This window comes from Chryseobacterium sp. SSA4.19, assembly GCF_022601875.1.
In the GTDB taxonomy this organism is placed as follows: Bacteria; Bacteroidota; Bacteroidia; order Flavobacteriales; family Weeksellaceae; genus Chryseobacterium.
Genome location: NZ_JAKVIP010000022.1, coordinates 1 through 57,671 on the forward strand (window position 1 = coordinate 1; position 57,671 = coordinate 57,671).

At 38.5% G+C, this 57,671-nt stretch carries 57 protein-coding genes (1 of these 57 running past the window's edge); 21 read left to right on the plus strand and 36 right to left on the minus strand.

The features are described 5' to 3' along the window. Positions 1-801: 801 nt before the first annotated feature. Together MKJ01_RS14410 and MKJ01_RS14415 are read right to left on the minus strand one after the other, a co-directional pair. Positions 802-2,943, minus strand: a complete 2,142-nt coding sequence (locus MKJ01_RS14410; protein ID WP_241614799.1) for a M3 family metallopeptidase — start codon at positions 2,941-2,943, stop codon at positions 802-804. A 145-nt stretch (positions 2,944-3,088) separates the two neighbouring features. Next, a complete protein-coding gene (locus tag MKJ01_RS14415; protein WP_241614800.1) occupies positions 3,089-3,454 on the minus strand; it encodes an SPW repeat protein in 366 nt (121 codons plus the stop codon). A 244-nt stretch (positions 3,455-3,698) separates the two neighbouring features. On the opposite strand from MKJ01_RS14415, the gene MKJ01_RS14420 reads away from it, so the two are divergent. Then, entirely contained in the window at positions 3,699-4,517 is an 819-nt protein-coding gene (locus MKJ01_RS14420) for a head GIN domain-containing protein (RefSeq protein WP_241614801.1), read from the plus strand. A gap of 1 nt (position 4,518) precedes the next feature. Here MKJ01_RS14420 and MKJ01_RS14425 read toward each other — a convergent pair whose 3' ends face one another. From MKJ01_RS14425 to MKJ01_RS14445, 5 genes are all read right to left on the minus strand, one after another. Further along, on the minus strand, positions 4,519-6,390 hold the full coding sequence (locus tag MKJ01_RS14425) for a monovalent cation:proton antiporter-2 (CPA2) family protein (RefSeq protein ID WP_241614802.1): 1,872 nt from the start codon (positions 6,388-6,390) through the stop codon (positions 4,519-4,521). 3 nt (positions 6,391-6,393) lie between these two features. Then, on the minus strand, positions 6,394-6,915 hold the full coding sequence (locus MKJ01_RS14430) for an NAD(P)H-dependent oxidoreductase (protein WP_241614803.1): 522 nt from the start codon (positions 6,913-6,915) through the stop codon (positions 6,394-6,396). Positions 6,916-7,077: 162 nt separating this feature from the next. Beyond that, the gene (locus tag MKJ01_RS14435) at positions 7,078-7,887 is read right to left on the minus strand and encodes a YgcG family protein (protein ID WP_241614804.1); all 810 of its coding nucleotides are present in this window, start codon (positions 7,885-7,887) and stop codon (positions 7,078-7,080) included. Continuing rightward, the gene (locus tag MKJ01_RS14440; RefSeq protein WP_241614805.1) at positions 7,868-8,299 is read right to left on the minus strand and encodes a TPM domain-containing protein; all 432 of its coding nucleotides are present in this window, start codon (positions 8,297-8,299) and stop codon (positions 7,868-7,870) included. Before MKJ01_RS14440 ends, MKJ01_RS14435 begins: the two co-directional genes overlap by 20 nt. Positions 8,300-8,303: 4 nt before the next feature. Beyond that, positions 8,304-8,912, minus strand: a complete 609-nt coding sequence (locus tag MKJ01_RS14445; protein ID WP_027386802.1) for a LemA family protein — start codon at positions 8,910-8,912, stop codon at positions 8,304-8,306. A gap of 72 nt (positions 8,913-8,984) precedes the next feature. Between MKJ01_RS14445 and MKJ01_RS14450 the strand changes: the two genes are divergently transcribed. Both MKJ01_RS14450 and MKJ01_RS14455 read left to right on the plus strand, forming a co-directional pair. Next, positions 8,985-9,479, plus strand: a complete 495-nt coding sequence (locus MKJ01_RS14450) for a dihydrofolate reductase (protein WP_241614806.1) — start codon at positions 8,985-8,987, stop codon at positions 9,477-9,479. A gap of 95 nt (positions 9,480-9,574) precedes the next feature. After that, entirely contained in the window at positions 9,575-10,144 is a 570-nt protein-coding gene (locus MKJ01_RS14455) for a tetratricopeptide repeat protein (RefSeq protein WP_241614807.1), read from the plus strand. Between the two features lie 89 nt (positions 10,145-10,233). Here MKJ01_RS14455 and MKJ01_RS14460 read toward each other — a convergent pair whose 3' ends face one another. The 4 genes from MKJ01_RS14460 to MKJ01_RS14475 all read right to left on the minus strand — a co-directional run bounded on the left by MKJ01_RS14460 (position 10,234) and on the right by MKJ01_RS14475 (position 12,878). Then, positions 10,234-10,866, minus strand: a complete 633-nt coding sequence (locus MKJ01_RS14460) for a trimeric intracellular cation channel family protein (protein ID WP_241614808.1) — start codon at positions 10,864-10,866, stop codon at positions 10,234-10,236. A gap of 47 nt (positions 10,867-10,913) precedes the next feature. Further along, complete coding sequence (locus MKJ01_RS14465) at positions 10,914-11,171, minus strand: four helix bundle protein (RefSeq protein ID WP_368366353.1); 258 nt, start codon at positions 11,169-11,171, stop codon at positions 10,914-10,916. Between the two features lie 132 nt (positions 11,172-11,303). Further along, a complete protein-coding gene (gene coaD, locus MKJ01_RS14470; RefSeq protein WP_056217749.1) occupies positions 11,304-11,768 on the minus strand; it encodes a pantetheine-phosphate adenylyltransferase in 465 nt (154 codons plus the stop codon). A 120-nt stretch (positions 11,769-11,888) separates the two neighbouring features. After that, positions 11,889-12,878: a D-alanine--D-alanine ligase gene (locus MKJ01_RS14475; RefSeq protein WP_241614809.1), complete on the minus strand. Its 990-nt coding sequence runs from the start codon at positions 12,876-12,878 to the stop codon at positions 11,889-11,891. 153 nt (positions 12,879-13,031) lie between these two features. Between MKJ01_RS14475 and MKJ01_RS14480 the strand changes: the two genes are divergently transcribed. From MKJ01_RS14480 to murI, 5 genes are all read left to right on the plus strand, one after another. Further along, complete coding sequence (locus MKJ01_RS14480) at positions 13,032-14,150, plus strand: PASTA domain-containing protein (protein WP_241614810.1); 1,119 nt, start codon at positions 13,032-13,034, stop codon at positions 14,148-14,150. Between the two features lie 124 nt (positions 14,151-14,274). Beyond that, positions 14,275-15,294 carry an RluA family pseudouridine synthase gene (locus MKJ01_RS14485; RefSeq protein WP_241632680.1) on the plus strand — a complete coding sequence of 340 codons (1,020 nt, stop codon included), beginning with the start codon at positions 14,275-14,277 and terminating at the stop codon, positions 15,292-15,294. A gap of 51 nt (positions 15,295-15,345) precedes the next feature. Then, entirely contained in the window at positions 15,346-16,296 is a 951-nt protein-coding gene (locus MKJ01_RS14490; protein WP_241614812.1) for a type IX secretion system membrane protein PorP/SprF, read from the plus strand. A gap of 50 nt (positions 16,297-16,346) precedes the next feature. Continuing rightward, positions 16,347-17,471, plus strand: a complete 1,125-nt coding sequence (hemW, locus tag MKJ01_RS14495) for a radical SAM family heme chaperone HemW (RefSeq protein ID WP_241614813.1) — start codon at positions 16,347-16,349, stop codon at positions 17,469-17,471. Positions 17,472-17,535: 64 nt separating this feature from the next. Continuing rightward, entirely contained in the window at positions 17,536-18,366 is an 831-nt protein-coding gene (gene murI / locus MKJ01_RS14500; RefSeq protein ID WP_241614814.1) for a glutamate racemase, read from the plus strand. A gap of 145 nt (positions 18,367-18,511) precedes the next feature. Here the strand turns inward: murI and MKJ01_RS14505 are convergent, their stop codons facing one another. From MKJ01_RS14505 to MKJ01_RS14520, 4 genes are all read right to left on the minus strand, one after another. Beyond that, positions 18,512-19,090 (minus strand): RsmD family RNA methyltransferase, encoded by a 579-nt coding sequence (locus tag MKJ01_RS14505; protein WP_241614815.1) that lies wholly within the window; start codon positions 19,088-19,090, stop codon positions 18,512-18,514. 71 nt (positions 19,091-19,161) lie between these two features. Next, entirely contained in the window at positions 19,162-19,878 is a 717-nt protein-coding gene (locus MKJ01_RS14510) for a DUF3822 family protein (protein WP_241614816.1), read from the minus strand. Between the two features lie 19 nt (positions 19,879-19,897). After that, positions 19,898-20,392, minus strand: coding sequence for a Smr/MutS family protein (locus MKJ01_RS14515; protein ID WP_241614817.1), 495 nt, complete (start codon positions 20,390-20,392; stop codon positions 19,898-19,900). A 327-nt stretch (positions 20,393-20,719) separates the two neighbouring features. Beyond that, on the minus strand, positions 20,720-21,214 hold the full coding sequence (locus MKJ01_RS14520) for a metallophosphoesterase (RefSeq protein WP_241614818.1): 495 nt from the start codon (positions 21,212-21,214) through the stop codon (positions 20,720-20,722). 78 nt (positions 21,215-21,292) lie between these two features. Between MKJ01_RS14520 and MKJ01_RS14525 the strand changes: the two genes are divergently transcribed. Further along, positions 21,293-22,837 (plus strand): serine hydrolase, encoded by a 1,545-nt coding sequence (locus tag MKJ01_RS14525; protein ID WP_241614819.1) that lies wholly within the window; start codon positions 21,293-21,295, stop codon positions 22,835-22,837. Positions 22,838-22,895: 58 nt separating this feature from the next. Here the strand turns inward: MKJ01_RS14525 and MKJ01_RS14530 are convergent, their stop codons facing one another. Next, the gene (locus tag MKJ01_RS14530) at positions 22,896-23,372 is read right to left on the minus strand and encodes a histidine phosphatase family protein (RefSeq protein WP_241614820.1); all 477 of its coding nucleotides are present in this window, start codon (positions 23,370-23,372) and stop codon (positions 22,896-22,898) included. 113 nt (positions 23,373-23,485) lie between these two features. Between MKJ01_RS14530 and ruvX the strand changes: the two genes are divergently transcribed. The 6 genes from ruvX to MKJ01_RS14560 all read left to right on the plus strand — a co-directional run bounded on the left by ruvX (position 23,486) and on the right by MKJ01_RS14560 (position 28,357). Further along, entirely contained in the window at positions 23,486-23,902 is a 417-nt protein-coding gene (gene ruvX / locus MKJ01_RS14535; protein ID WP_241614821.1) for a Holliday junction resolvase RuvX, read from the plus strand. Further along, entirely contained in the window at positions 23,899-24,471 is a 573-nt protein-coding gene (def, locus tag MKJ01_RS14540; protein ID WP_241614822.1) for a peptide deformylase, read from the plus strand. The genes ruvX and def overlap by 4 nt, the downstream gene beginning before the upstream one ends. Before the next feature lie 80 nt (positions 24,472-24,551). Next, positions 24,552-25,112: a DUF5606 domain-containing protein gene (locus MKJ01_RS14545; protein ID WP_241614823.1), complete on the plus strand. Its 561-nt coding sequence runs from the start codon at positions 24,552-24,554 to the stop codon at positions 25,110-25,112. A 521-nt stretch (positions 25,113-25,633) separates the two neighbouring features. Then, complete coding sequence (mazG, locus tag MKJ01_RS14550) at positions 25,634-26,401, plus strand: nucleoside triphosphate pyrophosphohydrolase (protein ID WP_241614824.1); 768 nt, start codon at positions 25,634-25,636, stop codon at positions 26,399-26,401. Between the two features lies 1 nt (position 26,402). Then, positions 26,403-27,482 carry an FUSC family protein gene (locus MKJ01_RS14555; protein ID WP_241614825.1) on the plus strand — a complete coding sequence of 360 codons (1,080 nt, stop codon included), beginning with the start codon at positions 26,403-26,405 and terminating at the stop codon, positions 27,480-27,482. A gap of 2 nt (positions 27,483-27,484) precedes the next feature. Next, the gene (locus MKJ01_RS14560) at positions 27,485-28,357 is read left to right on the plus strand and encodes a hypothetical protein (RefSeq protein WP_241614826.1); all 873 of its coding nucleotides are present in this window, start codon (positions 27,485-27,487) and stop codon (positions 28,355-28,357) included. A 129-nt stretch (positions 28,358-28,486) separates the two neighbouring features. Here MKJ01_RS14560 and MKJ01_RS14565 read toward each other — a convergent pair whose 3' ends face one another. Continuing rightward, entirely contained in the window at positions 28,487-32,200 is a 3,714-nt protein-coding gene (locus tag MKJ01_RS14565; protein WP_241614827.1) for a BamA/TamA family outer membrane protein, read from the minus strand. Between the two features lie 26 nt (positions 32,201-32,226). Here MKJ01_RS14565 and MKJ01_RS14570 point away from each other — a divergent pair, with 26 nt between their 5' ends. The 6 genes from MKJ01_RS14570 (at position 32,227) to MKJ01_RS14595 (ending at position 37,655) form a co-directional block, all read left to right on the plus strand. After that, positions 32,227-33,402 carry a Pycsar system effector family protein gene (locus MKJ01_RS14570; protein ID WP_241614828.1) on the plus strand — a complete coding sequence of 392 codons (1,176 nt, stop codon included), beginning with the start codon at positions 32,227-32,229 and terminating at the stop codon, positions 33,400-33,402. Positions 33,403-33,805: 403 nt separating this feature from the next. Continuing rightward, positions 33,806-34,540: a sensor histidine kinase KdpD gene (locus MKJ01_RS14575; protein ID WP_241614829.1), complete on the plus strand. Its 735-nt coding sequence runs from the start codon at positions 33,806-33,808 to the stop codon at positions 34,538-34,540. Then, the gene (locus MKJ01_RS14580) at positions 34,537-35,190 is read left to right on the plus strand and encodes a response regulator transcription factor (RefSeq protein WP_241614830.1); all 654 of its coding nucleotides are present in this window, start codon (positions 34,537-34,539) and stop codon (positions 35,188-35,190) included. The genes MKJ01_RS14575 and MKJ01_RS14580 overlap by 4 nt, the downstream gene beginning before the upstream one ends. 338 nt (positions 35,191-35,528) lie before the next feature. After that, a complete protein-coding gene (locus MKJ01_RS14585; RefSeq protein WP_241614831.1) occupies positions 35,529-35,699 on the plus strand; it encodes a hypothetical protein in 171 nt (56 codons plus the stop codon). Between the two features lie 78 nt (positions 35,700-35,777). Continuing rightward, positions 35,778-35,969, plus strand: coding sequence for a hypothetical protein (locus MKJ01_RS14590; RefSeq protein WP_241632672.1), 192 nt, complete (start codon positions 35,778-35,780; stop codon positions 35,967-35,969). A gap of 15 nt (positions 35,970-35,984) precedes the next feature. After that, positions 35,985-37,655: a hypothetical protein gene (locus MKJ01_RS14595; protein ID WP_241614832.1), complete on the plus strand. Its 1,671-nt coding sequence runs from the start codon at positions 35,985-35,987 to the stop codon at positions 37,653-37,655. Positions 37,656-37,962: 307 nt separating this feature from the next. Here the strand turns inward: MKJ01_RS14595 and MKJ01_RS14600 are convergent, their stop codons facing one another. The 19 genes from MKJ01_RS14600 to MKJ01_RS14690 form a co-directional block, all read right to left on the minus strand. Continuing rightward, a complete protein-coding gene (locus MKJ01_RS14600) occupies positions 37,963-38,658 on the minus strand; it encodes a CPBP family intramembrane glutamic endopeptidase (protein WP_241614833.1) in 696 nt (231 codons plus the stop codon). A 166-nt stretch (positions 38,659-38,824) separates the two neighbouring features. Then, the gene (locus MKJ01_RS14605; RefSeq protein WP_241614834.1) at positions 38,825-41,125 is read right to left on the minus strand and encodes a hypothetical protein; all 2,301 of its coding nucleotides are present in this window, start codon (positions 41,123-41,125) and stop codon (positions 38,825-38,827) included. A gap of 74 nt (positions 41,126-41,199) precedes the next feature. Next, on the minus strand, positions 41,200-42,579 hold the full coding sequence (locus tag MKJ01_RS14610; protein WP_241614835.1) for an NADH-quinone oxidoreductase subunit N: 1,380 nt from the start codon (positions 42,577-42,579) through the stop codon (positions 41,200-41,202). 145 nt (positions 42,580-42,724) lie between these two features. Further along, on the minus strand, positions 42,725-44,218 hold the full coding sequence (locus MKJ01_RS14615; protein ID WP_241632675.1) for a NuoM family protein: 1,494 nt from the start codon (positions 44,216-44,218) through the stop codon (positions 42,725-42,727). A gap of 2 nt (positions 44,219-44,220) precedes the next feature. Continuing rightward, complete coding sequence (gene nuoL / locus MKJ01_RS14620) at positions 44,221-46,134, minus strand: NADH-quinone oxidoreductase subunit L (protein ID WP_241614837.1); 1,914 nt, start codon at positions 46,132-46,134, stop codon at positions 44,221-44,223. Positions 46,135-46,136: 2 nt separating this feature from the next. Then, positions 46,137-46,466, minus strand: coding sequence for an NADH-quinone oxidoreductase subunit NuoK (gene nuoK, locus MKJ01_RS14625; protein ID WP_027380123.1), 330 nt, complete (start codon positions 46,464-46,466; stop codon positions 46,137-46,139). Positions 46,467-46,469: 3 nt separating this feature from the next. Then, positions 46,470-46,967, minus strand: a complete 498-nt coding sequence (locus tag MKJ01_RS14630) for an NADH-quinone oxidoreductase subunit J (protein WP_241614838.1) — start codon at positions 46,965-46,967, stop codon at positions 46,470-46,472. Further along, a complete protein-coding gene (locus tag MKJ01_RS14635; RefSeq protein WP_241614839.1) occupies positions 46,967-47,524 on the minus strand; it encodes an NADH-quinone oxidoreductase subunit I in 558 nt (185 codons plus the stop codon). The genes MKJ01_RS14630 and MKJ01_RS14635 overlap by 1 nt, the downstream gene beginning before the upstream one ends. A 138-nt stretch (positions 47,525-47,662) precedes the next feature. Continuing rightward, positions 47,663-48,727: an NADH-quinone oxidoreductase subunit NuoH gene (nuoH, locus tag MKJ01_RS14640; protein WP_241614840.1), complete on the minus strand. Its 1,065-nt coding sequence runs from the start codon at positions 48,725-48,727 to the stop codon at positions 47,663-47,665. A gap of 89 nt (positions 48,728-48,816) precedes the next feature. Further along, positions 48,817-49,815: a 2Fe-2S iron-sulfur cluster-binding protein gene (locus MKJ01_RS14645; protein WP_241614841.1), complete on the minus strand. Its 999-nt coding sequence runs from the start codon at positions 49,813-49,815 to the stop codon at positions 48,817-48,819. A 44-nt stretch (positions 49,816-49,859) separates the two neighbouring features. Beyond that, positions 49,860-50,666 (minus strand): hypothetical protein, encoded by an 807-nt coding sequence (locus MKJ01_RS14650; protein ID WP_241614842.1) that lies wholly within the window; start codon positions 50,664-50,666, stop codon positions 49,860-49,862. Positions 50,667-50,713: 47 nt separating this feature from the next. Beyond that, positions 50,714-52,066, minus strand: a complete 1,353-nt coding sequence (nuoF, locus tag MKJ01_RS14655) for an NADH-quinone oxidoreductase subunit NuoF (protein ID WP_241614843.1) — start codon at positions 52,064-52,066, stop codon at positions 50,714-50,716. A gap of 73 nt (positions 52,067-52,139) precedes the next feature. Continuing rightward, a complete protein-coding gene (gene nuoE, locus MKJ01_RS14660) occupies positions 52,140-52,649 on the minus strand; it encodes an NAD(P)H-dependent oxidoreductase subunit E (RefSeq protein WP_241614844.1) in 510 nt (169 codons plus the stop codon). Positions 52,650-52,741: 92 nt separating this feature from the next. Then, positions 52,742-53,965 carry an NADH dehydrogenase (quinone) subunit D gene (gene nuoD / locus MKJ01_RS14665; protein WP_241614845.1) on the minus strand — a complete coding sequence of 408 codons (1,224 nt, stop codon included), beginning with the start codon at positions 53,963-53,965 and terminating at the stop codon, positions 52,742-52,744. Positions 53,966-54,041: 76 nt separating this feature from the next. Next, complete coding sequence (locus MKJ01_RS14670) at positions 54,042-54,536, minus strand: NADH-quinone oxidoreductase subunit C (RefSeq protein WP_241614846.1); 495 nt, start codon at positions 54,534-54,536, stop codon at positions 54,042-54,044. A 6-nt stretch (positions 54,537-54,542) separates the two neighbouring features. Next, positions 54,543-55,103, minus strand: coding sequence for an NADH-quinone oxidoreductase subunit B (locus tag MKJ01_RS14675; RefSeq protein ID WP_241614847.1), 561 nt, complete (start codon positions 55,101-55,103; stop codon positions 54,543-54,545). Positions 55,104-55,203: 100 nt separating this feature from the next. Beyond that, a complete protein-coding gene (locus tag MKJ01_RS14680; protein WP_241614848.1) occupies positions 55,204-55,575 on the minus strand; it encodes an NADH-quinone oxidoreductase subunit A in 372 nt (123 codons plus the stop codon). A 115-nt stretch (positions 55,576-55,690) separates the two neighbouring features. Next, positions 55,691-56,746, minus strand: a complete 1,056-nt coding sequence (locus MKJ01_RS14685) for a T9SS type A sorting domain-containing protein (RefSeq protein WP_241614849.1) — start codon at positions 56,744-56,746, stop codon at positions 55,691-55,693. Positions 56,747-57,055: 309 nt separating this feature from the next. Further along, a protein-coding gene (locus MKJ01_RS14690) for an N-acetyltransferase (protein ID WP_241614850.1) crosses the window boundary here: on the minus strand, positions 57,056-57,671 show its 3' portion. The gene runs 524 nt beyond the window's last position; the window shows 616 of its 1,140 coding nt (coding positions 525-1,140); its start codon lies beyond the right edge, outside the window — the gene reads right to left on this strand; it ends in the stop codon at positions 57,056-57,058.

The window sequence follows — 57,671 nt, forward strand, 5'->3', positions numbered from 1 at the left end:
TTTTCTTCTTCAAATTTTATAATCTCGAAGTATTCGATTAATAATTCAGGTAAAAATAATTTCAGAATTTCAGTATCCTTTAACATTAAACAAAGTTACCATTCTTATTTGATCCCCAAATTTTGTAACTGATCCAAACTAAATCCAAAACCATATTCATCCAAAAACTCCGAAATCCAATCCAACCTCCAAAACCTAAATAATAAGCATACAGACCTTTTTGGATATAACTATTGTTCTCGCCTCTTTATTATCTTTACTGAAAAACTATCTTCTTCATCCTTGATGATGCTTCTGTAACTGTTAATTCAGTACATTAAAAATATCATTAACACTATTCCGCTATAATATCCAATCACCGCTATTTATTGTTGCTTATATCAGTTCATTATAATTAGCATTAGTATAACTATTAGTGCACTATCATTTGAACCTGACAGGTTTTTAAAATCTGTTAATTATTAGTAGAACTAAGAAAAACATAAGCCCTGTACTTCGGCTATAGAAATACTGCTGACTAACTCCAAATGAACCCTGTACATCTTTAATCCCCGATAGAAACGGTTACTCCGCAGCTGGTAGATAAAAAGCAAAGGACATCAAACTGCAACACCCGGGCGATAGGACTAATAGTCCATAGCGGAAGCAGGCTAATGGAAATATACTAAGCTGATAAAAAATAAACACATATCCAGAAACATTGTCTTCGTATGATAATTCAAATGTTCTATATAATAGCTTAAACAGATACCTTTGAAATTGATATAATAAAAAAAGCATTCAAAAATGAATGCTCTAAAGTTATTTAATAAATCCTCTGTTCCTTAACAGCGGTTTAATATCAGGATCATGGCCTGTAAAATCCCTGAATGCCTGATTAAGGTCAACAGAGTTTCCTACCGACAAAATATATTTTCTGAAACGGTCACCGTTTCCTCTGGTAAGTCCTCCATTTTTGCTGATCCATTCCCAGGCATCATTGTCAAGAGTTTCAGACCATAAATACGCATAATATCCTGCAGAATAACCTCCACCCCAGATATGGGCAAAATAAGGTGTATGATATCTTGGAGGAACAGTTGCCAAAGTAAATCCATGTTTTGTCAGCGATTGCTTTTCAAAATCGAGTACCGGAATTAACTGATTTTCTTGGGTTACAGTATGCCAATCCATATCCAGCTCAGCTGCAGAAACAAGTTCTGTGGTCATATAGCCCTGATTAAACGTGGCTGCTTTTTTAATTTTGTCAACCAAAGCCTGAGGAATAGGTTGCTTTGTTTCATAGTGAATAGCATAATTTTTTAAAACAACAGGATCTAATGCCCAGTGCTCATTGATCTGTGAAGGGAACTCTACAAAATCCCTTGGTACATTGGTTCCTGAAAGCGACGGGTATTTCTGACTGGCAAACATCCCATGGATGGAGTGGCCAAACTCATGAAAAATAGTGGAAACATCATCATAACTGATAAGCGAAGGTTTTCCTGGGGCTGGTTTCTGGTAATTGTAGCAGTTTACGATAACCGGTTTTGTTCCTAGCATGTAAGACTGTTCTACAAAATTGCTCATCCAGGCACCTCCATTCTTAGCATCCCGGGTATAGAAATCCAGGTAATAAATCGCAATTGATTTTCCGTCATGATCAAAAACTTCATAGGTCACCACATCAGGATGATAAACAGGAAGATCAGTTCTTTTTTTAAATGTTAACCCATAAAATTTTTCAGCGGCGAAGAAAACACCTTTTTCCAAAACAGTCGTAATCTCAAAATAAGGTTTGATCTGGTTTTCATCGAGATCAAATTTTGCTTTTCTTACCTGCTCTGCATAAAAATTCCAGTCCCAGGGTTCTACTTTAAAGTTTCCTTTCTGTTGATCGATGAGATCCTGTATATCTTTTGCTTCCCGTTTTGCCGTTTCTACTGCTGGTGTTGCGATCTGGTTCATCAAGTAGGTCGCAGCCTCCGGAGTTTTTGCCATCTGATCCTGCAGTTTCCATTCTGCAAAGCTTTTTTTACCTAAAACCTGTGCTTTTCTAAGCCTTAAAGCAGCTAATTTTTCAATTGTTGCTCTTGTATCATTCGCATCGCCTTTCTCGGCTCTGAGCCAGGAAGCCTTAAATAATTTTTCCCTTGTGGCTCTGTTTTTAAGATTTTGCAATAAAGGTTGCTGGGTGGTATTTTGTAAGGCTAACAAATATTGTCCGTTTTTTCCCGCATTTTTTGCGTCACTGGCCGCAGCAGCGATTTCATCAGCGGAAAGTCCGTCCAATTCTTTGGCATCTGTAAAGAATACGCCGCCCTGTTTTCTTGCCTCCAATAATTTATTAGAATATTGGGTGGAAAGCGAAGCCAATTCCTGATTGATTTGTTTCAGCTTTTCCTTATCTACTGAAGAAAGATTGGCTCCCGCAATTTCAAAGTTCTGCTTATAATATTGAAGCAGTCTTTTACTTTCAGAATCCAGACCGTTATCGGTAATGGATTTTATCCTTTTATAGAGGTTATCATTCAGATACATTTTATCAGAATGAGCTGCAAAAACCGGAGCATACTCTTCATCCAATGCTTGCAGAGTTGGGTTTGTATTGGCACTGGTAAGGTTAGAAAATACAATCACGGCTCTTTTTAATACTTCGCCGCTTTTTTCCAGCGCTATAATCGTGTTTTCAAAGGTTGGAGCTTCCTTATTATTGGCAATCTTTAAAATTTCGGCATCATGTTGCTTTAATCCGAAATCAAATGCAGGTTTAAAATGCTCATTTTTAATCTTGTCGAATTCAGGGGCTTCATATTGAAGGCTGCTTTTTTTCAAAAACGGATTGGTGGACAGTGAAGCGTCCGGTGATGGAACTTCCTGTTGTGCGTCAGTGCTTTTCATTGTGGTACAGGATTGATTAAATGCTAATGCAGAAATTAATAATACTGATGAAATCTTCTTCATAAATTATTTACTGTTAAAGATATAAAGATATTAAAACTTAAGCTATAATTCGCCGGCTGTATCAACTTTGTGTATGGAAATCAATAAGACTCTTCTGAAAATCAGAGAAACTTCATTCTATCACATTGAAAAATCAAAGGAGTGCTTAAATATGTTCCGGGCGTTGAATTTCAGAAGCTGCTTTTCTGGAGACCATGACGGCTACCATTTCAAAGGCGCCTAAGATAACATGAGGGAGATATACCCTGTCATTAAATCCGAATAACCATGGAGATGACAATAAAAGCATACCCGCAACAAAGTCGATAATCAAATGGATCTTGTATGGCAACATACGGGCTAAACTGTATTCGTAATTGGTAAAAAGACTGTAAACCAAGGTTGAAATCCCTAGAATAACGGGAACCATAGTGGCGGCACTGTCATCAGCAAATCCCAAAAGCCATGGAGCGGCAATTAACAATAGTCCTACAACATAATCTAATACAGCGTGAATTTTTGATGGAATCATAATAGTAATTTTTATGGTGTGTATAATGTATTTTATTCAATATCTGTACCGTAAGAAATAAATTTATGGTATAAGTTATTGATTTTTAGATGATTTTAATCTCTGTTCAATAGAGAAAAAGATGTGGAATAAACCTTATTATGATTGTAGTTATATAATTATAAAAAGAGATGTAATATTTTTTATACATTAGTTGTTATCAAAGTAAGTAAAGTAATAATAACCTATAATACAATAAGTAAATATGAAATCAGCACCACTTTTTATTTTTTCATTATGTATAGTATTGGCATCCTGTGAAAATAAGCATGACAGAAAAGGTAATGAGAACGGAAAAGACTGGGTAGAAAAAGTCGTTACGAAAGACCATGGACCCACAAAAGAGAAACAGGTAACAGGAAATTTTGATGAAATAGAAGTTTCTCAGGCTATTGATGCTGAAATTATAAAATCTGATATTGAGAAAGTGGTACTCTATGCTCCTGAAAATATTATGGATGAAATTTTGGTGGATATTAACGGAGGAAAGCTCCATATCCATTATAAAACCGGAATCCGTGTGATGAACAGTCACAATGTTTCAGCAAAGATTTATGTAAAAGATTTCAATAAAATTAATGCAAATTCTGCAGCGAAAATCACCGTTAAAGATAAATTTGTCCAGGAAAAGACGGATATTGAAGTTTCAAGTTCAGGCTCTGTTTCCGGTGATCTGGAAGCCAATGACTTTGATATTTCAACGGACAGCAGCAGCAGTTTCAGTGGAAAGATCTGGGCGGTTGACCTTGATGTCGAGGCCTCTTCCGGAGCCAGCATTGACATTTCCGGAAAAGCTAAAAATGCAGAAATTTCCTCTTCTTCAGGCAGCAGCATTTCTGCCAGGGATGTGATCGTGCAGAATTTAAAAGCAGAAGCTTCAAGCGGTGCAAGCGTTGACATCAGCGCTTCGTCATCCGTTAAGGCAGAAGCCTCATCAGGAGGAAGTATAAATGTCTATAAAAAAGGGAATATAACTTCGGTAACTAAAGAAGAAAGCAGTGGAGGCAGCGTGAATATCCAATAGGTTATTTTTCATCTTCTTCGTCATTTGAAGAGTCTTCCCACTGTTTATTATCAAAGTTAAGATTGTCATAAGCCAGTAAGTCCTCCTCCCTCTGGAGGAGTTCTTTCGTGGTAAAAAGATGGATGTCATCGTCATCGTCGGATTTGGCAAGTTTTCTGATTGATCCTTTATCTATAGCCATAAACCTTTGTCCAAGCCGTCTTGCAGAATATTTACGCATTCCGGTTTCATGAAGGACATCCACAGCCATATCTACAGCTGTACCTAATGTTTCACGGTAAATATTATCGATGCCGTTGTTTAAATATTCATAGGCATCAATCCTGTTTTTAGCCCGGACAAAGATCTTTACATCCGGATAATGTTCCCGGACTATATCCGCAACGAACTTATTGGAATCAGGATCATCCAGACAAAGGACTAATATTTCAGCATCTTCAATTCCGGCAGCACGTAAGGTTGGTATTTTTTTAGCATCTCCATAATAGACCTTAAAGCCGTAGCTTCTCAATAATTTTACACGATCAGAATCCCGGTCAAGAACGGTTGCCGAAATCTTATTGGCTTTCAGGAGCCTGCCGACCGTACTTCCGAAATGCCCGAAACCAACAATGATGATCTTTTTTTGGCGGATTTGGCCGTCAAGAATATTGAAGTCATTTTCCGGATCAGGTATTTCTTTGATAAACTTCGGATTGATCAGCTTATCATTGATAATTAAAAGGAAAGGAGTAATGCACATGGTAATTGCGGTTACCGCCATCATCTGTGCATTAAGTTCATCACTTAAAAGATGGAGGCTTGAAGTATAATTAATCAGCACAAATGCAAACTCTCCCACCTGCGAAAGGGCAAATGCATAAAACAGGCTCTGTGGCGTATCCATCTTAAAGAATTTTCCGATGATATACAAGACGAAGAACTTTATTCCTAAAACAGCAAAAACCGTAGTGAAAATAAATACGGGATCTTCCTGAATAATATTAAAGTTCATTGTTGATCCTACGCTTACGAAAAAAACAGCAAGCAGAAGACCTTTAAACGGATCAATATGGGCTTCCAGTTCATGCCGGAATTCACTATTGGCCAGCATGACTCCTGCGAGGAAGGCTCCCAGTGCAGGAGACAATCCTATCGCAACCATTAATTCTGATACACCAATCACCAGGAATAAGGAAGAAGCCGTTAAAAGCTCTGTCATTCCGGATTTTGACACATACCTTAAAAACGGAACAAATACGTATCTACCCAGTAAAATCAGAATGGCAACGCCTAAGATAACGGTGGCAAACTGCATCCATTGCGGAAGATTCTGGATAAGTACCTGTATTTCATTATCACTATTCGTTACTTTATGATGGGCAATTAACGGAAGTATGGCAAGAATAGGGATTACAGCAATATCCTGAAAAAGAAGTGTGGAAAATGAAGCTTCTCCGGCTAACGTTTTCAGATTATTCTTTTCCTGTAAAGTCTGCAGTACAATGGCTGTGGAAGAAAGGGCAAAGCACATGGCAACAGCGACTGCTTTATCAACTTGCCAGCCGGCCCACAAGAAAACAATGAAAAGTAAGGAAATCGTGAGGAGCATCTGGGTCATTCCCAGCCCAATGATCTTTTTCCGCATTTCCCAGAATTTGCGGGGTTCAAGTTCTAGTCCCACCAAAAACAGCAGCATGATCACACCGAATTCACTGGCATGCATAATATCATTGACATCTTTTCCTGTCAGACGCAGAACGTACGGTCCGATAATAATTCCGCCCGCAATATATCCGATTACAGAGCTTAACCCGAATTTCCTGGCCAGCGGTACCATAATAATGGCAACGCCCAGAAAAAGGAGGGTGTTCATTGCTAAGCTGGTTTCCATATTTTATTGATTGAGAAGTTCTGTAAATTTCCTTTTATGCAGAATGATTTCTTTTTTCGATAGTTTATTGGCTTCGTAGACGATCTTGATATCTTTAATATCGGCTTTAAAGACATTCAGGGAAACAATCAGTCCGCTGATGAGTTCTTCTACAGTATAGCCATACGTACCTTCCTTACTGAAAGACCTTTCTTTGCCGCCAGTGGTGACTAAAATGTAAATTTCTTTGCCTTCCAGCGGGTTCATATGTTCTTCTTTAAGCCAGTCACGGTCGAATACTTCATCGATCCAGAGTTTTAAAAGAGGTGGCATCCCAAACCAGATCAATGGAAACTGGAAAATGAAACGGTCATAATTTTTTAATCTTTTTCTTTCCCTGAAAGCAGCAATATGAAAATCAGGATAATCTTCGTAGATATCCCGTAGTGTAAAATGTTGATGGCGGACATAGAAATTGATGAGCTCTGAATTCGAGTTTGAATGCTCTAAATAAGGATGCGCAAAAACGACCAACGTCTTCTTCATAAGGCTGTTTTAGTAAATATAATGAAAAGTTTTCTATTAAAACATAGATAAACTGTATTTGTCATTTTACTATTGATCATAAAAAAACTGAAGCTACCATGAACTTCAGTTTTCTTATGATGTATCAGCACAGAATGCAGTGCCGATAAATGTATTAAAATTTTACCATCCGCCTGAAGCACCACCTCCTCCGAAACTTCCACCACCGCCAAAGCCTCCGAAACCTCCTCCTCCTCCTGAGCTTCCACCGCCGAAGCCTCCGCCTCCAAAGCTGCCCGGGAAAGGAAAAAATCCGCCAGGATAATTTCTGCGCCCTCTTCTGGAGAGAATCACATCATCGTCATCATAATTACCGCCGCTTCCACCGCCTCTGTTCCTGAAAATAATCACAATAATGATGAAAATAATAAAGGCGACAATTACAAAACTGCCTGCGCCTTTTTTACTCCCTGTCTTAGGATGGTTCAGGGGCTTAAATTTCCCCTGTACGGCTTCCATGATTGCTGAACTTCCACGATCGATTCCTTCGTACCATTGGCCTTTCTTAAAATGCGGAGTAACGATATAATCTAAAATCTGCCCTGCAACGGATGCTGTAAGATATTGTTCAACAGCTCTTCCCTGCTGGATAGACATGGTATGATCTTCAGTAGCAATTAAAAAAACAATGCCGTTGTCTACATCTTTTTTACCGATTCCCCATTTCTCACCGAACATGGTGGCCAGAAAATTCACATCTTCCCCTTTGGTAGATGGAATAATCACTACTTCAATTTCCGTGGAAGTAGAGTCTGCAAAAGCGATCAGCTTTTTATTAAGATTATCTTTTTCCTGCTGGCTTAGCAAATTGGCTTCATCATAAACCGGATAAAGCACGGCGGGCTTTTCAGGAACGGTATATTGTGCTGATACAAATGTGTATACGCAAAACAGTAAAAATGAAAAAACAATTTTAAGAGAAGGTAATTTCATTAGAAAGCTCGTTGTGATTCTCTCCTTTTACAGGAAAATGTTTTTTTAATTCAAGGCCGGTTTCCAGAATTCCGCTTTTCAAAGCTTTGTAATAATTTCCTTTGGCGAACTCAGAAGTAATGTAATCATGAAGATGGTCCCAGTAGGACTGATGTACTTTTGCATGAATAGCAGTGTCACCAATGATAGTGAGGTACTTTTGTTCAAAATTCACGTGAAACAAGACGGCATTTCTTTCCGCTGTTTTATCCATACACAGTTCTTCAAAAACTTTAAATGCGGTCTTAGCACTGTCAGTATCCGTATTTGAATCTATATGTACCCTGATCTCACCGGTAGAATGTTCTTCTGCCGACTGAATAGCTTCCACAAGGGAAGCTATTTGCTGACTGGTCAAGAAATTACTGCTCATCTTATTATTCTGAGAATACATCAGGGGCTTTCTGCGCTCCTGCATCTGCTTTGAAATAAGGCTTTTCTTTAAAATTTGTAAAATTCGCCAGAATATTATTCGGGAATGTTTTAATCGAGGTATTGTAATCCTGGGCAGCTTCGTTGTAATAGACGGTTTCTGTCCGGATGCTGTTCTCAATGGCTGTGTATTCTCTCTGGAAATTAATATACTGCTGATCTGCTTTCAGGTTAGGATAAGATTCCACGACTGCCATCAATCTGCTTAAAGCTCCTGATAATTCGCCTTGTGCAGCCTGGAATTTAGCAAGATCCTGTTCGGTCATATTCGTAGGGTCTATGTTAATTGATGTCGCCTTTGAACGTGCTTCCACAACTTTAGTCAGGGTTTCCTGCTCAAATTTTGAATACGATTTCACCGTTCTTTCCAGGTTCGGGATCAGGTTGGCTCTTTTTTGATAAACGGTTTCTACATTAGACCATTTGGTATTCACGTTCTGTTCTTTCGTTACAAAATTGTTGTAGCCGCTTTTTCCCCAGAAGAATAATACTGCAACAATAATCAGAAGAGCAATGCCGATGGTTCCGGCGCTCAGACAGCCTCTGTTTTTCATAGTTTATTTTTTTAACTTTTTCGTGCTAACCAAATATACAAATTATGTGCTAATTTTGTAAAAAATTATTTAATGATTACAATCGTTGTTGCGATCGGGGAAAACAGTGGGATTGGTTCTGATAATCAAATGCTCTGGCATCTTCCGAAGGATTTAAAACATTTTAAGGAAATCACATCGGGCCATCCTGTGATTATGGGGAGAAAGACTTTTGAAAGTATCGGTAAACCGCTTCCTAACCGTACAAATATTATAATATCAAGAAAAAACGATTGGTTTGAAGAAGGTGTTTTAATCGTGGGAAGCATAAAAGAAGCGATAAAATTTGCTAAAAAAATAGATGATGATATTTTCATCATCGGAGGAGGCAATATTTACCAGCAGACAATGGATATTGCTGATAGGATAGAACTAACAACAGTTAAGGCCAATATTGAAGCAGATACGTTCTTTCCCGAAATCGATGAGAAAATCTGGAAAAAAACAAATGAGGTTTTCCATGAAAAAGACGAAAAGAATCAGTATGATCTCTATTTTCAGACGTATGAGAAAATTAAGAGTGAATAGTCAAAAGAGTTATAAAGCTATGGGAAAAATTCTCATTTCTAACCTCTGGTTTCTAACCTCTAATTTTTCTATCTTTGCACTTCTAAAATTTAATAATGAATAAATACATAAAAATAGCGGTTGCAGCAGTTCTTATACTTTTAGGACTTTATATGATGATCTTTACCCGGAGTATGGGTTGGGGGATCGTGGTTTTCCTTTTATCAGCGGCACCGATTTTACTCTTCTTTAAAAATGAGTATATCCTGTTGGCTTTCTGGCAGCTGAGAAAACAAAATATGGAGAAAGCGGCAGTTTGGTTACAGAATATTACTAATTATCAGACTCAGCTTCATCAATCGCAGTACGGATATTTCCATTACCTCACCGGATTGACACAGGCACAGGCTCACCCGGCGAAAGTAGAACCTTTAATGAAAAAAGCACTGGAATACGGTCTGAATATGAAGCATGACCGAGCGATGGCTACCTTAAATCTAGCCGCAGCAGCCATTTCCAAAGGAAGAAGACAGGAAGGGCAGAAGCTATTGGAAGAAGCGAAAAGACTGGACAGTTCAGGGATGATGACGGATCAGATCAAAATGATGAAAGACCAACTGAAAATGCCGACCATGCAAAAGCATATGCATAATCCTAATATGAGAAACCGAGGGAAGTTCGGATAATTAAATACAAAATTTTAAAATAGAAAAAGCATCTGCAAATAACTCAGATGCTTTTTTATGCTGAAACATTGAAACTCTTAAACTGAAGTTTACATTTCAGAATTATTTTCATATCCGTAAAATTTCGGAATCTGCCATTGGTATTTTACTGCTAAAGTTCTTATGGCAACAATCAATAAAATGGTGAAAATCTGAATAACGGTATAGGTCAGCGTCGTAAATTTTGTCAGAAGCAGAAATGCAGAACCTCCTACAATACATGCTGTGGCATAAATTTCTTTTCGGAAAATCAAAGGGATCCTGTTCAGTAAAATATCCCGGATAATTCCTCCGAAGCATCCTGTAATGGTTCCGAGACCTATACATATTAACGGATGAATGTCTGCGTGCAGTCCTTTCTGAACACCGATAATCGTAAACAATCCCAATCCAAAACTGTCGAAAATAAATAAGGTGACTCTGAAATTCTTTTCAAACGATTTGAAAACCATGGTAAAAATGCTGGTCATAATAATCAGCGCGCATGTCAGCAGGTCATGCATCCAGAAAACGGGAATGTCCAAGAGTAAATCCCTTACCGTTCCTCCGCCAACCGAAGTTACGAATGCAATAATCAATACACCGAAGGGATCCAGACGTCTCTGCATAGCCGCAAAGCTTCCCGACATCGAAAAAGAGATCGTCCCGAGAACTTCTATGGCAAAATTGAACTGCTCGTGCATATTTTATAGGTAATGAGTATTAGGTAATGGGTAATAAAATTATCCTTTTATACTTTGTGACAATTTAAACTTATATTTCGTATTACCTTAACTAATTCTTCATATTCTGATTTTTGATAGGAAATTTTTTCTGCATCTAAATATTTTAATTCTTCAATGATTTCAAGCCAAAGCTGAGTCTCATCAATTTCTTCAACCACAATGCAGAGCTTTGCAAATCTTTCTTTATCTGATCTCGCCCTGGTAACAGCCCTATAATTAGCTGCTACGGAAGTTATAGATCGGATTATTTGTTTTCTGATTATTGAAACGTCATCAGAATAAGATAATGATTATAGTAGCTTGATAATGGAAATAGAAAAATTTTTAGTCCGATCTCTAAAAACCTGATTGAAATCCATACTTGTTAAAATTGCTCATTACCAATTACCCATTACTCAGCGTTTTACCCTCACCGAATCAGGAACCAGCAATTCGTATTCCCCATTATGGTTGATGATTTCCCGGACGATGCTGCTGCTGATAAATGATTTCCCGGATGAAGTCAGTAAAAATACAGTTTCCAGTTTCTTGTGGGCCAAAGTTCTGTTGGTGTGGGCAATGGCCTTTTCAAATTCAAAATCTGCAGGGTTTCTCAATCCTCTGATAATATATTGGGCATCTTTTTCGAAACAGTAATCTACGGTTAAGCCTTCAAAATAATCCACTTCCACATTGGGGAATTCGGCAACTGAATTCTGAATAAATTCCATTCTTTTTTCCAGCGGGAACATATATTTTTTCTGTGAATTCTGGCCGATAGCAATAATTAATTTATCAAAAAGCGGGGCAGCCCTTTCAATGATGTCATAATGCCCTAAAGTAATAGGATCAAAAGACCCCGGAAAAACAGCAATTTTCATGCGTATAAAGTTATAAGTTATGAGTTCAAAATGATAAGTTGTAACTGTAAGGGGCGAATCTTCAATCGTAAATTTTAAATCCTGCCATTATCAACTATACTAATTTCTAACTTCTAATTCTTAATTTTTAAATTTATCTAAAGCTTTTTCAACCTCGTTTCCACAAAGGTTCGTAATGGAAATCCCATAAATCTTTGCCTGCTGCGGAAGAATGCTTGCCGGAGAAAAACCCGGGTTGGTATTCATTTCCAGCATATAGGGAGTGCCGTCCATTAAAATAAACTCACTTCTTGAAAAACCGCTCATGCCTAAGGAATTATACGCATGTTTGGCTATGTTTTCTACTTTGATTCTGGTCTCGTCATTAATACGTGCAGGTGTAATTTCTTCAGAAGCTCCTTCATATTTCGCTTCATAATCGAAGAATTCGTTGGTAGGAACAATTTCCGTAATGCCCAGGACAATGGTTTCCCCTTTATAGTCGATTACTCCTACGGAAACTTCCATTCCGTCGAGAAAACTTTCAATTAAAATTTCATCATCTTCTTTAAAAGCAATTTCTGTTGCAGTTATTAATTCTGATTTTTCTTTAACCTTTGAAATTCCCAGCGATGAGCCAGATTGGTTAGGTTTTACAAAAACAGGAAGTCCAAGGGTTTCAATGATTTCATCAACATTCATCTCTTCTCCTTTTCGCAGATAAACACTTTTCGCAGAAGGAATTCCGTATTTTGAAAGCACGGCTAACGTATCTTTTTTATTGAATGTAAGGGCACTTTGATAAAAATCACAACCGGTATATTTTTGCCCGATTGCATCCCAGTAGGCCTGTAGAATTCCGTTTTCACCGGGTGTTCCATGAATGATGTTGAAACAGACATCGAATGTCAGGGAGCCACTTTCTGATTGTACCGAAAAGTCGCCTTTGTTGATCTCATGCTTCTGACCGTTTTCATCCAGAAAATACCATTCATTTTTAAGGATGACCACTTTGTATACATCATAAAGATTTCTGTCTAAAGAATCATAAATTAACTGTCCGCTTTTTAATGATACAACATATTCATCCGAATAGCCTCCCATTACTACGGCAACACTTTTTTTGCTCATAACCATATAGTATCAAGTAAGGCAAATGTAATGATTTTCTGTCATGGATAAAGCATGTACGGAAATTTTAAGTATGAAATGAAATGTGTTAAATAAAAAGCACATTCTAAAATTATTAATTATATTTGCTGTCTAATTATAGTAATTTTAAGTATGCTTAAATCACTTTTCAATTGGAAAGTTTTACTGAACTTAGTCGTAGCCATCGGTGTTTTTGTGGGGTTGGTTTGGCTTACGTTCCGTTGGTTGGAATATCATACCAACCACGGTCAGGAAATTCCTGTTCCCAATATTGTCAATAAATCTGTATATGAGGCCATTAAAATCCTGGATGATTCCGGATTGGAGTATGAAGTAGACAGTCCTCAGTACAATCCTAAATACAGACCGTTTCAGGTATTGCAGGTCTATCCTACACCAGGATCAAGGGTTAAAGACGGAAGAGCAATTCTGTTAAAAGTAAACCCGAGAACATGGGCGAAAGTTGAGATTCCCGATGTGATCAATAAATACTCAGGGCTTGCCTTTCAAAGGCTGGAACAGGTAGGATTAAAAGTGGGAGATACGATTTACGAACCAAGCATTCAGAAAGATGCCGTATTGAGGATTTTATTTAAAGGGAATCCTGTAAAACCTAAGACTAAAGTTCCGAGATTTTCTGTTGTAGATGTTGTGATCGGTTCAGGACCGCTCAGAAATATTTCCATTCCGAATGTAGTAGGATTAACCGTAAAAGAAGCAAGAGCAGTCATTGCCAGAAATATGTTTGAGATAGGGATTGTGGACCATGAAAACGGAGGCAAAGATGAGTCGGATATTATTTATTATCAGGATCCTGCTGCCGGAGACGTCCGCGACCAGGGAATGCAGATCGACCTCTGGGCAAGCGACAGAACCCCTGCCGAGCTTAGAGATAAGATTGAGCAGCTGAATTCGGTGTACAGAATGAAAGTGGATACCGGGTTGCCGCCTGTTCAGTATCAGGAAGCTCCTGTTCATCAGGAACCGGTCTATGAAACCCCGCCGCCTGCAGTTCCTGAAGCACGGAGGGAAAATTCAAGATCTGCTACAGACGGTGCGAAAAGAGAACCTGCTAAAACAACAGCGGTTCAGTCAACGTCTGCAACTCAAAGTAGCAGGCCTAAAACGGGTACTCCCAATGCAGGTAACGGTTCCGGTACTCCTACAGGTTCTAATATAAACAGGCCAACATCTGCCACGCAGCAGAAGCCGGCAGAAAAAGCAAAGGCTAAAAAATTAGTTATAGAATAATTTCAATTACCATAAAAATACAGGCTTCAACTTTTATTATGTTGAAGCCTTTTGTATAAAAAGCAAAACAATGTCAGAAGATAACGAAGATTTTTTAGAGGAAGCATTACCGGAACACGACAGTATGGACTCGGTTGATATCGACGAGGAAAACAAGGGACTGTATGAACATCTCAATCTTACGGTTGATAAAAACCAGGAGCCATTGAGAATAGATAAGTTTTTATTGATTTTCCGTCAGAATTCTTCAAGAAATAAAATTTCTCAAACCTGCAGGGCCGGAAACGTTATTGTAAACGGTGCCGTGGTAAAACAGAATTACCGGGTAAAACCGGGAGATCATGTTTCGGTGCTGCTGGCACATCCGCCGAGAGAGAATGTTATTATTCCCCAGGATATTCCTATTAATATCGTATATGAAGATGATGATTTAATTGTTGTGGATAAAGATCCCGGAATGGTGGTGCATCCCGGATTCGGAAACTGGGATGGGACATTGGTAAATGCCCTGGCCTATCATTTTGAACAAAACGGGGCAAAATCTGATCTTGACCGTGTGGGGCTGGTGCACCGGATTGATAAAGATACTTCCGGACTTCTGGTCATTGCTAAAAATGAATATGCTTTAAGCTTTCTGGCCAAGCAGTTCTTTGACAGGAAAACCAAAAGGTTGTACTGGGCTTTTGTGTGGGGAAATGTACAGGAGGATGAAGGGACTATTCAGGGGCATATCGGGCGTCATCCGAAGAACAGGATGCAGATGTACACTTATGTAGACGGAAGCCAGGGAAAGCATGCGGTAACGCATTACAAGGTTCTGGAAAGGTTCAGGTATATGACTTGGGTGGAATGTAAATTAGAGACAGGAAGGACCCATCAGATCAGGGCACACTTTAAACATATCGGGCATACTTTATTTAATGATGAAAGATATGAAGGCCACACGCCGCTGCGTGGAGTGAATCTTCCTAAGTACAAGCATTTTATAAAAAATGTTTTTGAAGTTTTGCCTAGGCATGCCCTTCATGCGCATACTTTGGGATTCATACATCCGACCACAAAGAAGGAATTATATTTTGAGAGCCCAATGCCGAAAGATATGGCGGATGCTGTAAAAAAATGGAGAAATTATTTAGAAAACTAAAAATATATTGAGAATTTTTTTATATTTGTTGAATTGAAATCAAGATTTGTTATGAGAAAACTATATGCTATCGTATGTTTAGCTCTTCTGTCAAATGCATACAAAGCACAGGAAACATTACCATACTATCAACAGTACCTTTTGGATGGTGAGTTTCTGTTCAACCCGGCACAATACGGAAAGACCGATTATGTGCAACTTAATCTTAACTATCAGCAGCAATTTTCGAAGTTTAGTGAGTCTCCAAACGTACAGTCTGTGGGGATCAATGCGAATATTTTTGATAGAGTAGGTGCGGGTTTATCAGTATTCAGAGACAGTAATGGTCCTATTTCTGCAGGAGGTATTACGGCTGGTGCTTCATATTTTATTCCTCTTAGCAGCGAAGGAGACCGAAAAGACCAATTCTCTTTCGGTACCAGTGTGAATTTTTATAACATGAATTTTGATTATTCAAAAATTAATACACAGGATGCTTCAGATCCACTTTTGCAGGGAAGTGAAAGTAATATATTCATGGCTTATGCCAACTTTGGGGTAGCTGCTACCTACAGAAATATTTTTGCAGGTGTTTCAGTTAACGATATTGCCCTTACCAATGATGAGGCGATTGTTAACGGACGCGAGCCTTCTCCAATTAAATTCTTCTTAAATCTTGGCTATGACTGGCATGTGGGCGATAACATTTATTTCACACCTTCTGCTTTAATCAACCTTAATACCAATTCTACAAGAACAATCGATTATAATTTGATGGGTACGTTCTTTAATGATATCAATTCATTCTCATTCGGGGTAAGCTACAGATCGGTTCAGAACAGGTTTGACAGCCAGCAGTTACAGATTGCTCCTGTAGTAAAGGTAAGATTCAACAAATTTATGATTGGTGCTACTTACAACCTTGGTTTATCTGATATTCAGGAATATGGAGGAAACAGCTTCATGATCGGATTAGGATACAACTTCGATAACTTCATTAATCACAGAGGGTATAGATATTAATCAATTTAATTTAAATAAATTTGAGCTCTGAATTTTTTCAGGGCTTTTTTATGATTTATATTCACATCCCGTTCTGCAAGCAGAAGTGCAGCTACTGTAATTTCCATTTCTCAACCTCTTTAAACTTTAAAGACGAGATGATTGCTGCGATGAAGAAGGAAATTTTCTTACGAAAAGATGAGTTGCGGAACAAAAACGTACAGTCATTGTATTTTGGCGGCGGAACTCCTTCGATTCTTTCTGCTGATGAAATCAAATCTTTGATCGATGAGGTTCTGAAATATTTCAGTTTTAATAATGATATCGAGATTACGCTTGAAGCCAATCCGGATGATTTAGATAAAAGCTTTTTGAAAGGATTATCAAATTCACCAATCAATCGCCTGTCCATCGGAACACAGAGTTTTTTTGAGCAAGATTTAAAATTGATGAATCGCGCACACACCGCAAATGAAGCTGAAGATTCCATTAAAAGATCCCAGGATTTTGGTTTTGAAAATTTAAGTATCGATTTAATCTATGGTTCCCCGACTTCCAATCTGGAAATCTGGAAACAAAATTTAAATAAAGCCATTGCGCTCGAAGTTCCGCATATTTCTTCTTACGCACTAACAGTAGAACCCAAAACGGCTCTGGAAAACTGGATTTCAAAAGGAAAAATAAAGAGTCCGAAAGAAGAGGAACAGAATAAGGAGTTTTATTATCTTTCAGATTTTCTTAAAGATAAGGGGTTTGAGCATTATGAAGTTTCCAATTTTGCAAAGACGGGCTTTTATTCAAAACATAATTCTGCCTATTGGAAGTATAAGGAATATTTAGGAATCGGCCCGTCTGCACATTCTTATAACGGCTTCGATAAAAGAAGCTGGAATATAGCCAATAATCAGCAGTATATTAAAAAGCTAAACTCAAATCTCTTGGCGAAGGAAGAGGAAATTCTTTCCTTAGAAGATCAGTTTAATGAAATGATCATGATCGGTTTAAGGACAATATGGGGCGTAGATCTCGAAAGTCTGAAAGAAAAATTTAATGACGGGTTTCTTGAGCATTTTCAAACTGAAATTAAATTAAAGCTGGAAGAAGGGATTCTGGTTATAGAAAACCATCATCTGAAAATTCCGGAGCGACATTGGTTTATGGCAGACGGAATTGCTTCGGATCTGTTTATCGTTTAAATTTATGACGGTTAATATTTGCACTGTAAAATTCCTTATTTTTGTATAAAATTTCAACTTCACTTTGAAAACTAAGAAACAGGACTATTCACACCTTTCACCTAAGCAACCCATTGGGATTTTTGACAGTGGAGTAGGAGGCTTAACCGTGGCTAAAGAAATCAAAAGGCTTCTTCCTCATGAAGACCTCATTTATTTCGGTGATACCAAGCATCTTCCGTACGGGGAAAAATCGAAAGAAGCCATTATCGAATATTCTACAAAAATCACCAACTTTTTACTGAGCCAGAACTGCAAAGCGATTGTTATTGCCTGCAATACTGCGACAGCGAATGCCTTAAATGAAGTCATGGAATCCGTTGCGGGGAAAGTTCCGGTGATCGACGTGATCAATCCGGTGGCAGAAAAGGTTTCCTATGAAATTCATAATAACGTCGGAGTGATTGCTACCAAGGCCACTGTGAATTCAGGACTCTATAAAAAAAGCATCAGGAAACATAACAAATGGATCCGGGTAGATGAACTGGCGACTCCGCTATTGGTTCCTGCTATTGAAGAAGGTTTTAAAAACCATCCGATAACCCATGCGATTATTTATAATTATCTCAGCAACAGTAAATTAAAAAACATAGAAACCCTGATTTTGGGTTGTACCCATTATCCTTTACTGATCGAAGAAATCAAGCAGTATTACGGCAACCGCGTACGGGTCATCGATTCCCCGAACATTGTAGCAAATCATCTGCAGATTATCCTGGATAAGTACCATTTGCTGCAGACGGGAAATCCAAAGCCGAATTATCATTTCTATCTTTCGGATATAACAAAGAATTTTGAAAAAATCTCAAAGAAGTTCTTCGGGAAAACCATTGATCTTGAACTTAAAGTATTATAAATTTAAAAGCTGTTTCAGATTCTACGAAACAGCTTTTTTAGTATTTAAGGTTCTCCGATAACCCTGCTTCTTATTTTTCGTGAAATAACAAAGTGAGGTATCGGTATTCTTCAGAATTAAAAAAATAATCATGGATTTTTCCTGATTATTCTGTTATTTCGCCAGTGCTTTCTTGATTAGGTTTAAAAAAGCTGAAGCTGACGTTCCCGTACTTTCTGGTATCGATGAGGTTGGGATGGTCTAATTTCATTCGGCTCTGATGTTCGATCACCAATATCCCGTTTTCTTTGAGATACTTGTTATTCAGCACCAAAGAAAGTATTTCCTGATACTTTTTTTCTTCCATCTCAAACGGAGCATCGGAAAATACGATTTCAAATGATTTTTTATTCCTGAATTTTTTGAGCCAGTCAAAAACATCTCCTCTCTGGACGCTTACCTGCAGACTGAATCCAAGCTCAGAAGCTGTTGAATTTAAGAATGACGTATGTTTCGGATTCATTTCAACGGAAGTAATATCCTGTGTACCTCTGGAAGCAAATTCAAAAGTAATCGATCCGATTCCTGCAAAAAGATCCAGTACAGAAACCGACTGCATGTCATACGTATTCTCCAGAATACTGAAAAGGGCTTCTTTGGCAAAATCCGTCGTAGGCCTTACATCAAAATTTTTAGGAGCGGCTATTTTCTTGGCTTTCCATTTGCCTGAAATGATTCTGTACATATTTGTTAGGTTTAATTAACCGGTAATGGATGGCATATAGGTTTTAAAAACCATGATCTGCAATCTATAACCTAATTAAGTATAAAATTTTTGGTGGGAACATTATCCGCTACAATTTTTAGATTCTTTACGAATTTCTGCAGCTCTGAAATAAATGTTTCATTTTCAGTGGTTTCCCCATAGGTGAAAAAGTAGGTTTCATTAATCCCGAAACCGATTTTGCTTAAGGTAAACATAACAAAATACAGAAAATCAACATCGGAGCTGACGTCCAGGTTATTGTAAAGAATCACTTTCTTTTGGTCTATAGCAAAAAACTCACATTGGTTGTGATAAAGGTTGATATGAATCTCCTTATTGTTTTTAACGTTGATTGAATTTAAAAACTTCTCACCCGAAAAATTGAAATTCACCGGCAGAGCCAGGTCTTTGATCTTTTTATAAAAGTTTTTCGGAAAAGTATAATAAAACTGAACTTTGAATTTTTCATTAATCGAAAGCATCAGTTCCTCCTTTTCCTTATCTACCGGCGCATTGAAGGCAATAAGCTCAAATCCTGATTCATGCTGTGAAAATCCTTCAGGCATCAGGGTAAAATGATTCAATGCGGAAACCACATGAATTTCATCAAACCTTTGCCTGATCAGCACCTCATCAAGCTGGTCTCCGATATAATTTTCCGGAGAATCTTCGTCTACGAAATAAGATTTTTCCTCCAAAATGCTTTTGTTCTTTGCAATCTGGTAGATCAGCCCGTCTTTGGTAAAAAGTAAATTAAGTACGTTCATATTCCTAATTCCTGCAAATTTAGTGAAATTCTACCATTACTGCACCTGATTGATGATGAAGTATTTCCTTATTATAAAAATCAAGATTCGTCTGGCTTTCCAATACGTCCCACACCATCTTTTGTAAAATACCGTCCCCGATACCGTGAACAATTTCCAGTTTCTTCAGATGGTTTTTGCGGCAGAAACTCAGCGTTTCCAATAATCTTTCCTTTTGAATAAACAGTCGTTCAAAACTGTCGTAGTCATGCGGGTTTTTAACCAGACTCGGAAAATGAAGGTCCAATACCATAGGATTCTTCTGATGTTTCTTAGAAATATTTTTTCTCGGTTCCGGTTTTTTTATCACGCTGATGTTTTCATAAAAGCCGGTAATTTTGGGCACCAGCTTTTCTTTGGGATACTGGTGCGTAAAGCCGTATTCATCTTTGAAAACCACGGTATTGCCGTGAACCGAAGCTATAACTCCGCTCAAGTCTTCATCTACTACAGAAACTGTATCGCCGATTTTCATATTTATCAATTCATTTTTAGAAGCTGTTTCCCGCTATACACTTTTACTCCTCGCTCCCTTTCATTTCCTGCTGCCTGCTGCGGGGTAACCGTTGCTATCGGGGCTAAGATTTAGTCATCAAATTCAAAACTGAACAAAGCTCAGCATTACATCAGCAGTTACACTTATTATCTTCCGCAAAGCCGGATATTCCACTATTAAAGATACTGTCTCTCACTTTATGTATTGCCTTCCAGTTTGAACTATGCGTGATATCCAGTGATAAATTATTTTGCGAAATACATTCAAACAGGCTTTTATAAACGAAAATAATTGTGTTTATTTATATTATTTCGGACCCAGCTCGATCACTTCCAGATCCTTGATTTCCGTATCATCAATCACAAAACGCATCATGGTCCTCGTTTTGTGCCATCCCTGTTTTCCACAGGCTCCCGGATTTAGGTGCAGCAGATTGTTTTTCTGGTCAAACATCACTTTAAGAATATGGGAATGCCCGGAAATAAATAATTTCGGAGCTTTCTCACTAATTTTTTCTTTAGTAAGCGGGCTGTATTTCCCGGGATACCCTCCGATATGGATCATCAAAACCTCAACGTTCTCACAGAAAAACCGGTTCACTTCCGGAAATTCAGACCGTATTTTTGCATTGTCAATATTGCCGTAAACCCCTTTTAACGGTTTAACTTTTTCAAGCTGTTCAATAATCTCAAAGCTTCCGAAATCTCCGCCATGCCATATTTCATCAGCCTGGCCGGCATATTCTAAAATTCGGTCATCCATATAAGAATGGGAGTCTGAAAGCAAGAGGATTTTAGTCATTAAAATTTTTTTTGCTTTGCAAATATAAACAAGCTTTATTAAATAGGTTATTTATTACATTTGGGGAAAATTTAAAAAATGAAGCAGAAACTTTCTTTTTTTCTTTTCCTGATCGCTGTCGGTATTTTCAATGCACAGGTTGAAGAGAAAAAATTGGATGAATTAATCCAGAATACGTTAAATACTTTTGATGTTCCCGGTATGTCCGTAGGAGTGATCAAAGACGGAAAGATAATCTATTCAAAAGGTTTTGGCGTACGTTCCCTCGCCACAAAGCAACCGATGGACGATAACACTTTAGTGGGAATAGCTTCCAACTCCAAAGGTTTTACCTGTACGGCATTAGCCATTCTTGCAGATGAAGGCAAATTAAACTGGGACGACAGGGTTTCAAAATACATCCCGGAATTTCAGATGTTTGATCCTTATGTTTCCCAGAATGTAACCATTAAAGATTTGGTAACGCACCGTGCCGGACTGGGGCTTGGTCAGGGAGACCTGATGTTTTTTCCGGAAGGCGGTAATTTAACTGTGAATGATATTGTACACAACGTCCGCTATCTAAAACCTGAAAATCCTTTCAGAACAACACTGGATTATAATAACATCATGTTCATCGTTGCCGGTGAAGTGATTCACAGGGTTTCCGGACAAAACTGGGCAGAATTTATCGAACAGAGAATTATGAAACCTGTGGGAATGACCTCCAGCTTCGGGAGCTATAACAGGGCAAAAGCGGTAGCGAATAAAATCGATGCCCACGCTCCGGTAAACGGAAAAGCGATTGCGGTTCCCCACGACTGGAATGAAACCGCAAATGCAGCGGGAGGGATCATGAGCAATATTAAGGATATGACCCTTTGGGCAGAATGCTTAATCAATAATTTCACGACCAGAGACGGCAAAAAATTAGTTTCGGATAAAAATGTGCAGCAGTTGTGGAATCTCCAGATTCCAGGTGGAGTAGCTGCAAAAAATCCTTACGATACAAGTTTCTACGGATATGGAATGGGCTGGTTCTTAAGTGATGTGAAAGGACATAAGCAGGTTCAGCATACAGGAGGTCTGATCGGAACCGTTACACAGTTTACCCTGATTCCTGATATGAAACTAGGAATTGTAGTGTTAACCAATCAGCAGTCAGGAGCTGCTTTCAACACCATAACAAATACCGTAAAAGATTCCTATCTGGGAATTGCAGACAGAAACTGGCTGAAGACATATGGTGAAAGGATGAAGAAAAATGACGAATATTTCGAAAAGCAGAAAAAAGAAGCTTTTGCGAAATCAGAAGCTTTTAGAAAAGATAAAAACCTTCAGCCGAAAGCAGAGCAGTTTGTGGGAATTTACCATGATGAATGGTTTGGAGATGTTGAAATTGCTTCCCAGGGAAATACATACAGAATTTCCTGCAAAAATTCTCCAAGATTAAAAGGGGAACTGTTGCCTTTTTCCAATAATTCTTTTATTATCAAGTGGGACGACAGAAGCTATGATGCGGATGCCTATCTAATCTTTGAATATGATGAAACCGGAAAGGCACAGGCTGCGAGGTTAAAACCTATTTCCGATGTTACGGATTTCAGTTTTGATTTTGATGATCTGGATTTAAAAAGAAAATAAATATATACTGAATAAAGCTTCAACTTTTGTTGGAGCTTTTATTTTAATAGGGAGGAATCTAAATCTTTCCCGGTTCATAAAAGAACATCAGTTTTTTCTCCGCTCCGTCAAATTCAGACCATGATTGGCAATCAATTTCAAAGCCTGCTACACCACAGGTGGGGAAATGAAAAATATCTTCGGAAATGGAATTGGCGAAATTGGAAATCCCGTTATTGTGAGAAAAAAATGCAACTGAGTGATGGCTGTCATCAAGATCATAAATCACCGATTCAAAATTGCGTTCCGAAGGATTGTAAAGTTTCTCATTCGTGGTCATGCTGATCTGGTAAGACTGGTTAAAAATTTCACAGGTCGTCAGAGCACGGACGGCAGGGCTTGATACGAAATAATCGATTGCCACATTGTTGCCTTTCATGAATTCAGACATATGCTTTGCTTCTTTTAATCCCTTGTCTGCCAGTGGTCTGTCGAAATCTTCCGTTTCTTCAGGCCAGTCACTTTTTGCATGTCTTACGAGAATGAGTTTCTTCATGTTTTGTTTTTTGGAAAATTAAAATTATAAAAAAATTCGCGTAATAAAACATGATTTAGAAAAAAAACTGTGTTTGGAATAAAATCATTAAAATTTACTAAATTTGCAAACCTATGGGACAGATTCTTGCAATAGACTATGGAAAGGCGCGTTGTGGCATTGCTGCAACAGATGATATGCGGATTATTGCCAGCGGGCTGGATACCGTTCAGACACCGGACCTGATTGAATTTTTTAAAAAATATTTCAGTCAAAACCCTGTAGATGAAGTGGTGGTCGGACTTCCTGTAGACCTGAAGGGAAATGTTTCAGAAGTAGAAACGGATATTCTACAGTTTATTTCGGTTTTTCAGAAAGAATTTCCGGCTGTTGCAGTTCACCGCTTCGACGAAAGATTTACGTCTAAAATGGCTTCGTTTTTTATTTCCCAAAGTGGGAAAAGCAAAAAGCAAAGGCAGGAAAAAGGACTGATAGATAAAGTAAGCGCAACCATCATATTGCAGAATTTTTTAGAACAAAGAACAAGATGATTTTACCGATAAGGGCCTTTGGGGATCCAGTTTTAAGAAAAGTAGCCAAGGATATTGAGAAAGACTATCCGGAGCTGCAGAATTTGATTGATAACATGTTCGAAACGATGTACAGTGCAAATGGTATAGGCCTTGCCGCACCGCAGATCGGTTTGGATATCCGCCTGTTTGTCATTGATGTTTCTCCTCTTGCGGAAGATGAAGACTATGACGATATTAAGGATGAACTCGCAGAATTCAAAAAAGTATTCATTAACGCCAGAATTCTTGAAGAGTCGGGGGAAGAATGGAAATTCAATGAAGGATGCCTTTCCATTCCGGATGTGAGAGAAGATGTAAAAAGGAAGGACACCATCGTTATTGAATACCATGACGAAAATTTTGTAAAACATACAGAAACTTTTTCCGATATTAGAGCCCGCGTAATTCAGCATGAATATGATCATATTGAAGGGATTCTTTTTACCGATCATTTAAGTGCATTAAAAAAGAAGCTGGTTAAAGGAAAACTTACCAAGATCAGCCAGGGAGACGTAAGCATCGGTTACAAAATGAGGTTTCCCAAATAAAAAAAATAATAAGGATAAAACAATAATAATAAACCGCAAAAAGCCCAAAGCTGATTGCAGAATTTACAAAAAATAAAATTATGCTGTTAGAAAAAATAATTTCAATTTCCGGTAAGCCAGGACTTTTTAAATTAGTTTCCCAACTTAAGAACGGATTTATCATTGAAGATGTAACGACAAAGAAAAAAGTGAGCATCGGAAATTCAAGCCAGGTAAGCCTTTTGGATAACATTGCGATGTTTACAGTGGATAAAGAAGTTCCTTTGTTTGAGGTTTTTGAAAATATTGCCAAAAACTACGATTATAAAGAAGCAATCCCTCACAAATCAGGTGACGCTGAATTAAAAGAATTCATGACAGCTTCCCTTCCAAACTACGATACAGAGAGGGTTTACGCTTCTGATATCAAGAAATTGGCTCAATGGTACAATATTCTTCACAAAGCAGGATATATCACTCCGGAAAGCTTTGTGAAATCAGAGCCTGAAACTTTAGACGGTGCGCCTGCTGAAGAAGTAAGCTTAGAAAAAGAAACTCCTAAAAAGGCAGCTCCAAAAGCAGATAAGCCGGTAGCTCCAAAAGCGAAAGCAGCTTCTGGTGCAAAAGCAGCTACAAAAAGTACACACAGAAAAATGGGATAATTCATTTATCCACATTTAAATATAAACCTCATCAGCAATGATGAGGTTTTTTTGTTAGTTGTTTTGTTTTATAGGTTTTCATTTTCAATGTTTTTTGCTGATGCATTTGATTAGGGGTAAGCATATGACTGGAATAATAGGGTCTTCTTTCATAGACTTCAATCGTTTCTTTTATTATTTGTTTCACAGTGGGTAAGTCTTTATTGTAGTTATCAATATTAAATTCTTGTTTTAAAATACTGACTAGTCATAAAAAATAGATGATTTGTTCTGAAAAATAGCCGCCAATTTTTTAAATTCTAGCTTCAAAGGAACTTGCAATAGAATATTTTCAATCAGAACATCTGAATTTTGAAAATCTTTTTTTTTGATGTGCTCTTAAATATTTTTTTAAGGTATCAAAGTTTCCTGTGACTAATGAATGGATAACACTGATTAAAGTTTGATTCTTTTGTTTTTAAGACAAAAAAGAACATAACAAAATATTTGCCTTAAATTTGTAGCACTTTGAATTCTCAATTATGAATACCAGACAGGAAAAACTAGACGCTTTCGGAAGATTATTGGATATTATGGATGATCTGAGGGAGAAATGCCCGTGGGATCAGAAGCAGACGTTAGAGTCGCTCCGTCATTTGACACTGGAAGAGACGTATGAGCTTTCCGATGCCATCCTGCAGGAAGATTTACAGGAAATTAAAAAAGAACTCGGCGATGTGCTGCTTCATCTGGTTTTTTATGCTAAAATTGGTTCGGAAAAGGAAAGTTTTGATATCGCGGATGTTATTAATTCACTTAATGAAAAGCTGATTTTCCGCCATCCCCACATTTATGGTGATACGGAAGTGAAAGATGAAGAAGAAGTGAAACAGAACTGGGAAAAATTAAAATTAAAGGAAGGCAATGTTTCTATCCTGGGCGGAGTTCCCAAAAGTCTTCCCAGCATGGTAAAAGCCTACAGGATCCAGGATAAAGTAAAAGGGATCGGTTTTGAGTTTCATGATGCCGAAGATGCCTGGAAAAAAGTGGATGAAGAAATCCGGGAATTCCATGCGGAAACCGATTCCGATAAAAAAGAGCAGGAGCTGGGTGATGTATTCTTTTCACTGATTAATTATGCCCGAATTTCCGGGATCAATCCTGATTCGGCCCTGGAAAGGACCAATCTCAAATTCATTTCCAGATTTCAGAAAATGGAAAAAATAGCTTTGGAAAACAACATGAATTTAGCTGATATGACCCTTGAAGAAATGGATGTTCTTTGGGAACAGGCGAAGCGTTTATCTTAATATGAGAGTACAGAATCCCGTATCCCAAAGGTTCCAATATCTGTTGGAATTTAAGCAGACGGAGAGGAAATGGCATTTTCCTTTTCTGGCAGCACTGTGTATAGGAAGCTGTTTGTTTATCGGGTATTTTCTTGGGAAACCGGCTTATGGAAGTCTTTCCAGTCTGGGAGCCTTAACAATTCTCTATTTTACATCGGCACCGATAACCCAGCGAATGGTTCACCTTGCCATCTGTGCTTTCGGAATTGTAATTTCATTCACGGTAAGTTTATTTTTCAGCTTTAATGCGTATATGGCAGCATTATCGCTGGGAACCATAGCGTTTTTAGCGCATTTCCTCACTTCGTATTTCAGGATTCTGCCGCCGGGAAATTTTTTCTTTATTATGGTTGCAGCCATGGCCAGTACCTTTAAGTTTGACCTGGAAGTTATTCCCACAAGAGTCGGGCTGGTAGCAATGGGAGCCATCTTATCATGCTCTCTGGCTTTTCTGTATTCGGTTTTTATTGAAAAGAGCAAAGTCGTAACGGTCCCGAGAAGAACTTTTAACAAAAGAAGATATACCAAGTTCGTTGAAAGTACCATTATTGGTTTTTTTATGGCTTTAACTCTTGTTATAGGATACCTGCTGGAATTCAAGAATAACTACTGGATTTCCATTGCGGCTGTAGCCATTTTGCAGGGAAGGAATTTTGAACATGTTCGCCAACGGAACATGCACAGGATCTTAGGAACTTTTATAGGGATAGGCCTGGCCTGGATGATCTTATGGTTTGAGCCGGAAAAAGTAATTATGATTGTTATTATTACGGTTTTACAGTTTATTATAGAATTGCTGATCGTAAGAAATTATGGCTTTGCAGTCGCTTTCATTACACCATTGACGATTCTTCTGGCAGAAACCGGGAGCGAGATCCATCATCCTGTTGAAGAGCTGATGCATGCAAGATTGCTGGATACGGTTATCGGAAGTCTGATCGGACTGACCGCAGGCTTTTTCCTGTATCATCAGCGGATTATCGATAACCTGGAAAAACAGATCAGGTTTTCTTATTTTCAGTTTAAAAAATTAAAAAAATAATTATGTTGCGTACTTTTTTATCCGCCTTCGCTTTGCTGAGCTGTAATCCTAAAACTCAGGATTCAACGCAGAACCATGAGGGTCTGAAAACAGAATTTACTTTACCGAAAAAGCTGAAGGAAGTTTCCGGGATAGCTTTATCGAACGATAAAAAAATAATATGGGCTATTGAAGACCAGGGAAATAAAAATGTTGTGTATGGGATTGATCTGCAGGGGAAACAGGTGGCGGATGTACTTGTGAGTAATGCTGAGAATAATGACTGGGAAGATATTACCGCTGATCAGGAAGGAAATATCTACATTGGGGATTTTGGCAATAATGACAATGACAGGCAGAATCTTTCCATAGTGAAATTAGATTTAAAAGACGATTTCCGCGCAAAGACATCTGTAACCCAGACCACAAAGTTCCATTATGAAGGGCAGACCGAATTTCCGCCGAAGAAATCAAACTGGTTATACGACTGTGAAGCTTTCGTTGAAATGGACGGAAATTTTTATCTATTCACAAAGAACAGAAGCAAAGGTTTTGACGGAACTTTTTTAGTTTTTCGTGTTCCTAATAAAGAAGGGTATTTCGAAGCAAAATTGGTTGGCCGATTAAAGCTGAAAGGCAGTTATAGTGATGCTGCAATTACTTCAGCTGCCATTACCCGTACGAAAGATAAGATTGTGCTGCTCAACCATAAAAATATTCAGGTGCTGACCGGATTTACAGCAGATGACTTTAGTACAACAAAAATACAGACCCTATCCCTAAATCATAATTCACAGAAAGAAGCGGTGGTTTTCCTTGATGATAAAACCTTACTGATTGCTGATGAAAAAGATAAAAAGACGGGAGGGAATGTTTATCGTTATTCTTTGCCGTAATATTTGTTATTCAATAGTTTAGAAATATCATTTCTGCTTTAATATAGATAGCTAGTTTTATTTAAAAGGTAATACATAAAAAATCCGCAGCTTATAACCGCGGATTTCTATATTTTAAAATGATTGAAGTTAGAATGCCAGACCCACACCTCCTGAAATTCTTCCGCCGTCTTCACCGGTAAAGTAATCCAGTCTCGCAGAGAACGTCTCGAGAATATTCATCCAGAATCCGGCTCCGACACCCTGGTGCCATTTATCGGAGCTTTCACGATCCATCCAAACCCTTCCAAGATCATAACCGATCAATATTCCCATATTGGTAGGGACAATATTGTTTTTAATACGTCCGAAATCCCAGCGGACTTCCGCATTATTCACCAGATAGGATTTGCCTGCAAACCTTTCATTTCTGTAGGCGCGCATACCGTTGTTTCCACCGATCGCGGCAGCCTGGTAAAATTCAAAATTATTATTGTTGATGATCATTGCATTGGTCGAGTTGGCAAATACAAATCTTCCGCGCTTATCAATTCTGTGAAATACATTCATGGTTCCCTGGAAGGTTGCGAAATTTTGATTGAACTCCGAAACATTGGCTTTCCATCCTGCCTGTAAAGCCAATTCCAGTCCTAAAGTAGGGAATGCTTTGTTATCCAGGTTTTTAAAACTGAAGGTATAGTTTGCACCGGCAAACTGCTGTCCGTTAAAAACTTCCTGATTTACATCAGGGGAAACAGCAACAAAACGGTCGTCATTTCTCTGGACTTTGGCATGCTCAAAACTCAACTGGAACTGGTGTTTCAGATTCAGCCAGCTTGTTGTTGAAACGGAGGGTGCAAATTTAAACTGTGAAATCCTTACCCGGTTATAATCTCTGTCCACTGCATCTTTATCGTACTCGGTTTCATTGCCCAGGCCGAAGAATGTCCTGGCAAAAAAAGGAGTGGTATAGGAAGCATCAATTCCTGCATCCCAGCCGCCTATCGCTTTTTTGAAAATTCCTTTATACCCTACATTGAATCCTCCTGTTGCGGTATACATATTCGCTCTCAGGCTGTGCTTTTGCGTATAGGGATCACGAATAAAATTATTAACGGTATAATTCGCTACCACACCTAAGATCACGCCATCATCCGGGTTGAAGTTGGCATTTGGATATCCTGCAAAGAAATTATATTTCGGATGCTTCCAGTTGTAGGTATTCACGTCATAATCATTGGTGATATGCTTGGCTGCGGTTTTGGCATTGTAGGTGTTTTTCTGGGATTTGAAATCATAGATTTTCACCCGGTTCCCTTTTTCTACATTATACGTATCATGATTATAACCGCCGATCAGGCGGATATTGGTTTTAGGCCTTCCGTTTCCTGAAACTTCATAGAGATCATCATCTTCCAGGCCGTAGATCCAAATCTCTTTGGTTTCTTTATCATCGTAGATCTTTGCAAAAACCAGTTCCTCAGACTGATCTCTGTTGATTTTGTATTGTTTTACGTCAACTGAATTTTCATTCTTGACAATCACAAATTTATCAGGCTTTACGGTTCCTGCGAGCTGTACTTTTTCCTGCAGGACATGATAGTATTTTACCGCAGAAGTTCCAATTTTTGCTTTTCTCAGCTTTAATTTTCGCTGAATGTCCGTAATGGTTTCATCCTGAACTTCCTGAGGAAGGTTTTTAAACGCTTCATCAATATCAGCATCGGTTAAATGCTGCTGGATATAGTCAGCCTGTGCAGTCCAATCCTGTTCTGAAGAACCTTTTAAAAGGATCATATCCAGCGGATACGGTTCCATATTCATCCAGCGTACATTTTTAACTTCATTTTTAAAAGATTTCATATGGCGGATCACCGGAATATTCATCACCACTTTAAATGCAGCGCCGTCATAGTTGCTGAAAGCCTGGTCATGATCTCTGGGAATAGGTTTGTAAATAACTTTGTCACCGTTTTTATATTCTGCCCATTTCCATTGGTCTTCATGCCGGTCCCAATCGCCGATCAGCATGTCAAAAATCCTTGCCCGGATATATTGTTCCTGGTCAACAGAATATTTACTGTCTTTTCTGAGATTTTTCAGCACATCCTGGGTTGAAAGAATATCAGATGCATTGTCAAGATATTGTAGGGTTTTAGGATCCGAAGAAAAACGTTCTTCAATCATATAGAGCTCATCTCCGTAATTCCTGTTATATTCGCCAAGGCCTTTTTGTTTCGGAACATAATACAATTCTGGATTGCTATGGAAAAGATCTATTTTTCCTGCCATATTATTTACTGAAAATACGGTGAAGGGATGGCTTGTGGTATAAAAATCCATCAAAAACCTGTCAGGGAAGGTATTATTTAACTCGTTTCCGAATGTGTTTTTTTTGAACGCCATCGCATTAAGAAACCGTACGGCACTCTTTTTAACACCGCGCATCACAAATTCCTGTCCGTCGGCAGCCTTCAATCGGAGACTGTTTGATTGGTTTCCGCCGCCTTCCCTGAATGGAGTATAACCGCCGTTCAATTCAGAAATATTAGCGGTTTTCGCATTAATGGGAAGTGCGTAGTATTTACGGTAATGATTTCCCCACAGCCAACGATAGATCTTGCCTTTATGGGTCATCTTTTCAGTGTAAATTGATGAGGTATAGTTTGGCGAAATAGTGGAAGGATATTTATTCTCAAATGCTTCCGGTTTGGAAATCACTTCAATCTGCGTCAGCTTTTGCAGGGTATTGTTTTTAGTTGAAAAATACTCTACATCTGAGCTCTGGTCTTTTCTCAGGTTTAACACGGCGAAACCGCTTCCTCCATAAGAAAAATCGGTTGGGTTGACAATGGTGGCCGGATCCGTCTTAGAGCCCGCACCGCTGATGATCTGCTTGATGTTGTTGTTCTTGTGATACTGCAGATTATGATCGTGTCCCGAAACTAAAATTACATTTTCTTTATCCTGAATGATGCTTTTAATCCTGTTTGCAAATTCTGCATAATGTGCATTGCTGAGGTCTTCCATACTTGCTCCGGAAGAGCTTCTCAGGGTAGTGGCTATTGTGGCAAGTCCTGGAACCGGAAGTTTTCCTTTGAATGCTGAAAGATGGGACTTCGCAGAATTGAAACCTGCATGCACGCCCGAGCTGATAACCGGATGATGCAGTGCTACGATAATTCTTTTATCCTGGTTTTTAATAATCAGATCTTTAAATTCTGCATAAAAATCATCTCTGGTTTTAATATCGCATCCTTCATTGATTCCCGGATATTTATCCCAGTTGATAAGTGCCCATTCAGAATCTACCACAATCAGTTTGATGTCTTTGGTTAAATTGATATCATCAATCGGACATGAATTTTTAGGCAGAAAAGACTTTTTATCGTTGAGATAAGTTTTTACGAATTTTTCCTGGGCTTTTAAGCCTTCTAGTCCGTGATACCAATCGTGATTTCCAGGGATCACAAGCGTTTTACCTTTGAAATTTTTTGTAATGGCCAGCTGATTTTCTATCTTCTGCTTTGCCAGTGCATAGTTTTTATCATTTTCTCCAGGCATTCCCAGCGGATATATGTTATCTCCTAAAAAGATCAGTAGTGAATTTTTATCCGCCGAATCTATTTTATTTTTAATAAAACCAAGGGTTTGCTGAGACTGTATTTCATCCGCATTTCCGGCATCGCCTACAAGGAAAATCTTAAAATCATTGTCGGACTTTATATCAGAATTTTTTATCTCGGATAAGTTTTTACCTTTTTTTACGTTATAGGTTGCGCAGGAATACAGAACTCCTGCAGACAATACGACACTGAAAACAACGGACGTATTTTTTAAATGAGTTTTCAAGGATAAATTCATAAATTTACAATAACAAAATTCCGGCCATGAGCATTTTACAAAAAGCCAAAGATTACGTTGAGATCTTATTCAAAGATAAGTTATCTTCGGTTTACTTTTATCATAATTTTATACACACTACTTATACGGTAAACAAAGCTGAAGAAATCATGAAAAATACACCTGTTTCCGATAAGGATCAGGAAAAAGTGCTTTTGGCATTATGGTTTCATGATACGGGTTATGTAGAATGCGCACAGAATCATGAAGAGAACGGGGTGGAGATCATGAAAAATTTTCTTAAAAAAGAGAATTTTGACGAGGATTATATTAACGCAGTGGCCCGACTTATTTTAGCGACCAAAATTACATACCAGCCCCAAAATCTTTTAGAGCAAATTGTAAAGGATGCTGACTGCAGCCATTTCGCCAGCCATGATTATAATGATATTGCTGATGCTTTAAGGAAAGAATGGGAACTGACCAATGTAAGGTGCTTTTCAAATGATGAGTGGAATGCGGGCAATCTTGACATGCTGAAAAATAAGCACCAGTTTTACACCGATTATGCTAAAAAGAACTGGCAGCCGCTGAAAGATAAAAATATCAAGAAAATTGAGAAAAAGCTGGAAAAAGAAGATCCCGGAAAAAAAGAATCTTCTGAAAATAAGAAGGATAAAGAGAAGGAACCTAAGTCTGACCGCAGTGTTGATACCTTATTCAGGATCACGTTAAGCAATCATACCAGATTGAGCGATATTGCCGACAGTAAGGCGAATATCTTGCTTTCCGTAAATGCGATCATTATTTCAGTCTGTCTTTCTGTTTTGGTTCCCAAGCTGGATACTCCAAAGAATTCGCACCTGATCATTCCGAGTTTTCTTCTGCTGATTTCAAGTGTCATTACCATTATTTTTGCCATCTTATCCACGAAGCCTAACGTAACAAAGGTGAAATTTACGGCGCAGGATATTGCCGACCGTAAAGTGAACCTGCTGTTCTTCGGGAATTTTAACAGGATGCTTTTTGATGATTATAACCATGCCATGAAAGACCTGATCAACGACCGCAATTATATTTATGATTCGATGGTAAAGGATTTGTATTTTCTGGGTAAAGTATTGGACAGGAAATATAAGCTTCTTTCAACCACGTACAACATCTTTATGGCTGGAATCGTGATCTCGGTTCTTTCTTTTGCCTATGCTTTTCTGAGTCTGTAAAACAGATAGAATTAAAACAGATACTACAATATAGATTTAGGATCATACTGCGGAAGGCTTTTTCACATTACTATAATAAATCTTCACAGTTTTTCTCATAGATATCAAATCTATGCGTTTATTTAATACTGAAAATATGCCCGATATCGGAAGGTGGGGGAGTGGATCAATTGTCAGATAAGATGAGAAGATCCTTTCCCATGGATATACATATCAAATCAAGATAGAAGGGCTTTAAAATTATTTTGCATTATATATTTTGTTATTATAATAAACGAATATTAAAACCAACGCTTTCAGATATGATCCGGAAATTCTTTGGCAAGGAAATAGATAAAAGTAAATCATAAATCAACTTTAAAAAATATTGAAGTGAAAATTTTTTAACATTTATAATTACATTATGGATGACCGTATCAAGGAACTGCAGATAAAAATAGAAAAACTGGAAAGCGAAATCAATTTTAAGAACGGACTGATCTCGATATTATCTCATGACTCAAAAGAACTGTTTGGAAATTTTATCTGGCTTATAGAAGCGCTGGAAGAAAAGACCATCAATGAGAAAGATTTTTTTAAGTTGCTGCCTCAGGTAAAAAGTGATGCCCGGAAGAATCTGCAAACTGTTCAGGACAGCACCTCCTGGTTAAAAACACAATATGGGGAATTTAAGATTAAACCCGTTAAAATCAGGGTGATGGATCTTTTTCATCATTTAGAAGAAAAATATGCTGCTAAATTAAAAGAAAAAAACATTAAATTTTATTTTAAAGGGGATCAGAATGCATTTCTTACAACTGATCAATTATTGCTAGAATATGTTTTAGACAAAATTTTTAACAATGCGGTAAAATACTCCTTTTCGGATCAGGATATTTATTTACAGTCAGTTAAAGAAGGCGATCAGATGATACTTTCTGTAATTGATTTTGGGACAGGAATGAATGAAAAATACTTATCTGCGATCTATACATATGATAATCCTATATTTCAGGGAACTGTGGGCGAAAAAGGAGTTGGATTAAGTTTGAAAATTGTAAAAAATTTTATATCCTTGATGTGCGGAAACATAGACATCATTTCGTCTGAAAGTAACGGAACAACTGTTTCGCTTTTTTTACCTAACTTTAGTGAATGAAGGATTTAAAATTAAATGTTCGTATTGCTGTAGCAGATGATCATGGTATTGTCCGGATGGGTTTGATACAAACAATCAGAAGGCTCAGGCCCGATGCCATAATTTCAGAAATAGAGGATTATAAATCGCTGTACAAAGTAATTCTGAAAGAAGAATTGGATCTGGTCATAATGGACGTTAATATGCCTAATGGTACTGTTCAGGAAGCAATAGATTACATAAAAATTCACCAACCTGAATTAAATATTTTGATATTTTCTTCACAGGATGAAGAGTTGTATGCGGCGCGTTACCTAAAAATGGGAGCTGGCGGCTATCTAAGCAAGCAAAGCTCCGCTGAAGCAATTGAGGCTGCCTTAACGTCGATGCTCAGCAAAGGCCGGTATGTCAGTGATAATTTAAAAGAAACGATCTTTTTAGAATCATTAACGGGTGCGACAAAAAGTTCTCCTTTTGAATCACTGTCAGACCGTGAATTGCAAATTGCCAATAAGCTTGCAGAAGGCCTTCCCCTCAAAGAAATTTCTAATCAACTGAATCTGCATTCATCAACGATCAGCACTTATAAGAACAGGCTGTTTGACAAGCTGAAAATACGATCCATACCTGAATTGGTCGAGATTCTTAGGCTGTATAATCAGTCCTGGTAAGTAACCCAAGTTTAAGGGTCAAAACAATCTTTACATATTGCCTATTCTATTTCAGCAGGAAAAAAATCAAAGGTAGTTCTTGGAAGGCCTAAGGGAAATTATGCACAAACAGTAACTTATACTGCAACTACATTATAGTAAGAAATATCAATTTTATATAAGTCCTCAATACTTAAAGGTGTTGAGGGCTTTTCTATTTAAACCAAATGAAAAAGCCTGTAGTTATTTTACTACATGAACTTCCATTTTCCACTACAAAGAAATTTTTATTGCCGCCGTAGATTTGTATTGTTCAAAGGAGGGCGATTAAAAAAGAATAAAAATTAAATAATATGATCATGACAAAACAAATCGCAATCGCAGTTTTAACTGCAACGGATCAAACTTTAGTATCAGATGCTCTACCAGAAAGTGCATTTACACTGAATCTGGATTACACTATTACAGTGGTGACATCAACATCTTCCGGTATTTTAGATAGACCGGCTGGACTTATATGCAAACCGTAACTTAACTGCGACCTCATTATAACAAAATACAAATTGTTGTTTTCTTGAAAACTATTTATTTTTAAATTGAATATATTTATGGAAAAAAATGAAATTATGGTAACGGAATGCTTCAAATGCGGAGCACGTTATCAGAACTATTTTAGAACATCACCCTGCTGTAGCTCAATTATTTTGAAAGTAGATGAAAATGGGAACCGTACAAGTATAACTTTTCTCAGCGCACTATCATTACCAGGCTTAGAATTTATTAAATTAGATAAAGAATAATATTAAAACATCTCTATGAGAAAAATTTTACCGTACCTCGCGGCACTTTCATTTTTAGCTGTAGTATCCTGTACAAATGATGACATGGATTCTCAAAACAATCAGGAAAACGGACCTATTTTAAATTCTGATGCTAAAACGTTAAGCAAAAGAATTGATTTTGCCCATTCGGGAGTTTTGGATTTGAAGCCGGGTTTTGCCGGGAAAACGACAACAGCAGGTAACTTTCCGTTGGTATTGGTAGCAGAGGTAGCACCACCGGTTTATAACGGGAAAACGCTTCGCGCCACGCACGTTGCTATAGAAGGAAACTATGCCTACGTATCTTATAATACTGAAGGAGAAACCTATTTAGGAGCCATTGAAGTATTGAATATCACCAACCCCAATGCTCCGCAGCTGGTGATGCAGGCTATTCTTCCCGATACCGATGTGAGTTCGGTACGATACGACAACGGTAAATTATACATTGCCGGTGCAAAAGATATCTATGCTTCAGGTGCTCAGACACCGGCTTTCGTAGGAAGCATGACGCTTAATGGCGGTATGCTGACCAATGCTCTTCAGCAAACGGTTCTGACCGGGAAAGTGGGAACGGATGTGACATCAGGCAGCTCAAAATATTATGCGGTGTCAGGAGCAACGGGTGTTTTAGCCCAGCTCAGCAAAACGAGCCAGCAGGTAGAAGTGTCTATTCCTTTGAGCGATCTCAGAGCTTTGGGATATAACAATAATAAAGTAGTAGTTCTCAGCGGAACGGATGGAGTAAAAATTTATGATGCCAACGGATTAAACCTTCTTACCTCTTTTGCCACTTCATCTGATGTGGCAGAAGCTAAGAGAACAATTGATTTCATCGACGGAAAATTATTGGTTTCCGAAGGATACAACGGAGTAGGTGTGTATAATCTGTCAACAGGTGCCAAGCTTCAGAAGCTGTCTGTGCCTACAGATCTTCCGAACGTAAACCCTGCCGATATTGTAAGCAACGCGGTATCGGTGAATTCCGGGCGTGTATTCGTAGCCAACGGCGGTGCGGGGATTTATGTGTACGCTCCACAAAATAACGACCTGACCCTGATGGGATCTATCGATCTTACCGGATCTTCCAACTTCGTCATGAGTAGAGGCGAGTATATTTTTGTTGCCACAGGAGCGGGTGGACTTAAGATCATCAAAACGGTAGCGCCTGCAAGCGGTGCGGTAAACTGTTCCGGTTACGCAGCGTACAACGGGAGCGAATGGTTGAATGTGAATTCCGGACAGACTCTGGAATATTCAGGAACAAAAAGCCTTCAGGGAATCAATGTGAATCAGGTGCTGACATGGTGTGGTGCTCTGACCGCTTCACAAGGTGTTAACATCAACAGCAATGCGACTTTTAATATGTACGGACAGCTGTACCAGGGGACGCAGAGCAATCCCTGGAACTCGCTTAACATCAACAGCGGTGCCCTTCTTAATCTGAGAGGAAACCTGACGACCTACGGACACATGATCCTAAACAGCAATGCCAACTGGAAAATTGAAGGGAATGTAACGATTTTTGGAAACCTGACCATCAACCAGGGATCTAAGATTGAGTTTATCGGAAGCAATTCCTCCATTACGATTCACGGAACGGTTACCAAAAACGGGACGTCAACCATTACGGGAACTTATACGGATGTGAATAACAAACTGTAATAACAGCAAACCAAAGCATATTTAAAAAGGAGATCATCATGATCTCCTTTTTTTATGTTCGATGATAAAGTAAAACGTATCCTTATCAAAGTTTTAAAGATTACGTTAGGTCCTATTATTTCTTTAATAAGAATAAGTTACAAAAAATATAAAGGTTGCAACTGGTCAGATTAAAAAAAAATTAAATAATCTCAAAAAACGATTAAAAAATAATTGCAAATTTATACTGCATGTACTAAAGGTAAAAAGGTAATATTATTCAAACGAATGTGTGTTGAAAAAACTGATGAAGAAGTCTGTATTTATTTTAAAGCCATAAGATTAATGGCCACAAATTATTGACAGTATGTAAAATGAAGCTCCAAAGTAGTCCATTTTTTACAGCTACATACGAAAAAAGTAATCCATTAAGTGTGAAGGGAAGCAAGCAAATAATAATTGTTAAAAAACTACTATGGCTAAAATCGAAATTATAGTAATGCCATAATCCAAAAGCTATGGCACTAGCCAATATAAAATAGGTGCGATAAATACGTTTACTTAGATTATATATAATTCTTGCAATGATTTTTTTGGAAATCAACAAGTTTAGAAAAGATATTGCGAGAACTCCAGCAGTTGGCAGGCTCAATTTGTAGAAATTTAGATCGGCAATCCGGCAGATAATCAAGTATGTAAGCGAAACCAATGCTACTTTGAATAACAAAGGATTATTTTGTAATGGTCCTCGGAAAGCTGTTTCTTCTAATAGAGGAGCTAATAAAGCGATTTCCAGAACTATTTCAAACGTGGACATTGATTTCATATATGATGGGATCATTCCTTGGGATTTAATCGGATCTATAATTTCCCAATGAACAAAAAGCAATTGCAGTAATGATGAAAATAAAATGATAATGAACATCATGGGAATCATTATAACCGTAAATTTTATTTTTGATTGAACACTTACCAATTCGTTGATTAAAAGATCACCACTCAAAAAACGGAAAAAATTTTTCATATGTTTATTTCTTTTAAATGTAAGAATATTTCTTAGGCTAAATATATTGGTTAACATTAAAAAAAAGTAGTTAACATCTGGAGTTGAAATCAATCAATCTCAAAAAACGATTCATTTTTAAGATAATAATACAGAATGAATTCATCTGAAACTGATGAGTTGATTTTTATGCCAGTGAAACCCTTAATGCCAGAAGCCCTGTAATTCCCTGCAGATCCTCGACCTTTAAAAATTCTATATCATTTTTAAGAATATTCCTTTTCTGTAATTTACTGATGTATTCCAGATATTCCCTTTGGTTTTCCATCCCGAAATAGACAACGGTTATTTTTCCCGGGCAGGTAATTCTTTCTTCTGAGCCTTTTACATGCGCTTTATCAAGCCGCTTTTTAATAATTTCATAATAGGAATTAAAAGCACCGTCCACATCAAAGCGTTTTTCATCCATCCGGAAACGGATGTCGATCTTTTCATTGTACACAAAAATTAAAGAAGCAATATCCAGAGGAATCGACAGGTCTTTCTTAAAGTTCTGGAATTCATGTTCTATGTTGCAAATCGTCTTCAGCTGCCAGTATCTTAGTTTCTGGACGACCTTTGAGGTATATGGCAAATCCGGGGCAATATTCTGGCCCGTATACAAATTATGTTCTACGCCATCGGATTTAAACCTTTCATAATAATGCGGGAAAATCAGCTGTGCTTCAACCTGGTCTTCATCCAGCAAATCAGCCACTTTTCTGTTGACCAGTGTGATGGAATCATCCAGGCTTTTCCGGTTGAAATAAAACAAATCGTTCTGAGGATAGACCTGGGCAAAATAATCCTTGATTTTTGCTTTGACCTCACTGGATGTTCTGATCTCTAATTTTGCCTGCAGAAAAGGATGGATTTCGTCTCTCAGCAATCTCTGGAAACGCTGTTCGCTGTCTGCCTTTATTTCATTATTCAGTTCGTTTTCGAAAACTTCAAGCGCTAATATATATTGTTCTGCATCCGATGTGATTAAGGAAAAAATTTTGTGCAGGCTGTCAATCTGCTGATTCAGGTCTTCCAGCATCAGATAGAAACGCTTTTCCGAAGAAGCACGGATATCGGAGAAACCGAAAAGCGGGGTAAGATTTTTGAAAGAAATCTGTTTCAGGGTATATATTTTTTTCCCGAGAGAAGCATTAAAATATTTTTCCGCCTCATTACGGAACTTCCACATGACACTGTCATGAATGGTAGTATATTCTCTCTGGATAATGGCCTCGATCTGATAGTTTTTCTCGAAACTGAACCGGTTCAGGGAAAACAGGATCATATCCGTGAAAAACTCCATTTTTTTGAGCTTTAATCCGTTGAAACTGTTTTTAACGGGTGATGTGAATTCCATAATGGCCAGCAGTTCATTGTCTTTCATGATCGGGATGACCATAAAGCTTTTAATATGGTTATTCTTTAAAATCTTAAATGATGGGAGGGATTGTATTTCTTGATCCAGATTCTCCACATTGGAGATAACAAAAGGCTTAGAATTATAATTGATGTTGCTGAAGGTGCTCTTTCTGGTTTCTTCGTCAAAAGCATTGATCCAGAAATCCAGAATATGATGGGTAAAAAGGTTTTCATAAATCGGCAGTTTTTCAAGACGCTGATCTTTTGTATTGAAAAGCATTAAGCCGAAATTAAGCTCAGGAACATCAAAATACGATTTGAAGATTTCGATCAGGTTTTCATCAGGCGAAAGGTTACCCGGATCGATGCTGATCATGCTGGATTTCAGATCTGATAGCGCAACTTCCGAGGTGCAGTCAACCAGGGAAATTATGGTAAAACCTTTCAAAATCCAGGATTCGTAAGGGAAATGTTTTTTCCAGAGCTTAATATCATCCAGGTTTTCAAGCAGGATATCCAACACGTCATCTGAAGGTATCTTTGTGCCTTCCGTAGGGTACACCTCGGTGAAATCGGCATTTACCGTGATTTTGTAATGTTTCATAATGCCCTGCCGGTTCGGGATGTCATAATAAAAAGGCAGTGTACTTCTGATATCCCTTTTGAAATAGCTCTGTACGATCAGGCAGCAGCAAAATACATAAAATTCGTCATCATCGATGTTCCTTAGTTCCATTTCAAAATCTTTTCCGGCATCTTTAAGGATACTTTTAAACCGCTCGGTATAGTTGAATGTTATATCAGAAAGCGGAATGCTGGCCGCTTTTATTTCATTATTGGTAAGCCCGGTAGGGAAGAGGTCTGCCAATACCAGCCCGATGAGGTCTTCATGCTTTTCCAGCAGCGAAGTGTCCTGAAATCCGTCCCTCAGCTCGCGGAAGTTCTTTGTTCTCTCAATCAACGATTTTGCATAGCTGGCACGATATTCCAGACGGTCATTGTACCGGATGTGTTCCAATACATCAAGATATTTTTTAAATGAAATGTAAACCTGAAATGGAGCGTCTTTTTTATAAAGATTTGCCAAAGCTGAAATTTAAAGTAAAGTTATAAAAAAACCACAACTCTTATGTTGTGGTTTATATGATTTGTGATGACTTTTTACAGTCCGAACTGTCTTGCAAATAAATCCGGGAAAACGCCCAATGCAATGATAGATGCAATAATGCACACCGCAACAATATTATAGGTAAGCGTTACTTTCTCCGAAGACTTGAATGTACTTTCTTTAAAGAAGAACATCGCAATGATTAACCTAAGGTAATATGCAATGGAAACTGCAGAACCTAATACGGCGATCAGAACAAGAAAGGCAGCGCCGTTCATAGCCTGGGAAAATAAAGCAAATTTACCCATGAAGCCTGCCGTTAGCGGAATCCCCGCCATTGAAAGCATCGATACTGCAGCTACTACAGCCAGCAATGGTTCTGATTTGGCCAATCCTTTGAATGCGCCGAAAGAAGTTTCCCTTTTCAGTTTCTCTACATAAATTAGGCACATGAAAACTCCTACAGTAGATAATGCATAGGCAAATAAATAGAATGCTAAATTATAAGGAGAAAGACTGGTAATTCCGAAGAATACCAAACCGATATATCCTGCGTGAGATACGGAAGAGTAGGCCAGCATTCTCTTGGCGTTCGTCTGCGCAAGTCCCATAACGTTGGCCAATAATAAAGTAATAATTAAAAACACGCCGAAAACATTGATCCATTCATTGGTAACGCCTGCAAATCCGATCGTCATTAATCTGAACAATGCAAAGAATCCTGAAATTTTAACCACGCTCGCCATAAAAGCCGTAATCAGTGATGGTGCTCCGTAATATACATCCGGGCTCCACATATGAAATGGTGCCAAAGCCACTTTAAAGGCCAGTGCACACAGGATGAGCAGTACGCCTAAGATAAACATGACATCTTTAGGATTGGACATCCCGAAATCATGGATCTTATATAAATCAAAACTTCCGGTGCTTCCGTAAATAAATGCAATCCCGAACAAAAGGAAACCTGTTGCAAATGCACCCATTAAGAAATATTTAATAGAGGCTTCGTTGGATCTTAAATCGGTCTTGTTCGCTCCTGCCATCACATATAATGGAATAGAAAGAATTTCGATGCCGAGGAATAAAGTCACCATATTCTGGAATCCGAAAAGGATAATCCCGCCACAAAGCGCAAAAAGCATTAAGGCATATAATTCTGACTGATGGCTTCTGTGGTTACTGAATGCAAAACCTCCCAAAAAGAACAGCAGTAGCGTGATCACCAGTGATATTTTAGTAAACAATGCGGTATTTGCCGTATAGTCATACATATGCCTGTACTGTTCAAAGAACGAATTTTCCGGCATGAAACTTACAAATAATGCGATGATTAATCCCAAAATTCCAATGTACCTTGCGAATTTTCCCTGTTCAAAAACTCCTGAAAATAACGCAACGACTGCCGTTAGGAAAACAATAATTAAAACACTCATAATTTATATTTGAGATTTGAGATGAAAATTTTTAAATAAAATGATTAGGATTTAAAGTTTCTGGATTACCGTTTACAAACCTTAATTTTCTATTTTCTAATTTTTCTGATCTCTTAATTCTTAATCTTTTATCTTAAACTTACTCTTAATTAACCATGGAACCGTAAATAAACCTTACTGAACTGCCTACCATGTCAATAATCGGCTGCGGAAAAATCCCCAACACGATTACAAATACTGCCAGACTTGCCAATACGGAAAATTCTACCGCAGATAAATCCCGTGCTGTACTTAAAACCGCTTCGTCACCCTGCCCGAACATCGCTTTTCCGTAAAATCTCAACAGATAAACCGCTGCAAGGATAATGGTAAGTCCTGCAATAACGGCTGCAGTTCCATTAAAGTCATATACTGATTTCAAAAGGATAAATTCCCCAACGAATCCGTTAGTCAATGGAACTCCCATTGATCCTAATATAATAATCAGAAACAGGACCGCAAACTTAGGAGCTACCTTGGCAAGCCCGCCCATTTGTCTGATGTCTCTGGATTTAAATCTTTTATATAGAATATCGCAGCAGTAGAACAAACCAGCCACGTTAATCCCGTGGGCAAAAGTCTGTACCAGCGCCCCTTCAGCTCCCTCTATGTTAAAGGTTCCTCTCAAAGTAATGACGGCGGAAGCAAAAATACCTGCTACCATAAGACCTACGTGAGAGAAAGAAGAATAGGCGATGATCTTTTTCATATCCGTCTGGATAATAGCAATCAAGGCTCCGTGAACAATTCCTATAATGGCAAGGATCAGTACAATCTGTCCTGATATTCCAGCAATCGGAATCGGTGTAATCGGCAGAAGATAGCGCATAACACCGTATATGGCCATTTTCAGCATGATCCCTGATAAAAGCATGGAACCCTGCGTCGGTGAGTACGTATAGGTGTCTGGCTGCCACGTATGAAAAGGAAATACCGGTAATTTCACCGCAAAAGCAAAGAAGATAAACCAGAATACAACCGTCTGTTGTGTTTCGTTTAATTGAGCATTGTATAAATCAGTCAGGGCAAATGATGCAGAGTGGTTGTACACATAGATCAATCCTGCTAACATGAATAATGATCCTACGAAGGTATACACAAAGAATTTCGTAGTAAATTCAAATCTTTTATTTTCCTGGCCCCAAAGCCCGGCGATCAGCCAGATCGGAATCAGAGTAACTTCCCAGAAAATATAGAATAACAATCCGTCCAGTGAAGTGAAGACTCCTACAAGGCCGAACTGCATCAGAAGAATCAAACCGTAGAATGTATTTCTGTAGCTTACATTTTCATTAAAAGATGATAAAATAATAATCGGTGCTAAAATATTGGTCAGAAGCAGAAGAAGCATACTCATACCGTCAATACCGAAATGAAGCGTGCTTTTGATGAACTGTGACCACGGATAAGTGATTTCATACTGCAGCTTACTGTCTACAGTCGGACCAAAATTAAAATCCGAAAGAATATAGAAGGTAAGGAGCATCTGTACCAATGCAATTCCCAGTGCCAAATACTTGCTGGAATTATTTTTCCATGCAAAGACCAATCCCGAACCTACGAGAGGTAATAGTAATAAAGTTATTAACAAACCAGACATTGTTACGGTAATAAAAAGTTAACGATTAATATAATTCCCACTGCTAGAGACATGATCAGAATGTAATTCTCCACATTTCCGTTCTGGATGCGTTTCATAGCTTTACCGCTGTCTTCAGCGCCTTCTCCTACAAAGTCTACCAGACGATCGAGAATACCTTTATCAAACATCCTTCCTCCGCGTCCTAATCCTTCAACAGTTTTTACAATAATAGCATTGTAAAGTTCGTCAATATATAATTTTTTGGCAGATAGTTTTTCCCAACCCGTATACATTTCTTCCGGCAACGCCTGCTTTTTCTTATTTACATACGTATTTTTAACAAGGAACCATACGGTAAAAAACATTAAAACAGTCGCTCCTAATAAGATCATTTCTGTACCGAAAGGCACTCCTGAAAGAGTTGCTTCCATCTGGTTAAAGCTTTCTTCCGTAAGAACCGGCTTCAGCCATTCCATTAATTTGGCATAATGACCATGGCCGATGAAGTGAGGAAGATTAATGAAACCTCCTGCCACAGAAAGAATGGCCAGTACGATTAAAGGAATCGTCATATTGGAAGGGCTTTCATGCAGGTGATGTTTCTGTTCTTCGGTCCCTCTGAAATCTCCGTGGAATGTCAGGTAATATAGTCTGAACATATAGGTGGCCGTAACAGCTGCTAAAATAAATAACATCACCCAGTAAGCAGGGTTTTTAGCAAAGGCCGCCACTAAAATTTCATCTTTTGAAATCATCCCGGATAACAATGGGAATCCAGAGATTGCCAGAGTACCGATCAGGAAAGTAGCGTGTGTAACCGGAATATATTTTTTAAGACCACCCATAAAGCGCATATCCTGCTCATTGCTCATAGCGTGAATTACAGAACCTGCCCCAAGGAATAACAAGGCTTTAAAAAACGCATGTGTCATCACGTGGAACATGGCTGTAGTGTAAGCCCCTAAACCTAAAGCAATGAACATAAATCCAAGCTGTGAAACGGTAGAGTAGGCCAATACTTTTTTAATATCGTTTTGACGGAGTGCATAGAATCCTGCCAAAGCAGCGGTTAAGAATCCGATTAATAAAATTCCGTCCTGAACGGTTGGTGCCAAAGTGAATAAGAAATTGGATCTTACCACTAAATAAATACCTGCCGTTACCATGGTGGCTGCGTGAATCAATGCAGAAACAGGTGTCGGACCTGCCATCGCATCCGGTAGCCACGTATATAAAGGAACCTGCGCAGATTTACCAGTTGCCCCGATAAATAAGCTCGCAGTAATAAAAATAATCACGCTTCCGTCCAGTTCAAATTTGCCGGCATTTTCTTTTACAGAAAGATAATCTACCGCATTGGTCTGAGAGGCAATCATGAAAATACCGATCAGTAACGCAAGATCACCGATTCTGTTCATAATGAAAGCCTTTCTTGCCGCTTTACCGTATTCTTCGTTGGTATACCAGAATCCGATCAGTAAATAAGAACATAGTCCTACACCTTCCCATCCGATAAACAGGATCAGGTAGTTGCTTCCCATTACCAATAACAGCATGGAGAAGATGAATAGGTTCAGGTAAGTAAAAAACTTGTAGAAACCTTTATCGTGGCTCATATATCCGATAGAGTACAGGTGAATCAGTGACCCGATTCCTGTAATGATCATGACCATCATTAATGAAAGCTGATCGATCTGGAACCCAAAATTGATCTGGATGCCGTTTACCCTGAACCATTCAAAAGCTTTTACGATTACGGGCTGGCTTTCAGAATCGAAATTCATGAAAATGCTTACTGCGATACAGAACGGGATAAATACCATTGCCGTAGCCAGGGAACCTACCACTATTTTTGGAAGGCTTTTCCCGAATAAACCGTTTATAAGAAACCCTAAAAGTGGTAAAAGTATGATTGCATATACTAAATTCTCCATTCTTATCCTCTTAATTTATTAAATATACTTACATCAACAGAACGGGTATTTCTATACAGCATGGCAATAATTGCCAGGCCTACCGCCACTTCCGCAGCAGCCACCACCATAATGAAGAAAACTAAAAGTTGTCCGTCTCCGTTTCCTTTATAGGCTGAAAAGGCAGCCAGCAAAAGGTTTACAGAATTCAGCATAAGCTCTACACAACCCAAAATAACAATCGCATTTTTTCTCAGCAATACACCCAGCACTCCTAAGCAGAATAATACTGACGAAAGAATGATGAAGTAATTCAGAGGGATGCTTTGTATAAATGTATTTACTTCTCCCATAATTTATAAATCTTTTTTACCGATTAATACCGCACCTACAATACCTGCCAGAATAAGGATGGATGCAAGCTCAAACGGCAAAACATATTCATTGAACAAAAGTCTGCCAAGATTTTTCGTAAGTCCAACGCCTTTATCTGCGTTTTCAACAATCACCTGGTTTTGCTGTACACCTCTGAATACACCTAAAACCCCAATTAATAAAAGACCTGCCGTAAAAACTCCAACAAATTTTAAAGTATTGTTCTTCTTACTTTCGTCTTGCTTATTAAGGTTAAGCATCATCAGGATATAAAGGAACAGCACCATGATGGCACCGGCATATACGATAATCTGAATAATGGCAAGGAACTGTGCATTCAGAAGAATGTACATGCCTGCAATAGAAAACATCGTAACAATTAATGACAAAATAGCATATAAAGGATTTCTCGCGAATACAAAGTACACTGCGCTTGCCACTGCTAAAAATGCCACCAAGAAAAATAAAAACTGATCCATTATTTTACCGCATTTTTTTGTTTCTCGGACTGTCTTTCAGTGATGTCAATCCTTTCGTTTATTTTTTCAACCAATTTATCTTTTCCGTAGATGAACGATCTTCTGTTGGTTTCCACGTCTACCAGTCTGTCGGTAAGATAGATGGCAGATTTCGGACAGGCTTCTTCACACATTCCGCAGAAAATGCATCTCAGCATATTGATTTCATATACCGATGCATATTTTTCTTCTCTGTAAAGATGTTTTTCCTCCTTTGTCCTTTCACCTGCTGTCATGGTGATGGCTTCTGCAGGGCAGGCCACGGCACACAATCCGCAGGCAGTACATCTTTCTCTGCCTTCCTCGTCTCTTTTTAAAACGTGCTGACCTCTCCAGATATCTGCTCTCGGCTTCTGTACTTCCGGATACGAATATACTGCGGGAGCGCCTTTCAATACGGTTCTTACAGCATGCTTGAATGTGATCCCCATCCCTGTAAAAATGGCAGGAAGGTAAATCTTTTCAGCAAGGGTCATCTCTTTATTGGAAACAACTTTTGATCTGTTCGTAAGTTTCATTTAATTATAGATGTTAGATGTTAGACATTAGATTTTAGACTAATCTTGTCTGTTATCTTAATTTTAATATTTATAAAGCTAAAGATAATTTTATGTATTAAATTTTCAAATTAGCTCATTCTCAAATTTTCAAATTAATTAATTTCCGAATGCTAAAATTACAGCTCCAGTAATTAATAAGTTTACCAGCGCCATAGGAATTAACGTTTTCCATCCTAAATGCATTAACTGGTCGTATCTGAATCTCGGAAGTGTCCATCTGATCCACATAAAGATCAAAATTCCGATGATTGTTTTTGTTAAGAATGCGACAATACTCAAAATTCCTGCGGTATTCTCCCCCCAGTTCTGCGTTACCCATTCAATGCCCGGATAATTGTAGCCTCCAAAGAAAAGAACAACCATAAACGCATTGGAAATAAACATATTTACATATTCACCGAACATGTACAATCCTAACTTCATGGAAGAGTATTCCGTAGAGTATCCTGTCACCAGCTCAGATTCACATTCCGGTAAATCGAAAGGGTGCCTGTTGGTCTCTGCCAAAGCGGCTACAAAGAAGACCAGGAAAGCAATAGGCTGATAGAAAATATTCCAGTTCAGGCCAGAAACCCAGGGAATAAATCCCCACAATTTTCCGTTGGTCTGGCTTTCCGTAATTTCTTTTAAATCCAGGCTTCCCGTCATCATAATAATGGAAAGCAAAGCCAATCCCATTGCAAGTTCGTAAGAAATCATCTGGGAAGAGGCACGGATAGCACCTAGTAATGAATATTTATTGTTGGAAGCCCAGCCTCCGATCATAATACCGTAAACCCCGATGGATGCCATTCCGATAATGAAAAGCACACCTACGTCGATATTAGCCACCTGAAGATCAAAAGAAGTCCCGGCAATATTTAAGCTTTTTCCCCAGGGAATAACTGCTCCGGTAATCAATGAAATAAACATCACCAAAGCCGGCCCCAATACGAAAAGGAACTTTTCTGCATTGGCGGGTGTAAAATCTTCCTTAAAGAAAAACTTTCCACCGTCAGCAAGAGGCTGCAGCAAACCGAAAGGCCCGGATCTGTTAGGTCCGATCCTGTCCTGCATAATGGCCGCTACTTTTCTTTCCGCCCAGGTAGAGTAGGCTGCTATCGTTAGTGATAAAAGGAAAAGTGCCAGTACAAGTATCAATTTAAATGTAAGTAAATCCATTTTGTTTTATAGAGGTTAGATATTAGAAGTTAGAAATTAGAATGGCAAAGTCTGCTATCTAATGTCTTCAATCTGATGTCTTCATTAAATTATTTTTCGTCTTTTTCACTGATTTCTTTAGCCAGCGGATTATCTAAAACCCTCAGTTCATCTTTAGGCTTTTCATAATGGTTCAGGGAAATAACCGAATGTCTGTCGATATGTCTCGGGCCTTCGATATTCCAGTCGCTCAGATTTTTTCTTTCAAAACGGCAGGTATCGCAGATAAATTCTTCCACTTCTCCCCACTGGTCTTTTCTGGCAGTTACTCGGATAATTTCGTCACCTTTCATCCAAACCGTAGTTTTGCCTGAGCATTTGTCGCATTTGCATGAAGCGTTCATCGGCTTTGTAAACCATACTCTGCTTTCAAAACGTGCGGTTCTGTCTGTTAAGGCTCCTACCGGGCAAACATCGATAACGTTTCCAATGAAATCATTATCCAGCGCTTTATTTAAATACGTTGAGATTTCTGCGTGGTCTCCCCTGAAAAGGATTCCGTGCTCTCTGGTCTCTGTCAGCTGATTGGCTGTTAAGACGCATCGCGCGCAGAGGATACAACGGTTCATGTTCAACTTAATATTCGGGCCAAGATCATCTGCATCGTAGGTATTTCTTTCAAACTCAGTCCTTGTGTTCTCATTACCGTATTCATAACCGAGATCCTGCAGGTGGCATTCGCCGGCCTGGTCACAGATCGGGCAGTCCAAAGGGTGGTTAACCAACAAAAACTCAGTCACGGCTTTTCTTCCTTCCTGCGCTTTTTCAGAAGTAAGGTTTTTTACTTCCATCCCATCCATCACATTGGTTCTGCAGCTGGCAACCAATTTCGGCATAGGGCGGGGATCTCCTTCAGATCCTTTGGATACTTCCACCAGACATGTTCTGCATCTTCCTCCGCTGGCTTCCAGCTTGCTGTAATAGCACATTGCAGGAGGTACAGATTTTCCACCGATTTGTCTGGCAGCTTCCAAAATAGAAGTTCCAGGCAAAACCTCAGTAGTCTGTCCGTCTATAGTGATTTTGAATTTTTTAACCTCTTCGCTCATATTCTATGCTTTTCGCTTAAGCTTGTAAGGCGTTAAGCTCTATTTTAATTATACTTTTTTGTATTAAATGTATATCCGATGCCAAAATCCAACTCGCCGTACACAAAATCCTGTGAAGCCTTATCCGGCTTATTGTTGAGGGTAGTTTTGATATCCGGCATATTGATATAACCCAATTTGCCTTCCAGCTGAACTACAATATGTCTGATGGCTACCAGGCTCACGGCTGCTCTTGCATCTGCTCCGAAACCTGCCAGATGGAACCTGTCACTTCTTTCATTTCCCATCAGCTGTACATTAGATTTGGGTAATAAAGCTCCGATTCCTGCCCCGTAGCTTACAAAAACATCAATATTTTTCTTATTAAAAATATTGTGATATTTCTGAGCTCCGATATTGATGTAATTCAGACCGTCTGTATGTTCAAATGTCAATAATTTCGCATCGCTTAAATCTACTTTTCCATTCTTTACCAGACCTGCATATTCAGGATCATTAATATATCCTTTAAAATCTACCGTCTGCTCCTGATCCATTACATATTTCATATGGTCCATCCCTAAAGTAATCCCGAGATTATCTTTTGGAAAATATGTGATTCTGTAATTTACCTGCGGAATTGTAATTGAAGTAGGATTAAAATACGTACCCCAATCAAATTTCGTCTGTCTGTCATGAGCTGCAACATTATTCAGTTGAAAATCATATCCATCCCCCTTAAAATGAATGTCTGATTTTGAATATACTGAATTGTTCCATCCCCAGAATACCATCACTGATCCTTTTTTAAACGGATCCACTTGACTTTTTTGAGCTTTTACGCCCAATACTGCTGTTACTGCTAACAGCAATAAACACTTTTTTATCACCTTAAAATTTTATTCTTACCCCCTAAGAATTAAACTGATGGCGCCGGAATAGGATCTGCATAATGTGCCAGTCCGTAGTTTTGTGTAAGACACAGTTCCGGGTTTTTAATATGCCATTCAAATTCATCTCTGAAATGGCGGATGGCCGCCGCTACAGGCCACGCTGCCGCATCCCCCAATGGGCAGATCGTGTTTCCTTCTATTTTTCTCTGAATATCCCAAAGCAGATCGATATCTTCCATTTTGCCTTCTCCGTTTTCGATCTTCTTTAAAATCTTGTACATCCAGCCCGTACCTTCACGGCATGGTGTACACTGTCCGCAACTTTCGTGATTGTAGAATCGCGCTAAAGTCATGGTATGTTCTACGATACACTGGTCTTCATCCAACACGATAAATCCTCCTGAACCCATCATGGTTCCGGTAGCGAAGCCACCGTCTGCCAATGATTCGTAATTCATGTATCTTGGTTCTCCATTTACGGTTTTAAGCAATAGATTCGCCGGTACAATCGGAACTGAGCTTCCTCCCGGAATACACGCTTTTAATTTTTTACCATTCGCAATACCCCCACAGTATTCGTCAGAATAAATAAATTCTTCAACGGTAATCGTCATATCTATTTCATAGACGCCCGGTTTGTTGATGTTTCCGCAGGCAGAAATCAATTTTGTCCCTGTTGATCTTCCGACTCCGATTTTTGCATATTCAGCTCCCGTAATGTCGATAATCGGAACGATGGCCGCAATAGATTCAACGTTGTTTACCACCGTTGGTCTTTCCCAAAGTCCTTTCACAGCCGGGAACGGCGGTTTTAGTCTCGGGTTTCCTCTTTTTCCTTCAAGAGATTCCAGTAAAGCTGTTTCCTCTCCGCAGATGTAGGCTCCGCCTCCTCTCTGTACGTAGATTTCACAATCAAATCCGGTCCCTAAAATATTTTTACCTAAAAATCCTGCTGCCTTCGCTTCTTCAATGGCTTCTTCCAAAATGTCAGGAATCCATGAATATTCACCACGGATGTAGATATATGATACATTTGAACCTAAGCAGTATGATGAGATCAGCATTCCTTCGATCAGCACATGAGGAAGAAATTCCATTAAATACCGGTCTTTAAAAGTTCCCGGTTCAGATTCATCGGCATTTACCACAAGGTGTCTCGGAACGCCTTCCGGCTTTGCGAGGAAGCTCCATTTCATCCCGGTAGGGAATCCGGCTCCTCCACGTCCACGAAGTCCCGAAGCTTTCACTTCTTCCAGGATTTTGTCCGGTGTCATTTTCAAGGCTTTCTCTGCTGCTCCGTAACCTCCCTGTTTTCGGTAGGTTTCGAAATAACGGATGCCTTCTATGTGTGCGTCTTTAAGTAAAAGTTTTTTACTCATTTTTATGATACTTTTAGCGTTTAGCTATGGCCTGTGGCATTTAGCGCTTAGCTATTAATTTGTTACAATTTATTTAGTCCAAAGCAATCTGTCCTTCTCTGCAAAGATCCAGGATTTCATCTACTTTTTCTATGGTTAAATTTTCATGGAAGAATTTTCCCAGCTGCATCATCGGAGCATATCCGCAGGCCCCAAGGCATTCTGCAGGCTTCAGGGTGAACATTCCGTCTTCGGTGGTCTGTCCGTCTTTAATGTTCAGTTTGGTTCTGATATGGTCAAGGATTTTTTCACTTCCGCAAACCATGCAAGGTCCTGTTCTGCAGACTTCCAATACATATTTGCCCACCGGCTTCATATTGAACATCGTATAGAAAGTAGCCACTTCATACACTTCGATAGGCTGGATACTCAATAGTCCGGCAACATAATCCATTACAGGAACATCCAACCATCCTCCGAATTCTTTCTGTGCCAGGTGAAGTACGGGAAGAAGGGCAGACTTTTGTCTTCCTTCAGGATATCTTGCGATAATTTTGTCTACCTGTGCTAAACTTTCCGGTTTAAAAGCTATTGTTTCGCTCATTTTCTTTATTTGTAAAATGTACAATGTACAATGTACAGCGTACTTTCTATTTATTAATCTTTAATACATTTTACTTTGTACTTTGTACAAAATTAGGCATCTAATTCTCCTGCAATAATATTCATGCTGCACATCGTAACAATGGCGTCAGAAATTACAGAACCTGTGATCATTTCAGGATAAGCCTGATAATAAATAAAACATGGTCTTCTGAAATGCAGTCGGTAAGGGCTTCTTCCCCCGTCGCTTACCAGATAAAAACCTAATTCCCCGTTTCCTCCTTCTACCGCATGGTATACTTCACCTTTGGGCACATCGGTTTCTCCCATAACGATTTTAAAATGGTAGATCAGGGCTTCCATCTTGCTGTATACATCAGCTTTTTCAGGAAGATAAAAATCCGGAACATCCGCATGGAATGGACCTTCAGGAAGATTTTCGTATGCTTGTTTGATGATTTTAATCGACTCCCAGATTTCCTGCTGACGAACCATAAAACGGTCGTAGGTATCTCCTGCAGTCCCTACAGGAATGATGAAGTCAAAATCCTGGTATGAAGAATAAGGCTGAGCCACTCTTACATCATAATCCACGCCGGCTGCACGTAAATTCGGACCCGTAAAACCATAGCTTAACGCTCTTTCGGCAGAAATAGCTCCTGCACCAATCGTTCTGTCCATAAAGATCCTGTTTCTTTCTAATAAAGTACAGAATTCTTTGAATCTCGGCGGGAAGGTTTTAAGGAAATCTTTGATTAACTCATGGAATTTCGGTGTGAAATCTCTTTCAAAGCCTCCGATTCTTCCCATATTGGTGGTCATCCTTGCTCCGCAGATCTGTTCATACATATCATAGATACGTTCTCTTTCGATGAACATATAAGTAAGTCCTGTGATTGCTCCCGAGTCCATCCCGGTTACACCATTACAGATCAGGTGATCACCAATTCTGGCGAGTTCCATTAAAATCACACGCATATAATCGACACGCTTCGGAACTTCAACCCCAATCAGTTTTTCAACCGTCATGTGCCAGCCTAAATTATTGATCGGCGCAGAACAGTAATTCATACGGTCGGTAAGCGTAGTGATCTGAGCATAATTCCTTCTTTCTGAAATTTTCTCAAATGCCCTGTGGATATAACCTACTGTCTGTTCGGCATGAAGGATTCTCTCCCCGTCCATCGTTAAGACATTCTGGAAGATCCCGTGCGTGGCAGGATGGGTAGGCCCTAAATTGAGGGTATATAACTGACCGTCAATCTGCTCTCTGCTTTCGTACTGGTTAAGTATATTGGATAATGAGTTGTCTTTCATAATTTAAATGCTTTAGGCGATAGGCTTTAGGCTTTAAGCTTATTGCTTATTGCTTACTGCTTATTGCATTATATTTTTATCTGCCGAATTTTGCATCGTCCTTATCAGTTCTCGTTCCATCTTCAAGACGGTATTCCTTCAGCATCGGATGATATCCCAGATCCTCCATATTTAAAATAGGTCTGAGATCAGGATGGCCTTTAAATTTAATTCCGAAGAAATCATAGGTTTCCCTTTCCATCCAGTTGGCCCCGGCGTACAGTTCCACCAAAGAATCCACTTCGATGTTTTCTCTGGACATGAAAATTTTCAGGCGCAATCTGAAATTGGCCATCATATTATGCAGGTGATACACCACTCCGATCTCTTTTTCAGGAAATTCAGGATAATGGATCCCACAGATATCGGTAAGAAAATTAATTTCAAGTGATGAATCTTTCAGGTAATGAATGATTTTTTTAATATCATCCTTTTTTACTTCAACCGTAAGCATTCCATACGGTTCAGAACTTGAGATGACAGACTCGGGAAATTCTCTGGTAAGGGCTTCTAATACAAATTCGTTCGTCATTATCCGTTAGTTGCTTATATTGTAAGAATCTAATAATTTCTGGTACTCCGGCATATCCCTTCGTCTGATGCTTTCGCTTTCCGCCAAAGCCTGAACCTGCATCACTCCTTCAATAATTTGCTCGGGTCTCGGCGGGCATCCCGGAACATATACGTCAACCGGAATGATTTTATCAATCCCCTGCAATACGGAATAAGTATCAAAAATACCACCGCTGCATGCGCATGCTCCTACAGCCACCACCCATTTCGGCTCAGCCATCTGAGTGTATACTTCTTTCAGTACCGGTCCTAATTTTTTAGCGATCGTTCCACAGACCATCAGCATATCTGCCTGTCTCGGAGAGAAAGAGTTTCTTTCCATTCCGAATCTGGAAGCATCATAGGTTGGGTTCAGGGTAGCCATAAACTCAATACCACAACAAGAGGTGGCAAAAGGTAACGGCCAAAGTGAAAACTTTCTCGCCATACCGATGACACTGCTCAGTTTTGTTGCGAAAAACCCTTCTCCTTCAAATCCTTCAGGGGCGGGTGCATCTGTTCTTATTACTGGTTTGTTATCTGACATTTGATTGATTTAAGATTTAATATTTAGATTAAAAATCGGTGTTAATGTTAGTTCAACGCAGATTTCTCTCATCTAAAACGATCATTTAAAATTTCTATTCCTATTTATCCCAGTCCAATGCGCCCCGTTTCCAGACATAAAAAAATGCCATAAAGAAAATTGCCACAAAGGTAAGAACCGCAAGGAATCCTTCCATACCGAACTCTCTGAAGTTAACTGCATATGGATAAAAGAATACGATCTCAATATCGAATAATACGAACAGTACCGCCGTCAAAAAGTACTTAATAGAAAATGGCGTTCTGGCATTTCCTTCTACAGGAACCCCACATTCCCAGCTCTGGTTTTTCACAGAATCCCCTTTTTTCTGTTTCGGGCCTAAAAAATGCGCTCCAAGCAGAGAAATGGCTACGAATCCTATCGCAACACCTGCCTGTATAAGGATTGGAATATAACTTTCAGGTAAATTCATTTTTGCATTATTATCTCAATTTGCAAATTTAAGTAATAAACAAGAAAGCATGAAATTAATAAGCTTAAAAGTGGAATTAAAATCTCTAAAACAGGTAATTTAGAATTAATAAAAATTACATAACAACGATAATTTTTTTGGTATATGTTTCACCTTTTTTTGTAGTCATGGAGAGTAAATAGGTTCCGGCCGATACACCGGAAATATCCAGATGTTCCAAATTGTTTTGGTGAATAAAATCTCTAACAAGCCTTCCTGTATTATCATACAGACGTATTGAAGCTATTTGTTTCCTTTCAATATCGGTTTTACAGATAATGATATTCTTAGAAGGATTAACAACACTGAACTCTATTGATTTTTTACGGGTTTCTTGCGTATTCAATGCTGTCGGGGTACATTCGGAATTGCTTGATGTTAAGCTGTAACTGCTGGTAGCACCGTAAATACGATGATTATAAGTTCTTATTGGACTCCCGATCTGGTGGTTGACCATATCAAGTTCATACAAAACAGAGTTTTGGGAGACATTATTAATAACATATGCTTTGGAATATGTTCCGTAATTTATTGAAAAGCCTGCATATAAGCTTGAATATTGGATACCCAAGCTAATAAATGGGCAGCTTTGCAGAGGATTTACCATATTAACTTCCATAATGCCGCCTGTGGTGGTTAAAAAGAGCCTGTTTTCATAGAAAAAAAGATCTCCTCCGGGAATTTGATCAGCAGGAATATTTCCTATGGCAGAAAAAACTCCGGAAGTCATATCATATCTGTATAAAATGCCTAAACTGCCTGTAGCATATAAATAATTACCGGAATCTGCAGTGAGAGAGTTGATGTTGCTGGAAAAGTCACCTAAAAACTCACATCCGTCTCTTGTTTCATTTTGTTTGTATAATAATCCTGAACTGGTAACGTAATAGAAATAACCATCTTTATCTATGGCGATATCAGTATATGCTTCATTGGCTGTTACCGTTGGGAGACAAAAATTTTCCGAAGTTTCCGAAGGACTTGAGATATCAAGTTTGTAGACACTATTGCTTGGAGGAATTCCAGGGTAGATATTGATAGTGTTTACATAAAACTTCTGAGAATATGTTTTGATTGAAAGAAGTATAATTCCTAAAAATAGGCTTTTTAAAATGTTGATTTTGATTATCATAGTTAAAATTAATCTCGTAAAAGTAAGATATAATTTCATTAAACTGTGATTTTCTGTAGTGTTTTTGCCTTATTTTTTCATTTTCCTGATCAGCGAATACGCCAAAAAAGAAATATACGCAAACAGGATACTGGCATAAATGATATTAACAGCTGTATTGATTCTGTCGTTACCTGATAGAAAAAACAGGTTGAACATAATAAATCCGGCAATTAAAATACCAAAAATAATAAGCTGGGGCTTCATGATAGATAGATTGTAGGGTTGGATTACTAAATTCTAATAATGAATTTCACGAATTTTATTGCATTACTTTAATGGGTTATCTATCACCATTGAGTAGGTTCTTCTCCTTTTATGATTAACAGGGTTATAATCCTGCCATAAGACCTGTACGCTTTTATTCTCTTCCAGTTCAGGATTGGTTTCTGCAAAATTGATTCCCATACTTGTAAAGCGTACGAAAATCTCTTTAAAAATGATCGCTGTTACGCCGCGCCTTTGATATTCCGGATGGATTCCGATTAAATAAAAATTAGCACGGTCATTTTTCTTGCCGGCCTGTAAAAAATGCCACCATCCGAACGGGAACAGTTTTCCTCCTGATTTCTGTAATGCTCTTGAGTAGGAAGGCATGGTGATGGCAAAAGAAACCAGCTCCTGATTTTCATCAACGACACAGATGACATAATTTTTATCGATAAATGGAAAGTATTTCTCTTTATAGGTTTTAATCTGCTCTTCGGAAATGGGGGTGTAGGTGGATAGCGTCTTATATGTTTCATCCAACAGTTTGAACATCGGTTCTACATACGGCAGGATCTCTTCTTTTGATTTGAAATGCAGAACTTTCAGCTTGTATTTCTGAGCAATCAGCCCGCTGAATTTTTCGACTCTTTCCGGTAAAACTTTAGGAAAATTCATT

Excerpts from the sequence above, each read along its gene's own strand:
- MKJ01_RS14410 (WP_241614799.1), bottom strand. The coding sequence starts at position 2,943 with ATGAAGAAGATTTCATCAGTATTATTAATTTCTGCATTAGCATTTAAT.
- MKJ01_RS14415 (WP_241614800.1), bottom strand. The coding sequence starts at position 3,454 with ATGATTCCATCAAAAATTCACGCTGTATTAGATTATGTTGTAGGACTA.
- MKJ01_RS14420 (WP_241614801.1), top strand. The coding sequence starts at position 3,699 with ATGAAATCAGCACCACTTTTTATTTTTTCATTATGTATAGTATTGGCA.
- MKJ01_RS14425 (WP_241614802.1), bottom strand. The coding sequence starts at position 6,390 with ATGGAAACCAGCTTAGCAATGAACACCCTCCTTTTTCTGGGCGTTGCC.
- MKJ01_RS14430 (WP_241614803.1), bottom strand. The coding sequence starts at position 6,915 with ATGAAGAAGACGTTGGTCGTTTTTGCGCATCCTTATTTAGAGCATTCA.
- MKJ01_RS14435 (WP_241614804.1), bottom strand. The coding sequence starts at position 7,887 with ATGAAATTACCTTCTCTTAAAATTGTTTTTTCATTTTTACTGTTTTGC.
- MKJ01_RS14440 (WP_241614805.1), bottom strand. The coding sequence starts at position 8,299 with ATGAGCAGTAATTTCTTGACCAGTCAGCAAATAGCTTCCCTTGTGGAA.
- MKJ01_RS14445 (WP_027386802.1), bottom strand. The coding sequence starts at position 8,912 with ATGAAAAACAGAGGCTGTCTGAGCGCCGGAACCATCGGCATTGCTCTT.
- MKJ01_RS14450 (WP_241614806.1), top strand. The coding sequence starts at position 8,985 with ATGATTACAATCGTTGTTGCGATCGGGGAAAACAGTGGGATTGGTTCT.
- MKJ01_RS14455 (WP_241614807.1), top strand. The coding sequence starts at position 9,575 with ATGAATAAATACATAAAAATAGCGGTTGCAGCAGTTCTTATACTTTTA.
- MKJ01_RS14460 (WP_241614808.1), bottom strand. The coding sequence starts at position 10,866 with ATGCACGAGCAGTTCAATTTTGCCATAGAAGTTCTCGGGACGATCTCT.
- coaD (WP_056217749.1), bottom strand. The coding sequence starts at position 11,768 with ATGAAAATTGCTGTTTTTCCGGGGTCTTTTGATCCTATTACTTTAGGG.
- MKJ01_RS14475 (WP_241614809.1), bottom strand. The coding sequence starts at position 12,878 with ATGAGCAAAAAAAGTGTTGCCGTAGTAATGGGAGGCTATTCGGATGAA.
- MKJ01_RS14480 (WP_241614810.1), top strand. The coding sequence starts at position 13,032 with ATGCTTAAATCACTTTTCAATTGGAAAGTTTTACTGAACTTAGTCGTA.
- MKJ01_RS14485 (WP_241632680.1), top strand. The coding sequence starts at position 14,275 with ATGGACTCGGTTGATATCGACGAGGAAAACAAGGGACTGTATGAACAT.
- MKJ01_RS14490 (WP_241614812.1), top strand. The coding sequence starts at position 15,346 with ATGAGAAAACTATATGCTATCGTATGTTTAGCTCTTCTGTCAAATGCA.
- hemW (WP_241614813.1), top strand. The coding sequence starts at position 16,347 with ATGATTTATATTCACATCCCGTTCTGCAAGCAGAAGTGCAGCTACTGT.
- MKJ01_RS14505 (WP_241614815.1), bottom strand. The coding sequence starts at position 19,090 with ATGTACAGAATCATTTCAGGCAAATGGAAAGCCAAGAAAATAGCCGCT.
- MKJ01_RS14510 (WP_241614816.1), bottom strand. The coding sequence starts at position 19,878 with ATGAACGTACTTAATTTACTTTTTACCAAAGACGGGCTGATCTACCAG.
- MKJ01_RS14515 (WP_241614817.1), bottom strand. The coding sequence starts at position 20,392 with ATGAAAATCGGCGATACAGTTTCTGTAGTAGATGAAGACTTGAGCGGA.
- MKJ01_RS14520 (WP_241614818.1), bottom strand. The coding sequence starts at position 21,214 with ATGACTAAAATCCTCTTGCTTTCAGACTCCCATTCTTATATGGATGAC.
- MKJ01_RS14525 (WP_241614819.1), top strand. The coding sequence starts at position 21,293 with ATGAAGCAGAAACTTTCTTTTTTTCTTTTCCTGATCGCTGTCGGTATT.
- MKJ01_RS14530 (WP_241614820.1), bottom strand. The coding sequence starts at position 23,372 with ATGAAGAAACTCATTCTCGTAAGACATGCAAAAAGTGACTGGCCTGAA.
- ruvX (WP_241614821.1), top strand. The coding sequence starts at position 23,486 with ATGGGACAGATTCTTGCAATAGACTATGGAAAGGCGCGTTGTGGCATT.
- def (WP_241614822.1), top strand. The coding sequence starts at position 23,899 with ATGATTTTACCGATAAGGGCCTTTGGGGATCCAGTTTTAAGAAAAGTA.
- MKJ01_RS14545 (WP_241614823.1), top strand. The coding sequence starts at position 24,552 with ATGCTGTTAGAAAAAATAATTTCAATTTCCGGTAAGCCAGGACTTTTT.
- mazG (WP_241614824.1), top strand. The coding sequence starts at position 25,634 with ATGAATACCAGACAGGAAAAACTAGACGCTTTCGGAAGATTATTGGAT.
- MKJ01_RS14555 (WP_241614825.1), top strand. The coding sequence starts at position 26,403 with ATGAGAGTACAGAATCCCGTATCCCAAAGGTTCCAATATCTGTTGGAA.
- MKJ01_RS14560 (WP_241614826.1), top strand. The coding sequence starts at position 27,485 with ATGTTGCGTACTTTTTTATCCGCCTTCGCTTTGCTGAGCTGTAATCCT.
- MKJ01_RS14565 (WP_241614827.1), bottom strand. The coding sequence starts at position 32,200 with ATGAATTTATCCTTGAAAACTCATTTAAAAAATACGTCCGTTGTTTTC.
- MKJ01_RS14570 (WP_241614828.1), top strand. The coding sequence starts at position 32,227 with ATGAGCATTTTACAAAAAGCCAAAGATTACGTTGAGATCTTATTCAAA.
- MKJ01_RS14575 (WP_241614829.1), top strand. The coding sequence starts at position 33,806 with ATGGATGACCGTATCAAGGAACTGCAGATAAAAATAGAAAAACTGGAA.
- MKJ01_RS14580 (WP_241614830.1), top strand. The coding sequence starts at position 34,537 with ATGAAGGATTTAAAATTAAATGTTCGTATTGCTGTAGCAGATGATCAT.
- MKJ01_RS14585 (WP_241614831.1), top strand. The coding sequence starts at position 35,529 with ATGACAAAACAAATCGCAATCGCAGTTTTAACTGCAACGGATCAAACT.
- MKJ01_RS14590 (WP_241632672.1), top strand. The coding sequence starts at position 35,778 with ATGGAAAAAAATGAAATTATGGTAACGGAATGCTTCAAATGCGGAGCA.
- MKJ01_RS14595 (WP_241614832.1), top strand. The coding sequence starts at position 35,985 with ATGAGAAAAATTTTACCGTACCTCGCGGCACTTTCATTTTTAGCTGTA.
- MKJ01_RS14600 (WP_241614833.1), bottom strand. The coding sequence starts at position 38,658 with ATGAAAAATTTTTTCCGTTTTTTGAGTGGTGATCTTTTAATCAACGAA.
- MKJ01_RS14610 (WP_241614835.1), bottom strand. The coding sequence starts at position 42,579 with ATGAGTGTTTTAATTATTGTTTTCCTAACGGCAGTCGTTGCGTTATTT.
- MKJ01_RS14615 (WP_241632675.1), bottom strand. The coding sequence starts at position 44,218 with ATGTCTGGTTTGTTAATAACTTTATTACTATTACCTCTCGTAGGTTCG.
- nuoL (WP_241614837.1), bottom strand. The coding sequence starts at position 46,134 with ATGGAGAATTTAGTATATGCAATCATACTTTTACCACTTTTAGGGTTT.
- nuoK (WP_027380123.1), bottom strand. The coding sequence starts at position 46,466 with ATGGGAGAAGTAAATACATTTATACAAAGCATCCCTCTGAATTACTTC.
- MKJ01_RS14630 (WP_241614838.1), bottom strand. The coding sequence starts at position 46,967 with ATGGATCAGTTTTTATTTTTCTTGGTGGCATTTTTAGCAGTGGCAAGC.
- MKJ01_RS14635 (WP_241614839.1), bottom strand. The coding sequence starts at position 47,524 with ATGAAACTTACGAACAGATCAAAAGTTGTTTCCAATAAAGAGATGACC.
- nuoH (WP_241614840.1), bottom strand. The coding sequence starts at position 48,727 with ATGGATTTACTTACATTTAAATTGATACTTGTACTGGCACTTTTCCTT.
- MKJ01_RS14645 (WP_241614841.1), bottom strand. The coding sequence starts at position 49,815 with ATGAGCGAAGAGGTTAAAAAATTCAAAATCACTATAGACGGACAGACT.
- nuoF (WP_241614843.1), bottom strand. The coding sequence starts at position 52,066 with ATGAGTAAAAAACTTTTACTTAAAGACGCACACATAGAAGGCATCCGT.
- nuoE (WP_241614844.1), bottom strand. The coding sequence starts at position 52,649 with ATGAGCGAAACAATAGCTTTTAAACCGGAAAGTTTAGCACAGGTAGAC.
- nuoD (WP_241614845.1), bottom strand. The coding sequence starts at position 53,965 with ATGAAAGACAACTCATTATCCAATATACTTAACCAGTACGAAAGCAGA.
- MKJ01_RS14670 (WP_241614846.1), bottom strand. The coding sequence starts at position 54,536 with ATGACGAACGAATTTGTATTAGAAGCCCTTACCAGAGAATTTCCCGAG.
- MKJ01_RS14675 (WP_241614847.1), bottom strand. The coding sequence starts at position 55,103 with ATGTCAGATAACAAACCAGTAATAAGAACAGATGCACCCGCCCCTGAA.
- MKJ01_RS14680 (WP_241614848.1), bottom strand. The coding sequence starts at position 55,575 with ATGAATTTACCTGAAAGTTATATTCCAATCCTTATACAGGCAGGTGTT.
- MKJ01_RS14685 (WP_241614849.1), bottom strand. The coding sequence starts at position 56,746 with ATGATAATCAAAATCAACATTTTAAAAAGCCTATTTTTAGGAATTATA.